The 57671-nt window shown below is 49.5% G+C and carries 48 protein-coding genes, 3 rRNA genes and 2 riboswitches (2 of these 53 running past the window's edge); of the genes, 46 read left to right on the plus strand and 5 right to left on the minus strand.

Annotation, left to right across the window (positions count from 1 at the left end; all coding sequences use genetic code 11):
* The 23 genes from ACY2IG_RS02600 to ligA form a co-directional block, all read left to right on the plus strand.
* Nucleotides 1-227 (plus strand): 16S ribosomal RNA (locus ACY2IG_RS02600) (it extends 1335 nt beyond the left edge of the window).
* 165 nt (nt 228-392) lie between these two features.
* A 23S ribosomal RNA gene (locus tag ACY2IG_RS02605) occupies nt 393-3306 on the plus strand.
* 47 nt (nt 3307-3353) lie between these two features.
* Nucleotides 3354-3469: ribosomal RNA gene (gene rrf / locus ACY2IG_RS02610) — 5S ribosomal RNA — on the plus strand.
* Together the 16S, 23S and 5S rRNA genes form the textbook arrangement of a ribosomal RNA operon.
* Before the next feature lie 99 nt (nt 3470-3568).
* Nucleotides 3569-3766, plus strand: a complete 198-nt coding sequence (locus tag ACY2IG_RS02615) for an NETI motif-containing protein (RefSeq protein ID WP_029340738.1) — start codon at nt 3569-3571, stop codon at nt 3764-3766.
* A gap of 207 nt (nt 3767-3973) precedes the next feature.
* Nucleotides 3974-4075, plus strand: a riboswitch (purine riboswitch).
* A gap of 89 nt (nt 4076-4164) precedes the next feature.
* Nucleotides 4165-4656, plus strand: a complete 492-nt coding sequence (gene purE / locus ACY2IG_RS02620) for a 5-(carboxyamino)imidazole ribonucleotide mutase (RefSeq protein WP_058704939.1) — start codon at nt 4165-4167, stop codon at nt 4654-4656.
* Nucleotides 4653-5756: a 5-(carboxyamino)imidazole ribonucleotide synthase gene (purK, locus tag ACY2IG_RS02625; RefSeq protein ID WP_462618341.1), complete on the plus strand. Its 1104-nt coding sequence runs from the start codon at nt 4653-4655 to the stop codon at nt 5754-5756. The genes purE and purK overlap by 4 nt, the downstream gene beginning before the upstream one ends.
* Nucleotides 5753-7048, plus strand: coding sequence for an adenylosuccinate lyase (purB, locus tag ACY2IG_RS02630; RefSeq protein WP_029340741.1), 1296 nt, complete (start codon nt 5753-5755; stop codon nt 7046-7048). Before purK ends, purB begins: the two co-directional genes overlap by 4 nt.
* Before the next feature lie 59 nt (nt 7049-7107).
* Nucleotides 7108-7815, plus strand: a complete 708-nt coding sequence (gene purC, locus ACY2IG_RS02635; RefSeq protein WP_290754225.1) for a phosphoribosylaminoimidazolesuccinocarboxamide synthase — start codon at nt 7108-7110, stop codon at nt 7813-7815.
* Entirely contained in the window at nt 7812-8060 is a 249-nt protein-coding gene (gene purS / locus ACY2IG_RS02640; RefSeq protein ID WP_023467069.1) for a phosphoribosylformylglycinamidine synthase subunit PurS, read from the plus strand. The genes purC and purS overlap by 4 nt, the downstream gene beginning before the upstream one ends.
* A complete protein-coding gene (gene purQ / locus ACY2IG_RS02645; RefSeq protein WP_035412283.1) occupies nt 8057-8740 on the plus strand; it encodes a phosphoribosylformylglycinamidine synthase subunit PurQ in 684 nt (227 codons plus the stop codon). The genes purS and purQ overlap by 4 nt, the downstream gene beginning before the upstream one ends.
* Complete coding sequence (gene purL, locus ACY2IG_RS02650) at nt 8721-10940, plus strand: phosphoribosylformylglycinamidine synthase subunit PurL (protein WP_308102339.1); 2220 nt, start codon at nt 8721-8723, stop codon at nt 10938-10940. Before purQ ends, purL begins: the two co-directional genes overlap by 20 nt.
* Complete coding sequence (gene purF / locus ACY2IG_RS02655; RefSeq protein WP_290754221.1) at nt 10916-12325, plus strand: amidophosphoribosyltransferase; 1410 nt, start codon at nt 10916-10918, stop codon at nt 12323-12325. Before purL ends, purF begins: the two co-directional genes overlap by 25 nt.
* Nucleotides 12326-12341: 16 nt before the next feature.
* Nucleotides 12342-13376, plus strand: coding sequence for a phosphoribosylformylglycinamidine cyclo-ligase (purM, locus tag ACY2IG_RS02660; RefSeq protein ID WP_462618342.1), 1035 nt, complete (start codon nt 12342-12344; stop codon nt 13374-13376).
* Nucleotides 13373-13948 carry a phosphoribosylglycinamide formyltransferase gene (gene purN, locus ACY2IG_RS02665; protein ID WP_035412293.1) on the plus strand — a complete coding sequence of 192 codons (576 nt, stop codon included), beginning with the start codon at nt 13373-13375 and terminating at the stop codon, nt 13946-13948. Before purM ends, purN begins: the two co-directional genes overlap by 4 nt.
* Entirely contained in the window at nt 13945-15465 is a 1521-nt protein-coding gene (gene purH, locus ACY2IG_RS02670; RefSeq protein WP_035412295.1) for a bifunctional phosphoribosylaminoimidazolecarboxamide formyltransferase/IMP cyclohydrolase, read from the plus strand. Before purN ends, purH begins: the two co-directional genes overlap by 4 nt.
* A 15-nt stretch (nt 15466-15480) precedes the next feature.
* Nucleotides 15481-16743 carry a phosphoribosylamine--glycine ligase gene (gene purD / locus ACY2IG_RS02675; RefSeq protein ID WP_426272715.1) on the plus strand — a complete coding sequence of 421 codons (1263 nt, stop codon included), beginning with the start codon at nt 15481-15483 and terminating at the stop codon, nt 16741-16743.
* Nucleotides 16744-16954: 211 nt separating this feature from the next.
* Nucleotides 16955-18694, plus strand: a complete 1740-nt coding sequence (locus ACY2IG_RS02680) for an adenine deaminase C-terminal domain-containing protein (RefSeq protein WP_308102341.1) — start codon at nt 16955-16957, stop codon at nt 18692-18694.
* 68 nt (nt 18695-18762) lie between these two features.
* Nucleotides 18763-19077, plus strand: coding sequence for a YerC/YecD family TrpR-related protein (locus tag ACY2IG_RS02685; protein ID WP_023467078.1), 315 nt, complete (start codon nt 18763-18765; stop codon nt 19075-19077).
* Nucleotides 19078-19114: 37 nt separating this feature from the next.
* On the plus strand, nt 19115-20494 hold the full coding sequence (locus tag ACY2IG_RS02690; RefSeq protein ID WP_290788099.1) for a TrkH family potassium uptake protein: 1380 nt from the start codon (nt 19115-19117) through the stop codon (nt 20492-20494).
* Nucleotides 20495-20506: 12 nt separating this feature from the next.
* Nucleotides 20507-20731 carry a hypothetical protein gene (locus ACY2IG_RS02695; RefSeq protein WP_035398958.1) on the plus strand — a complete coding sequence of 75 codons (225 nt, stop codon included), beginning with the start codon at nt 20507-20509 and terminating at the stop codon, nt 20729-20731.
* Between the two features lie 62 nt (nt 20732-20793).
* On the plus strand, nt 20794-21489 hold the full coding sequence (gene pcrB, locus ACY2IG_RS02700; protein WP_023467081.1) for a heptaprenylglyceryl phosphate synthase: 696 nt from the start codon (nt 20794-20796) through the stop codon (nt 21487-21489).
* A 45-nt stretch (nt 21490-21534) separates the two neighbouring features.
* Nucleotides 21535-23760, plus strand: coding sequence for a DNA helicase PcrA (gene pcrA, locus ACY2IG_RS02705; RefSeq protein ID WP_462618343.1), 2226 nt, complete (start codon nt 21535-21537; stop codon nt 23758-23760).
* Between the two features lie 14 nt (nt 23761-23774).
* A complete protein-coding gene (ligA, locus tag ACY2IG_RS02710; protein ID WP_035412310.1) occupies nt 23775-25769 on the plus strand; it encodes an NAD-dependent DNA ligase LigA in 1995 nt (664 codons plus the stop codon).
* 70 nt (nt 25770-25839) lie between these two features.
* Here the strand turns inward: ligA and ACY2IG_RS02715 are convergent, their stop codons facing one another.
* Nucleotides 25840-26421 carry a class D sortase gene (locus ACY2IG_RS02715; protein WP_035412313.1) on the minus strand — a complete coding sequence of 194 codons (582 nt, stop codon included), beginning with the start codon at nt 26419-26421 and terminating at the stop codon, nt 25840-25842.
* Between the two features lie 134 nt (nt 26422-26555).
* Between ACY2IG_RS02715 and ACY2IG_RS02720 the strand changes: the two genes are divergently transcribed.
* The 3 genes from ACY2IG_RS02720 (at nt 26556) to ACY2IG_RS02730 (ending at nt 30038) form a co-directional block, all read left to right on the plus strand.
* On the plus strand, nt 26556-27734 hold the full coding sequence (locus ACY2IG_RS02720; protein ID WP_035412315.1) for a CamS family sex pheromone protein: 1179 nt from the start codon (nt 26556-26558) through the stop codon (nt 27732-27734).
* 260 nt (nt 27735-27994) lie between these two features.
* Complete coding sequence (locus ACY2IG_RS02725; RefSeq protein ID WP_214856368.1) at nt 27995-28849, plus strand: MurR/RpiR family transcriptional regulator; 855 nt, start codon at nt 27995-27997, stop codon at nt 28847-28849.
* A gap of 13 nt (nt 28850-28862) precedes the next feature.
* A complete protein-coding gene (locus ACY2IG_RS02730; protein WP_308102343.1) occupies nt 28863-30038 on the plus strand; it encodes a M20 metallopeptidase family protein in 1176 nt (391 codons plus the stop codon).
* A 55-nt stretch (nt 30039-30093) separates the two neighbouring features.
* On the opposite strand, the gene ACY2IG_RS02735 is transcribed toward ACY2IG_RS02730, so the two are convergent.
* The gene (locus ACY2IG_RS02735; protein WP_290754208.1) at nt 30094-30288 is read right to left on the minus strand and encodes a YwbE family protein; all 195 of its coding nucleotides are present in this window, start codon (nt 30286-30288) and stop codon (nt 30094-30096) included.
* Between the two features lie 195 nt (nt 30289-30483).
* Between ACY2IG_RS02735 and ACY2IG_RS02740 the strand changes: the two genes are divergently transcribed.
* The 3 genes from ACY2IG_RS02740 to glsA all read left to right on the plus strand — a co-directional run bounded on the left by ACY2IG_RS02740 (nt 30484) and on the right by glsA (nt 34984).
* The gene (locus ACY2IG_RS02740) at nt 30484-31341 is read left to right on the plus strand and encodes a DnaJ C-terminal domain-containing protein (RefSeq protein ID WP_035412324.1); all 858 of its coding nucleotides are present in this window, start codon (nt 30484-30486) and stop codon (nt 31339-31341) included.
* A gap of 6 nt (nt 31342-31347) precedes the next feature.
* Complete coding sequence (gene clpB, locus ACY2IG_RS02745; protein ID WP_214856370.1) at nt 31348-33924, plus strand: ATP-dependent chaperone ClpB; 2577 nt, start codon at nt 31348-31350, stop codon at nt 33922-33924.
* 127 nt (nt 33925-34051) lie between these two features.
* Complete coding sequence (gene glsA, locus ACY2IG_RS02750; protein WP_035412330.1) at nt 34052-34984, plus strand: glutaminase A; 933 nt, start codon at nt 34052-34054, stop codon at nt 34982-34984.
* Here glsA and ACY2IG_RS02755 read toward each other — a convergent pair.
* Nucleotides 34975-35763 carry a CHAD domain-containing protein gene (locus ACY2IG_RS02755; protein ID WP_035412333.1) on the minus strand — a complete coding sequence of 263 codons (789 nt, stop codon included), beginning with the start codon at nt 35761-35763 and terminating at the stop codon, nt 34975-34977. The genes glsA and ACY2IG_RS02755 overlap by 10 nt on opposite strands.
* Before the next feature lie 92 nt (nt 35764-35855).
* Here ACY2IG_RS02755 and ACY2IG_RS02760 point away from each other — a divergent pair, with 92 nt between their 5' ends.
* The 5 genes from ACY2IG_RS02760 (at nt 35856) to ACY2IG_RS02780 (ending at nt 43300) form a co-directional block, all read left to right on the plus strand.
* On the plus strand, nt 35856-37211 hold the full coding sequence (locus ACY2IG_RS02760; protein WP_290754199.1) for an MATE family efflux transporter: 1356 nt from the start codon (nt 35856-35858) through the stop codon (nt 37209-37211).
* Entirely contained in the window at nt 37208-39766 is a 2559-nt protein-coding gene (gene mprF / locus ACY2IG_RS02765) for a bifunctional lysylphosphatidylglycerol flippase/synthetase MprF (protein ID WP_462618344.1), read from the plus strand. Before ACY2IG_RS02760 ends, mprF begins: the two co-directional genes overlap by 4 nt.
* Before the next feature lie 184 nt (nt 39767-39950).
* Nucleotides 39951-41108, plus strand: a complete 1158-nt coding sequence (gene nagA, locus ACY2IG_RS02770) for an N-acetylglucosamine-6-phosphate deacetylase (RefSeq protein ID WP_462618345.1) — start codon at nt 39951-39953, stop codon at nt 41106-41108.
* The gene (nagB, locus tag ACY2IG_RS02775) at nt 41105-41866 is read left to right on the plus strand and encodes a glucosamine-6-phosphate deaminase (RefSeq protein ID WP_056063434.1); all 762 of its coding nucleotides are present in this window, start codon (nt 41105-41107) and stop codon (nt 41864-41866) included. Before nagA ends, nagB begins: the two co-directional genes overlap by 4 nt.
* 324 nt (nt 41867-42190) lie before the next feature.
* Nucleotides 42191-43300, plus strand: a complete 1110-nt coding sequence (locus ACY2IG_RS02780; RefSeq protein ID WP_308102347.1) for an LCP family protein — start codon at nt 42191-42193, stop codon at nt 43298-43300.
* 56 nt (nt 43301-43356) lie between these two features.
* Here the strand turns inward: ACY2IG_RS02780 and phnF are convergent, their stop codons facing one another.
* Nucleotides 43357-44091 (minus strand): phosphonate metabolism transcriptional regulator PhnF, encoded by a 735-nt coding sequence (phnF, locus tag ACY2IG_RS02785; RefSeq protein ID WP_462618346.1) that lies wholly within the window; start codon nt 44089-44091, stop codon nt 43357-43359.
* A 128-nt stretch (nt 44092-44219) separates the two neighbouring features.
* Between phnF and ACY2IG_RS02790 the strand changes: the two genes are divergently transcribed.
* The 12 genes from ACY2IG_RS02790 (at nt 44220) to lysA (ending at nt 56729) form a co-directional block, all read left to right on the plus strand.
* Nucleotides 44220-45368, plus strand: a complete 1149-nt coding sequence (locus tag ACY2IG_RS02790) for an alanyl-tRNA editing protein (RefSeq protein WP_462618347.1) — start codon at nt 44220-44222, stop codon at nt 45366-45368.
* Complete coding sequence (locus ACY2IG_RS02795) at nt 45365-45793, plus strand: GNAT family N-acetyltransferase (protein ID WP_056063443.1); 429 nt, start codon at nt 45365-45367, stop codon at nt 45791-45793. Before ACY2IG_RS02790 ends, ACY2IG_RS02795 begins: the two co-directional genes overlap by 4 nt.
* Nucleotides 45794-45911: 118 nt before the next feature.
* Nucleotides 45912-47117, plus strand: coding sequence for an argininosuccinate synthase (locus ACY2IG_RS02800; protein ID WP_290754175.1), 1206 nt, complete (start codon nt 45912-45914; stop codon nt 47115-47117).
* Complete coding sequence (gene argH / locus ACY2IG_RS02805) at nt 47114-48484, plus strand: argininosuccinate lyase (protein WP_290788068.1); 1371 nt, start codon at nt 47114-47116, stop codon at nt 48482-48484. The genes ACY2IG_RS02800 and argH overlap by 4 nt, the downstream gene beginning before the upstream one ends.
* A gap of 70 nt (nt 48485-48554) precedes the next feature.
* Nucleotides 48555-48732, plus strand: a riboswitch (Lysine riboswitch).
* A gap of 112 nt (nt 48733-48844) precedes the next feature.
* On the plus strand, nt 48845-50044 hold the full coding sequence (locus tag ACY2IG_RS02810; RefSeq protein WP_035412361.1) for an aspartate kinase: 1200 nt from the start codon (nt 48845-48847) through the stop codon (nt 50042-50044).
* Nucleotides 50045-50057: 13 nt separating this feature from the next.
* A complete protein-coding gene (locus ACY2IG_RS02815; protein WP_056063452.1) occupies nt 50058-51050 on the plus strand; it encodes an aspartate-semialdehyde dehydrogenase in 993 nt (330 codons plus the stop codon).
* A gap of 17 nt (nt 51051-51067) precedes the next feature.
* Nucleotides 51068-51949 (plus strand): 4-hydroxy-tetrahydrodipicolinate synthase, encoded by an 882-nt coding sequence (gene dapA / locus ACY2IG_RS02820; protein WP_195865855.1) that lies wholly within the window; start codon nt 51068-51070, stop codon nt 51947-51949.
* The gene (dapB, locus tag ACY2IG_RS02825) at nt 51946-52692 is read left to right on the plus strand and encodes a 4-hydroxy-tetrahydrodipicolinate reductase (RefSeq protein ID WP_308102350.1); all 747 of its coding nucleotides are present in this window, start codon (nt 51946-51948) and stop codon (nt 52690-52692) included. The genes dapA and dapB overlap by 4 nt, the downstream gene beginning before the upstream one ends.
* On the plus strand, nt 52679-53386 hold the full coding sequence (gene dapD, locus ACY2IG_RS02830) for a 2,3,4,5-tetrahydropyridine-2,6-dicarboxylate N-acetyltransferase (protein ID WP_029340774.1): 708 nt from the start codon (nt 52679-52681) through the stop codon (nt 53384-53386). Before dapB ends, dapD begins: the two co-directional genes overlap by 14 nt.
* Before the next feature lie 25 nt (nt 53387-53411).
* Nucleotides 53412-54344, plus strand: coding sequence for a branched-chain amino acid transaminase (locus ACY2IG_RS02835; RefSeq protein WP_023467124.1), 933 nt, complete (start codon nt 53412-53414; stop codon nt 54342-54344).
* Nucleotides 54341-55399: an alanine racemase gene (gene alr / locus ACY2IG_RS02840; RefSeq protein ID WP_056063461.1), complete on the plus strand. Its 1059-nt coding sequence runs from the start codon at nt 54341-54343 to the stop codon at nt 55397-55399. The genes ACY2IG_RS02835 and alr overlap by 4 nt, the downstream gene beginning before the upstream one ends.
* A gap of 13 nt (nt 55400-55412) precedes the next feature.
* A complete protein-coding gene (gene lysA / locus ACY2IG_RS02845) occupies nt 55413-56729 on the plus strand; it encodes a diaminopimelate decarboxylase (protein ID WP_035412379.1) in 1317 nt (438 codons plus the stop codon).
* A gap of 123 nt (nt 56730-56852) precedes the next feature.
* On the opposite strand, the gene ACY2IG_RS02850 is transcribed toward lysA, so the two are convergent.
* Nucleotides 56853-57671, minus strand: the 3' portion of a protein-coding gene (locus ACY2IG_RS02850) for a LysM peptidoglycan-binding domain-containing protein (RefSeq protein WP_290788055.1). Its footprint extends 177 nt past the window's final position; the window shows 819 of its 996 coding nt (coding positions 178-996); its start codon lies off the right edge, out of view — the gene reads right to left on this strand; the stop codon is at nt 56853-56855.

Below are 57671 nucleotides of genomic sequence, written 5' to 3' on the forward strand. Positions count from 1 at the left end.
GCAACTCGCCTGCATGAAGTCGGAATCGCTAGTAATCGCAGGTCAGCATACTGCGGTGAATACGTTCCCGGGTCTTGTACACACCGCCCGTCACACCACGAGAGTTTGCAACACCCGAAGCCGGTGAGGTAACCGTAAGGAGCCAGCCGTCGAAGGTGGGGTAGATGATTGGGGTGAAGTCGTAACAAGGTAGCCGTATCGGAAGGTGCGGCTGGATCACCTCCTTTCTAAGGAAAACGTCCCTTACGGGACATGCCCATCGTTCAGTTTTGAGAGCTCGTCTCTCAGTCTCGCAAGAGACACTCGCACCTTGAAAACTGAAGACATCAACAAGACATCAAACTTTTAATTAACCATGTCATTAGACGTGTGTTCTTAGAATACCAACGCTAGATCAAGGTATGAAGGGCGTACGGTGGATGCCTTGGCACTAGGAGCCGATGAAGGACGCGACGAACAGCGATATGCTTCGGGGAGCAGTAAGTATGCTTTGATCCGAAGATTTCCGAATGGGGGAACCCACCATCTGTAATGGGATGGGACATGTTACATGAATACATAGTGTAACGTGAGGCAGACCCGGGGAACTGAAACATCTAAGTACCCGGAGGAAGAGAAAGCAAATGCGATTCCCTGAGTAGCGGCGAGCGAAACGGGAACAGCCCAAACCGGAGAGCATGCTCTTCGGGGTTGTAGGACACTCTACACGGAGTCAAAAAGGAAGACAGTAGGTGAAGGACCTGGAAAGGTCGGCCGAAGAAGGTGACAGCCCTGTAGCTGAAACTGTTTTCCCTCCAGAGTGGATCCTGAGTACGGCGGGACACGTGAAACCCCGTCGGAATCCGGGAGGACCATCTCCCAAGGCTAAATACTCCCTAGTGACCGATAGTGAACCAGTACCGTGAGGGAAAGGTGAAAAGCACCCCGGAAGGGGAGTGAAATAGATCCTGAAACCGTATGCCTACAAGTAGTCAGAGCCCGTTAACGGGTGATGGCGTGCCTTTTGTAGAATGAACCGGCGAGTTACGATAACGCGCGAGGTTAAGCCGATGAGGCGGAGCCGTAGCGAAAGCGAGTCTGAACAGGGCGTTCAGTGCGTTGTCGTAGACCCGAAACCAGGTGATCTACCCATGTCCAGGATGAAGGTCAGGTAACACTGACTGGAGGTCCGAACCCACGCACGTTGAAAAGTGCGGGGATGAGGTGTGGGTAGCGGTGAAATGCCAATCGAACCTGGAGATAGCTGGTTCTCCCCGAAATAGCTTTAGGGCTAGCCTCGAGGTTGAGAGTTCTGGAGGTAGAGCACTGATTGGACTAGGGGCCCCCACAGGGTTACCGAATTCAGTTAAACTCCGAATGCCAGCAACTTATACTCGGGAGTCAGACTGCGAGTGATAAGATCCGTAGTCAAGAGGGAAACAGCCCAGACCGCCAGCTAAGGTCCCCAAGTGTATGTTAAGTGGAAAAGGATGTGGCGCTGCCTAGACAGCTAGGATGTTGGCTTAGAAGCAGCCACCATTCAAAGAGTGCGTAATAGCTCACTAGTCGAGTGGCGCCGCGCCGAAAATGTAACGGGGCTAAACATACCACCGAAGCTGCGGATTCCGTAAGGAATGGTAGGGGAGCGTTCCAAACCGCTGTGAAGCTGTACCGGAAGGAGCAGTGGAGCGTTTGGAAGTGAGAATGCCGGTGTGAGTAGCGAAAAGAGGGGTGAGAATCCCCTCCGTCGAAAGCCCAAGGTTTCCTGAGGAAGGCTCGTCCGCTCAGGGTTAGTCTGGACCTAAGCCGAGGCCGAAAGGCGTAGGCGATGGATAACAGGTTGATATTCCTGTACCGCCGATCCACCGTTTGAACAATGGGGGGACGCAGGAGGATAGTGACGCATGCGGATGGAAGTGCATGTGCAAGTTTCAAGACCGTCTGATTGGCAAATCCGTCAGGCACCAAAGTCAAGGAACGACGCGGAGTCCCGTAGGGACGTAGGTCACGATTTCACACTGCCAAGAAAAGCCTCTAGTGAGGGGGAAGGCGCCAGTACCGTAAACCGACACAGGTAGGCGAGATGAGAATTCTAAGACGCGCGGGATAACTCTCGTTAAGGAACTCGGCAAAATGGTCCCGTAACTTCGGGAGAAGGGACGCTCTACATGAGTAGAGCCGCAGTGAATAGGCCCAAACGACTGTTTAGCAAAAACACAGGTCTCTGCTAAATCGCAAGATGACGTATAGGGGCTGACGCCTGCCCGGTGCTGGAAGGTTAAGGGGATGGGTTAGCGCAAGCGAAGCTTTGAACCGAAGCCCCAGTAAACGGCGGCCGTAACTATAACGGTCCTAAGGTAGCGAAATTCCTTGTCGGGTAAGTTCCGACCCGCACGAAAGGCGTAACGATTTGGGCACTGTCTCAACGAGAGACCCGGTGAAATCATAGTACCTGTGAAGATGCAGGTTACCCGCGACAGGACGGAAAGACCCCATGGAGCTTTACTACAGCCTGATATTGAGGCTTTGTGCATGATGTACAGGATAGGCGGGAGACGTCGAGCCCGGAGCGCCAGCTTCGGAGGAGTCACCCTTGGGATACCGCCCTTCATGCATAGAGTCTCTAACTCGCAGCCGTGATCCGGCTGGAGGACCGTGTCAGGCGGGTAGTTTGACTGGGGCGGTCGCCTCCTAAACAGTAACGGAGGCGCCCAAAGGTTCCCTCAGAATGGTTGGAAATCATTCGTAGAGCGCAAAGGCAGAAGGGAGCTTGACTGCGAGACCTACAAGTCGAGCAGGGACGAAAGTCGGGCTTAGTGATCCGGTGGTTCCGCATGGAAGGGCCATCGCTCAACGGATAAAAGCTACCCTGGGGATAACAGGCTGATCTCCCCCAAGAGTCCACATCGACGGGGAGGTTTGGCACCTCGATGTCGGCTCATCGCATCCTGGGGCTGGAGTAGGTCCCAAGGGTTGGGCTGTTCGCCCATTAAAGCGGTACGCGAGCTGGGTTCAGAACGTCGTGAGACAGTTCGGTCCCTATCCGTCGTGGGCGCAGGAAATTTGAGGAGAGCTGTCCTTAGTACGAGAGGACCGGGATGGACGCACCGCTGGTGTACCAGTTGTTCCGCCAGGAGCATCGCTGGGTAGCTACGTGCGGACGGGATAAATGCTGAAAGCATCTAAGCATGAAGCCCCCTCCAAGATGAGATTTCCCTTTGAGTAATCAAGAAAGACCCCTCAGAGACGATGAGGTAGATAGGTCACGGGTGGAAGCATGGCGACATGTGGAGCTGAGTGATACTAATCGGTCGAGGCCTTGTTCTAGCAGATGCATTGTTGATGACTTCAGTTTTGAGGGCGCGAGCCCGTCGTCTGGTGACGATAGCCAAGTGGTCACACCCGTTCCCATGCCGAACACGGAAGTTAAGCACTTGAACGCCGAAAGTAGTTGGGGGCTTCCCCCTGTGAGGATAGGACGTTGCCAGGCAAACGGTGGTTCTGGAGCATACGCTCAAGGGCCGCCGCTTTTTTGTGTCTTTTTGTAGAAAGACATGTATCCATTTTAATGAAGGGACTGAACAGGGATATGGCGAAAAAAACGAAACTACGTGTAGCCGTCGAAGAGAACGAGACGATTGGTGCTTGTTTGGATCGTATCGATGCCATGGGATACCGCCCGACGGTCCGACGAGAAGAACCGATCTTTGGATTAGACGCTAATGGCGAACCGTATCCAATTCGTCAACAAATCGTCTTCGATTGCAAAGTGAAAGAGAGCGAATAACTACCTCAAGCATCGTCCGATTCATTCGGACGATGCTTTTTTTATACTTTATTTCATTTAATGCCTCCCAAGAAATAAACTCCGAATGGATACTAGATGAAATCAGAAAAACTACTTTTAAAACCGAACGATAAATTTTCAGACAATTAAATTGTTCGCCTTTGGTTGACGCCTTGGGATGGACTTGTTAAGATGAAGTCGTGACAGGATGATTGAATATAAACACCTCGTATAATAGCAGGGATATGGCTTGCAAGTTTCTACCCAACGACCCTAAATCGTTGGACTATGGGGTATATGGATGTTCGTCGATATTTCTTTGGCGTACCTTTTTATACCCTAAGCCACCCTTTTAGCCGTGGTTTGGGCTTTTTTTATGCACAAAGGAGGAAACAGCGATGGGAAATGTAGAAGTCGGCGTCATCATGGGAAGTCAATCGGATTGGGAAACGATGAAACATACATGTGATGTGTTGGAGCAACTTGAGATTCCATATGAAAAGAAAGTCGTTTCCGCACACCGGACACCGGATCTAATGTTTCGTTATGCTGAATCAGCACGTGAACGAGGACTGAAGGTCATCATTGCCGGTGCAGGCGGTGCTGCTCATCTACCGGGCATGGTTGCTGCTAAAACGACATTACCCGTCATCGGTGTTCCTGTGAAAAGTAGAGCGCTCCAAGGAATTGATTCCTTGCTCTCGATCGTTCAAATGCCAGGTGGAGTACCAGTCGCAACGGTTGCCATCGGAGAAGCAGGCGCAAAAAACGCTGGATTGCTAGCTGCTCAAATTCTCTCGATTCAAGATGAACGACTTGCCCGCAAGCTCGATCATATGCGAGTCGAACTAGAAGGAGACGTCATTGCATCTGGAGGGAACCTGCTATGAAACGAATCGGGATATTAGGCGGCGGTCAACTTGGTCGAATGATGGCTTTGTCGGCGCGTGAGATGGGCTTTGAGATTTTGACACTCGACCCAACGGACAACGCACCGTGTGCGCAAGTGGCAGATCAACATATCCAAGCTCCCTTCACGGATGTCGAGGCAGCCAAACAGCTCGCAGCTGAATCAGATGTCGTCACCTACGAATTTGAGAACATCTCAACGGAAGTCGCTGAAGCAATCGGGACGAAACTGATTCATGGAACGGATCTCCTTTTTCAAACGCAACATCGGGTACGGGAAAAAGAGATGATTGAACGCATTGGACACTCTGTCGCTCCGTACTATCCGGTGACGCATCCTTCTGACTTAGAGGAAGCAAAACAGCGACTCGGGTTACCGTTCGTCTTGAAGACAGCACGATTCGGCTATGACGGAAAAGGACAGACCGTCATCCGGACGGAAGAACAGTTCCAAGCGACAATCGAACGATTCGAACCGACAGAGTATGTTGCGGAGCAGTGGTTACCGTTTGATCAGGAAATTTCCGTCATCGTGACGCGAAGCGCAACAGAAACACGCGTCTTCCCAGTCAGTGAGAACATTCATCGGGAAAATATCTTGCATCTATCGATCGTACCGGCTCGCATTTCCGAATCGCTCGAACAAGAAGCAATTGCGCTCGCTGAATCGATCGCGGATGCTGTCGGGTTGATCGGTACACTCGCCATCGAGTTGTTCGTCGTCGGTTCTAGACTGATCGTCAATGAACTAGCACCCCGACCACACAATTCGGGTCACTATTCAATCGATGCTTGCGAAACATCCCAATTCGAGCAACATATCCGTGCCATCAGTGGTCTCCCACTCGGTGATACCCGTCTGACGACACCGGTCGTCATGGCGAACATCCTGGGTCAGCATGTCACAGCATTATACGAGGAACTACCGAGACTAAGCGCTCGGACGAAAGTTCACTTATATGGAAAAGCAGAAGCCAAGACAGGTCGCAAGATGGGACATTTAAACATCCTTGCGGACACGGTCGACGATGCTTTGGCAGAAGTCGAACGCCTGTCGATATGGAAGGAGACAGTTCAATGATCGAACGGTATACACGTCCTGAGATGAAAGCGATCTGGACCGAACAAAACAAATTCGAGGCTTGGTTAAAAGTCGAGATTCTTGCGTGTGAAGCATGGAGTGAACTAGGAGTCATCCCGAAAGAGGACGTTCAATTACTTTGGGACAATGCCTCTTTTGATGTCAACCGGATCCTTGAAATCGAACAAGAGACACGTCATGATGTCATCGCCTTCACGCGTGCCGTCTCTGAGACACTCGGAGAAGAACGCAAGTGGGTCCATTACGGACTAACGTCAACGGACGTCGTCGATACAGCACTCTCATATCTGTTGAAGCAAGCAAACGACATTCTTGCTGCGGATCTCGATCGATTCATCGACATCTTAAAGGTCAAAGCGAACGAACATAAATATACGGTCATGATGGGACGAACGCATGGCGTACATGCAGAACCGACGACGTTCGGTCTGAAACTAGCGCTTTGGTACGAAGAGATGAAACGAAACAAAGTCCGCTTCGAAGCAGCACGTGAGACGGTCGAATACGGCAAGATGTCAGGAGCCGTCGGAACATTCGCGAATATCGATCCGTTCATTGAAAAATACGTCTGCGAAAAGTTAGGAACGAAACCAGCTCCAGTTTCCACACAGACGTTACAACGCGATCGTCATGCACACTATATGTCGACGCTTGCTCTGATCGCGACATCGATTGAAAAGATGGCAACGGAGATCCGCGGTCTACAAAAGACGGAAACGCGTGAAGTCGAAGAATTCTTCGCTAAAGGTCAAAAAGGATCATCGGCGATGCCGCACAAGCGGAATCCGATCGGCTCTGAGAACATGACAGGTCTTGCCCGAGTCATCCGTGGACACATGGTGACGGCGTACGAGAACGTCTCACTCTGGCACGAACGGGATATCTCGCACTCTTCGGCAGAACGCATCATTCTTCCGGACGCAACAGGACTGCTCAACTACATGTTGAACCGTTTCGGAAACATCGTGAAGAACTTGACGGTCTTCCCGGACAACATGAAGCGGAACATGGACCGGACGTTTGGGGTCATCTTCTCTGGACATGTCTTACTCGCTTTAATCGAAAAAGGCTGGTCGCGTGAAGCAGCGTATGATTTCGTTCAACCGCGTGCGATGCAGGCGTGGGAAGAACAAATCATGTTCCGTGACTTATTGTGGCAAGAAGAAGAGATTCAACAGCTGTTCACAGAAGAAGAGCTCGATGCGTGTTTCGATCCGACGTACCATACGAGTCGTGTCGATGAAATTTTTGAACGGTGTGGCTTGAACTAATCAACCTGAGACGGGGCATTTGCCCCGTCTACATCTTAGGATCATGGGGGACGAAAGCGATGCAACCACTTTATGAAGGAAAAGCAAAACGATTGTACACGACGCAGGAGCAGGATGTGCTCCGGATCGTCTATAAAGACGAGGCCACGGCATTCAACGGCGAGAAAAAAGAAGTATTTGCTGGAAAAGGCGAATTGAACAACCGATTGACGAGTCATTTCTTTGAAATCCTCGAACAAGCGGGCATTCCGACACATTTCATTGAGCGTGTCTCGGAGCGCGAACAGCTCGTACGTCGTGTCACTATCATTCCACTCGAAGTCGTCGTCCGGAACGTCGTCGCAGGAAGCTTGAGTAAACGGCTCGGTATCGAAGAAGGTACGGTGCTCGAAACACCAATCGTTGAGTTCTACTATAAAGATGATACGTTAGGCGATCCACTCGTCACCTCATCGCACATCAATTTACTGAAGATTGCGACTTCTGAGGAGCTAGAAGAGCTGTCGGACAAAGCACTTCGCGTGAATGAAGTCTTGCAACCTTACTTCCGTCAAAACGGAATCACGTTGATTGATTTTAAATTGGAATACGGCAAGACGGCAGATGGAACGATTCTACTGGCTGATGAGATCTCACCTGATACATGCCGCCTGTGGGATCAGGAAACTGGAGAACATCTCGATAAAGATGTCTTCCGACGCAATATCGGTTCACTGACAGAGACTTACCAAACACTATTCAATCGCCTAGGGGGAAACACACAATGAAAAAAGTCATCGTATCGATCGCATTACGGGAAAGCATTTTAGATCCACAAGGAGTTGCTGTAAAAGGCGGATTGCAACAGCTTGGTTTTACGGGTGTCGAGAGTGTTCGAATCGGAAAACAGATTGAACTGCTCGTTGAAACGGAAACGACAGAAGCGATGATTCATGAGATGTGTCAAAAACTACTCGTTAACACGGTGATGGAAGATTATCAGATTACGATCGAAGAGGTGACGCCAGCATGAAGTTCGCGGTCATCGTCTTTCCGGGATCGAACTGTGATTTAGATATGTACCATGCGGTTAAGGATGCGCTCGGAGAAGAAGCCGAATACGTCTTCCATACCGAAACATCACTTGAAGGCTACGATGGTGTCCTGTTACCAGGTGGATTTTCCTACGGAGATTACCTTCGTTGCGGGGCAATCGCACGCTTCTCACCGATTATGGAAGAGGTCAAACGTTTTGCAACAGAAGGAAAAACCGTCCTCGGTGTCTGTAACGGATTCCAGATTCTTGTCGAAGCGGGACTCTTACCAGGTGTCTTGCATCGAAATAACGGTTTGAAGTTCATGTGTCGGACGGTCGAACTGAAGGTTGAAAACACGAAGACACGGTTTACATCAGATTATCTGCCAGGCGAGACGATCTCGATTCCAATCGCACATGGCGAAGGAAACTACTACTGCGACGATGCGACTTACGCGATGCTCCAAACGAACGGGCAAATCGCCTTCACATATGTCGATAATCCGAACGGTTCGCGCGGCGATATCGCCGGGATCACGAATAAAGCTGGCAATGTTCTTGGGATGATGCCACACCCAGAACGAGCAGTCGAGCTATTGACTGGCGGAACAGATGGATTGAAACTCTTTACTTCACTCGTCAAACAGGGGGCACACCATGCTAAAACAACAGTCTGAACCAACACCAGAATTGATTCAAGAGCAACGCGTTTATGCCACGATGGGATTAAGTGATACGGAATACCAGATGGTCGTCGATTTACTCGGACGCCAACCGAACTATACGGAAACAGGATTGTTTTCGGTCATGTGGTCTGAGCATTGTTCATACAAGACATCTAAACCGGTCCTCCGTCAATTCCCGACGACTGGACCACGTGTCTTACAGGGACCGGGTGAAGGAGCAGGAGTCGTTGATATCGGTGATGAGCAGGCTGTCGTCTTTAAGATTGAAAGCCACAACCATCCATCCGCTGTTGAACCGTATCAAGGTGCTGCAACAGGCGTCGGCGGTATCATTCGTGACATCTTCTCGATGGGTGCGCGCCCAGTTGCGCTCATGAACTCGCTCCGCTTCGGTCATCTCGGTACACCACGTGTTAATCAACTGTTCGAACAAGTTGTTGCAGGGATCGCGGGGTATGGCAACTGTGTCGGTATTCCAACGATCGGTGGCGAAATCGGATTTGATCGTTCGTATGAAGGAAATCCACTCGTCAATGCGATGTGTATCGGTTTGATCAACCATGCCGATATTCAAAAAGGTCAGGCAAAAGGTGTCGGGAACTCAGTCATGTATGTCGGTGCAGCTACTGGGCGCGATGGTATTCATGGTGCGACGTTTGCCTCGGAAGATCTCGGAGAAGATACGGAAGCAAAACGACCGGCTGTTCAAGTCGGCGATCCGTTCATGGAGAAGCTATTGATTGAAGCTTGTCTTGAGATCGTTGGTCATCCAGCACTGGTCGGGATGCAGGATATGGGCGCTGCTGGACTAACATCTTCTTCAGCAGAGATGGCTTCAAAAGCAGGCATGGGCATCGAGATGCACCTCGATGACGTCCCGCAACGGGAGACAGGGATGACAGCCTACGAAATGATGCTCTCAGAATCACAAGAGCGAATGTTACTCGTCGTTAAACGGGGGCGCGAAGCAGAGATTGAAGCAATCGTCAGCAAATGGGGGCTCCATGCCGTTCACGTCGGAGAAGTCATTGAAGAGAAAGTCTTACGGTTGATCCATCATGGGGATATCGTGGCGGAAGTTCCGGTTGACGCGTTAGCGGAAGAAGCACCAGTCTATGAAAAACCATCTCGCGTTCCTGCGTATTATGAAGAATTTCAAGCGATGGAAGAGACACTTCCAGTCGTCGAAGACGTTGTTGAGACATGGCGAGCACTACTCCGTCAGCCGACAATCGCTTCAAAACGCTGGGTCTACGATCAGTACGATCATATGGTCCAGACATCGACGGTCGTCGCACCGGGATCTGATGCAGCCGTTATCCGTGTCCGTGGTACGAACAAGGCACTCGCCATGACGACCGACTGCAACAGTCGCTTCGTCTACTTGGATCCATATGTCGGTGGACAGATCGCCGTTGCAGAAGCAGCTCGTAATATCGTCGCGAGTGGGGCGACACCACTTGCCATCACGGATTGCCTGAACTTCGGAAATCCGGATAAACCAGAAGGATTCTGGCAGTTGCAGCAAGCAACAGCCGGTATGGCAGAAGCATGTCGTGTCCTTGAGACACCTGTTATCGGTGGAAACGTCTCGCTCTACAATGAGTCAGCTGGTCAAGCGGTTCACCCGACACCGGTCGTCGGAATGGTTGGATTACACGAGCAAACCGAATGGATCACAACGCAACACGTCAAACAAGCAGGTGACCAGATTTATCTGTTAGGTGAAACAACAGCCGAGTTTGGTGGTAGTGAGCTTCAATATATGCAATTCGGTAAATCATTCGGTCGCGCACCACAAATCGATTTAGCAGTCGAACATGCACGCTTACAAGTGTTACAACAAGCAGTACAAGCAGGTGAAGTCAATGCGATGCATGATGTATCAGAAGGTGGTCTCGCAATCGCCCTCGCTGAGATGACGTTTGGAACGAACTTTGGGTTGAAGGTTCAGTTTGATGGACCAACGTTACATCTGTTCAGTGAATCGCAATCACGTTTCGTCGTCACTGTGCCACAAACGCACGTTGCAGCATTCGAACAACGGACCGGTGCTCAAGCGATCGGTGTCGTCACGAACGATGAGCTTCTTGTCATCGAAACGGCAGAGACACGGATCGAAGCAGACCGTTCGACCTTACAGGGAGACTGGGAAGGAGCAATCGCGTGTTATATGACATCAAAGGACTAAATGAGGAGTGTGGCGTCTTCGGGATCTTCGGACAACCGAATGCAGCGCAACTCGCTTACTACGGCTTGCATAGTTTGCAACACCGGGGACAGGAAGGGGCAGGCATCGTCACGAGTGACGGCGACGACCTCTTCCCGCACCGCGGGCAAGGACTGGTGACGGAAGTCTTTTCGGAAGAGATACTGACGAATCTTAAAGGACATCATGCGATCGGACACGTCCGGTATTCGACAGCAGGTGGAAACACACTTGAGAATACCCAACCGCTGCATTTCAAGTCGCGGACGGGAGATCTCGCTCTCGCACACAACGGGAACCTCGTCAACGCGGATTCACTGAAGCATCTACTCGAAGCAGAAGGTGCAATCTTTCAGACGACGAGCGATACGGAAGTCGTCGCCCATCTCGTCAAACGCAGTAAGCTCGACACACTTGAAGACCGGATTGCCGACAGTCTCGCGCGTCTTGTCGGGGCATTTGCCTTCCTCTTTTTAACGGAAGATACGTTATTCGTGGCGGTTGATCCACACGGACTGCGTCCACTGTCACTCGGGAAGACACCGGACGGCGGCATCGTATTTGCGTCAGAGACATGTGCCTTTGATATCGTCGGTGCAGAGTTCATTCGTGATATCGAGCCGGGGGAGCTCGTGACGATCACAGAACACGGCATGTCGTCTCGTCAATACATGCAACCACGCGAACGAGCGATGTGTTCGATGGAATACATCTACTTCTCACGTCCAGATTCAATCATTGATGGCGTCAACGTCCATACGGCCCGGAAAGCACTCGGGAAAAAGATGTATGAAGAAGCACCGGTCGAAGCAGACGTCGTTACAGGGGTACCGGATTCCAGTATCTCGGCAGCGATCGGTTACGCGGAAGCGAGTGGTATTCCGTATGAAATGGGATTGATCAAGAATCGTTATGTCGGACGGACGTTCATCCAGCCGTCACAGGAGTTACGGGAACGTGGGGTCAAAATGAAGTTGTCTGCGTTACGCGGTGTCGTACAAGGGAAGCGTGTCATCATGGTCGATGATTCGATCGTCCGAGGAACGACGAGTCGCCGCATCGTCGGTTTATTACGTGAAGCCGGTGCAACGGAAGTTCATGTCCGTATCACGGCACCACCGATTACGAATCCATGTTATTACGGGATTGATACATCGTCAAAAGACGAGTTGATCTCTGCCCGGTTGATGCCGGAAGAAATCCGTCAAGAAATCGGTGCTGATTCACTTGAATTCCTAACTGTACCGGGTATGGTCGATGCAATCGACCGCCCGTTCGATGGACCATTAAAAGGACAATGTACCGCTTGCTTCACAGGAGAGTATCCGACACCGCTCGGTTCGCTCGAGTTAGAAGCTAAACTTTGATAGATGGGGGAAGAACATGAGCAAACATTACGAAGCAGCAGGTGTGAGTCTGACGGCAGGATATGAGTCCGTCACTCGAATGAAAAAACACGTCGCCCGTTCGATGCGCAAAGAAGTATTAACGGGACTCGGTAGCTTTGGTGCGATGTTCGACCTCAGCCAATTGCAGTTGAAAGAACCGGTCCTCGTCAGTGGGACAGACGGGGTCGGTACGAAACTCAAGCTTGCCTTCGCACTCGAACAACACGATACGATCGGGATCGACTGTGTTGCGATGTGTGTGAACGATATCATCGTCCAAGGTGCAGAACCGCTTTATTTTCTCGACTACATCGCGCTCGGTCAGGCGATTCCAGCGAAGATCGAACGGATCGTCGCCGGTGTTGCTGAAGGATGTGTCCAAGCGGGCTGTACGTTGATTGGTGGTGAGACGGCAGAAATGCCAGGGATGTATGCGGATGGCGAATACGACATCGCTGGTTTTGCCGTCGGTGCCGTCGAGAAGCAAAAATTGATTACCGGTGACAAGGTCGCAGCAGGCGATGTCATTCTCGGTCTTGCTTCGTCCGGTGTCCATTCGAACGGCTTTTCACTTGTCCGTAAAATTGTCGCCGAGAGTGGCCTTAGCTACGAAGATGAAGTCATGATGCTCGGTCATACACTTGGTAATGCGCTTCTCATGCCGACACGTATCTACGTCGAAGTGGTCAAAGCTGCCCTTGAGACGGAAAAGATTCAAGCGATGGTCCATATTACAGGTGGCGGTTTCTACGAAAACGTACCACGCGTCTTGCCAGAGGGTCTTGGTGCATCGTTTGATCCGAAAAAGTGGCCGACGTTACCGGTCTTCGACTGGCTCGAGCAAGCAGGTGATCTGCCACGACATGACATGTATAATGTCTTCAACATGGGGATTGGTTTCATGTTGATCGTCAAACCGGAAGATGTCGTGGAAGTAACAGCACGCCTCGCTCGTGAAAATGAGACGGCGTACGTGATTGGTCACGTGACCAATCAAGAAGGTGTCCGGATTCAAGGGGTCGACGCATGAAGATCGCCTGTTTTGCATCAGGAAGCGGTAGTAATGTCGAAGCACTTTTTGAAGCGATCGAGGCAGGGACGTTACATGCCTCGATCGAACTAATCGTCTGCGACCAACCGGACGCAACAGTCATCGAGCGAGCAAAACGACGTGGATGTGACGTCTTCGTCTTTCGAGCAAAGGACTATCCGGATAAACCGAGCTTTGAGCGGGAGATCATCGCTCGTCTTGAAGCAAAAGGTGTTGAACGGATCATCCTTGCCGGGTACATGCGTTTGATCGGGGAAGAGTTGCTCGGACGATACGCAGGGCGAATTGTCAACATTCATCCGTCGCTGCTTCCGGCGTTCCCGGGAAAAGATGCGATCGGACAAGCGTTTCGTGGCGGAGTTAAAATCACAGGTGTTACAATTCATATAGTCGATGAAGGAATGGACACAGGACCCATCATGGCTCAAGAAGCCGTTCGGATTACAGAAGAGATGACGCGTGAAACGTTGCAACAAGCGATTCAGCGTGTCGAACATAGACTGTATCCGCAAGTCATCGAAGAGTGGATGAAAGAGGAGGCAAACGTATGAGAGCGTTAATTAGTGTGTCGGATAAAACAGGGATCGTCGAACTAGGACGAGCGTTTCATGAAGCAGGGATCGAGCTTGTCTCGACAGGCGGAACACATCAAGCATTAGAGGAAGCTGGGCTTCCGGTCATTGGTATCAGTGAAGTCACACAATTCCCAGAGATGCTCGATGGACGTGTCAAGACACTTCATCCGATGGTCCACGGTGGACTACTTGGTCGTCGTGATCTTGAATCCCATCGCGAACAGATGGCTGCGCAACAGATTCAACCAATTGATTTCGTCGTCGTCAATTTGTATCCGTTCAAGCAGACAGTTTTACAAGAAGACGTTGCTTATGCGGATGCGATTGAGAACATCGATATCGGTGGTCCAAGCATGTTGCGATCTGCAGCGAAGAACCACGCGGCTGTGACGGTCGTCGTCGATCCAGCTGATTACGAAACAGTCGTTGCTGAGGTTCGTGAAGGTGGAACAACGTTTGAGACACGCCAACGTCTTGCAGCGAAAGCCTTCCGTCATACAGCGGCGTACGATGCGTTGATCGCGGATTATTTCTTGACGCAAACAGGCGAGAAGTTCCCGGACCAGTTGACGATCACGCTTGAGAAAGTCCAGGATCTCCGTTACGGAGAAAATCCACACCAAGAAGCAGCCTTTTATAAAACACCAATTTACCGTGGGGCTTCCCTCGCTTCAGCGAAACAGTTGCATGGTAAAGAGTTGTCGTATAACAACATCCAAGATGCGAACGCTGCACTCGAAATTCTCGACGAGTTCCGCGAAGCAGCAGCCGTCGTCGTCAAACACATGAACCCGTGTGGTGTTGCCGTCGGTCCAACGATCGGAGAGGCATTCCGTCGCGCGCATGCAGCCGATCCGGTTTCAATTTTCGGAGGCATCGTCGCCTTGAACCGTGAAGTCGACCTAGAGACAGCAGAACAACTAAGCGGTATCTTCCTTGAAATCATCATTGCCCCGTCCTTCACGGAAGAAGCCTTCGCCTTATTGTCAGCGAAAAAGAACATTCGTCTGCTTGAACTTGACGTCAAACGTGTCCAAGCGATCCGCTATACAGCAGTTGCCGGCGGTATGCTCGTCCAAGACAGTGACGATGAGACATTAGATGATGCAGCAGCACGTGTCGTGACAGACCGCAAACCGACAGCAGCGGAATGGGAAGACTTGAAACTCGCATGGCGCGCTGTCAAACACGTCAAGTCGAATGCGATCGTTCTCGCAAAAGACGAAGTAACCGTCGGTGTCGGTGCAGGACAGATGAACCGTGTTGGTTCAGCGAACATTGCAATCACGCAAGCTGGGGAAAAAGCGATCGGCGCGTCCCTTGCTTCCGATGCCTTCTTCCCAATGGGCGATACGGTCGAAGCGGCAGCAGCAGCTGGCATTACAGCAATCATTCAACCAGGCGGCTCGATTCGCGATCAAGAGTCGATCGATGCGTGTAACCAACACGGCATCACGATGGTCTTTACGAACGTTCGACATTTCAAACACTAAGCGGAGGCGATTTGAATGAAGGTATTGGTGATTGGTAAAGGAGGGCGTGAACACGCGCTCGTCTGGAAGCTGGCACAGGATGAACGGATCGACACAGTGTATGCTGCGCCTGGGAATGCCGGGATGACACAAGCTACATGTGTTCCGATCGCCGAAAATGCCATCGATGAACTCGTGGCGTTCGCACAAGACGAACAGATTGATTGGACGATCGTCGGACCAGAAGGACCACTCGTTCTCGGGGTCGTTAACGCCTTTCAGGCAGCGGGACTGCAGGTTTTCGGACCGACACGGGAAGCTGCGGCAATCGAGGGAAGTAAGCAGTTCGCGAAAGAATTGATGGCGCGTGCCGGTATTCCGACCGCTGCTCACGCCGTCTTTACTTCAGCAGCAGAGGCAGAAGCGTATGTTCGCAAAGCGGGTGCACCGATTGTCATCAAAGCCGACGGACTCGCTGCCGGAAAAGGGGTCACGGTCGCAGAAACTGTGGACCAGGCACTTGCAGCGATCCACGATACGTTTGCCGGGGAATACGGGCAGCAAAGCCGCGTCGTCATCGAAGAGTGTTTGGTCGGGGAAGAGTGTTCGTTGATGGCGTTCGTCCACGAAGAGACGGTCATTCCGATGGTATTGTCGCAAGATCATAAACGGGCATTTGACGGTGACTTAGGTCCGAACACAGGAGGAATGGGCGCGTATTCACCGTTACCTCAGTGGGACGAGGCAGCGTTGACGACAGAAGCTGTTGATCGCATCATACAGCCGCTCGTCGATCAGATGGCAAGCGAAGGAATACCGTTCACTGGCTTCCTCTATGCCGGTCTGATGTTGACGAAACAAGGACCGTTCGTCATCGAGTTCAATGCTCGGTTCGGTGATCCGGAGACGGAAGTCATTCTCCCACGCTTAGAGACACCGTTACTTGATGTCATCAGACCACTGATGGACGGACAGACACCAGAAGTCGTTTGGACGGACCAAGCAGCTGTCGGTGTCGTCGTCGCTGCAGAAGGATATCCAGAAGCGCCAAAAACGGGACAAATGATTCCACTCGATCAGATCGGGGATGACCTTCTCGTTTTTCATGCCGGAACAGCAGAACAATCCGGTCAACTTGTCTCAGCCGGTGGACGTGTCCTCGTCTGTGTCAGTCGTGCAGAGACGATCGAGCAAGCTGTCGAACAGGTCTATGCGAACTTACCAGACGTGACGCATCAGCCATTCTTTTACCGAACTGATATCGCTCAAAAAGCCTTTCGTGCCTCACATGAATCATGATAGTTGAACCAGACGCACTCGACAGAGTCTCGTCTGGTTTTTTTATTTCTTGGCGAAGTGCACGAAAAGATTTGTCTTCCATGGCGAATTTGTGTTATTTTGACCAAATGAATCCGGAACGGGGCAAAACTTCTTGAAACTTACTTAGCAACATTTTAGTATAAGAACTATAAGAAAGCGTTTTCAATAAAATAAAGGAGGTCGAGCTTTCGTGAAAAAAAATTGTGGAAGATCCCCTTGGACGAAATCTGAAGTACGAACACACCAAGCGGTCATCAGCGGAAAGCTTGCACCGACACTTGTCATACAGAATGCTACGTACCTAAATCATGGTGTCAAAGCATGGCGGACGGCGAACATCTGGATCAGTGGCGACCGGATCGTCTATGTCGGTCCAGAGATGCCGGAACAAGCCGATGCCTACCATGATGCGACAGGTCAATATATCGTACCCGGTTACATTGAACCTCATGCCCATCCGTTTCAACTTTATAATCCAGCGAGTCTTGCAAAATTCGCAGCAGAGCGAGGAACATCGACCCTCGTCAACGACAACATGTTGTTATTATTAGAGCCGACGGAGCAAGCGTTTGCTCAAGTCGAGGCGCTAGCGGACTTACCGACCTCGATGTACTGGTGGGCACGACTCGACGCGCAGACCGAGCTTGATGCCGATAGTATCTCGATCGATAATCGCCGGATTCAAGCATGGCTTAAACATCCACAAGTCATCCAAGCGGGTGAGTTGACGGGATGGCCACGTCTCTCGCAAGGGGACGATGAACTGCTCCACTGGATGCAGGATGCGATCAAACTTGGAAAACCAATCGAAGGTCATTTCCCTGGTGCTTCAGCGAAGACGCTGACAAAGATGGCGCTGTATGGTGTGACGAGTGATCACGAGGCAATGACGGTCGAAGAAGCGATGACACGTCTTGAACTTGGTTATACGACGACGATTCGTTATTCATCGATTCGTCCGGATCTACCGGATATCTTTAAGGGGCTTGTCGAAGCGGGATTGACGCAGTTCGATAAGGTACTAGTGACAACAGATGGTTCGACACCGTCCTTTTATAAAGCGGGTATGATGGATGAGACGATCCGACTGATGCTCGAGGCAGGCATTCCGGTCGAAGAAGCATACCGGATTGCGTCATACAATGCAGCACGTCATTTTAATCTCGATCATCTACTCGGAAGTATCGCGCCAGGACGGATTGCACATCTCAATTTCCTTGAGGCAAAAGATGCTCCGACACCTGTCGCTGTACTTGCACGCGGCATATGGGTCCGTCAAGCCGACATTCCATGTTACCCAGCCGAAGCGCTTGATGCTGCTTATGCCCTTATGCCACAATCAGAAGTCCAGATTTCCTTAACGGAGCAGGATTTTTCATTCAGCATGCCGGTTGGTCTTGAAATGGTCAATTCCGTCATCATGAAGCTCTATCAAGTCGAGCATGACACGAGTGTACCTATGCTACCAGCAGGTTGCGATGAATCCTTCCTAATGCTACTGGACCGCGAAGGGAAGTGGCGTTTGAATACCGTCTTGAAGAACTTTGCGACACAAGTCGGAGGTCTCGTCAGTTCGTACTCGATTAGTGGTGATATTTTGATGATCGGTAAATCAAAACGAGATATGCAAGTCGCGTTTGAGCGGATGAAAACATTTGGCGGTGGAATCGTTCTCGTCGAAGACGGAGAAGTCATCGCTGAAGTTCCATTGACCTTAATGGGGCAGACGTCCGACTTACCACTCGAGGATTTGATCGTTCAAGAAACCGCTTTACGGGAGGCATTATTTGCCCGTGGATATGCCTTTGAAGATCCGGTCTATACGTTGCTATTCCTAGCGTCTACACATCTACCATATGTACGAATCACACCACAAGGTATTTACGAAGTCCTTCGGAAAAAAGTCCTTTTCCCGGCGATTTTGCGATGACGCTTGAATTTTAAAACGTCGCGCTTTAAACTATTAAAGAGCAATTGAATGGGAAAGGGAGTCACAAGATGCAACTCGATAAATTGCGTGGAAAAGAATTAGATCAGTTATTTACAGCCATCATGAAGATGGATTCATTAGAAGATTGTTATACGTTGTTCGAAGACTTAGCGACCGTCAACGAAATCCAGGCGCTCGCCCAACGTCTGGAAGTCGCACGTCAATTACGTGAAGGCAATACGTATCACAAAATCGAAAAGGCGACCGGTGCTTCAACAGCAACGATTTCGCGTGTCAAACGTTGCTTGAACTACGGTTCGGGCGGTTATGATCTGGCGCTTGCCCGCCTAGGTCTTATCGAGCAAGAAGTAGCGGATAACTAATGTTATCCGCTACTTCTATGAAGGGGGGCGTGTTACATTGGATTTTGCGTTACAACAAAGAATTCAACATTTCATTCGTAAGCTGACGCCTATCCAGTCGCTCGTCATCATCTACTTCGTTGCTGTCATCATTGGGATCATTCTGCTCGGCTTACCGTGGTCGACGAAAGGAAATTACGACTGGGACTTCACGGACCTTGTCTTCATGGCGGTCAGTTGTGTTAGTGTCACCGGTCTGACAACGGTCTCGGTTTCGGATACCTTTACGACGTTCGGGTACTTCATGATCATGATTTTAGTACAAGTCAGCGGGATCGGCTTGATGTCGCTTCATATCGCGATGTGGGTCATCCTCGGAAAACGAATTGGCTTCCGGGAGCGTCAGCTCGTCGTCCGAGATCAGAACCAGACGACGATGCAAGGTGTCGTCAAATACATTCGGGAAGTCATCTTGATCATCGTCTCGATTGAATTGATTGGTGCTTTGATTCTCGGGCTGTACTACACAAAGTATTTTCCGACGCTCGGAGAAGCGATGCTTCAAGGGTTGTTCGGATCGGTCAGTGCGACAACGAACGCCGGTTTTGATATCACGGGAGAATCATTACTGCCGTTTCGCGGGGATCTGTTCGTCGTCTTCATGCAAATTCTGCTTTTGACGCTCGGCGCGATCGGTTTTCCGGTACTCGTTGAAGTCCGACGTTATATTTCCTACCGGGCGACACGTCAAGCGACACGTCAACCGTATCATTTTTCACTGTTCACGAAATTGACGGCGTCGACGTTCTTCATTCTCGTTCTCTTTGGAACGGTAGCACTACTACTATTCGAATGGAACCAATCCTTTAAAGGCTTACCAATCGATGAGAAGCTCGTCGACGCCTTGTTCCAATCCGTTACGACTCGTAACGGTGGATTGACGACGGTCGATATCACGTCCTTCTCACAAGCCTCGATTTTCGTCTTGTCGCTCTTAATGTTCATCGGAGCGTCACCGTCTTCCGTTGGTGGGGGGATTCGAACGACGACGTTCGCTGTCGCTGTCTTGAGTGTCATCGCCTTCATACGAGGGGAATATGGTATCAAAATCTTCGGTCGTGAGATTGGTCAATCGGATATTTGGAAGGCCTTTGTCGTCATCGTCGTCTCGACTGGCGTGACGATGGTTGGATTGATCGTCTTGTTGATCGTTGAGGACGCGCCGTTCCTGGTGCTGTTCTTTGAAGCGTGTTCAGCGTTCGGTACGACCGGTCTATCACTCGGCATCACGGATCAATTATCGGATATCGGAAAATGGACGTTGTCTGTGCTGATGTTCATTGGTCGAATCGGTGTCATCTCGTTCGTTCTTCTGTTGAAAGCGAACCAACCGAAACGTAACTACAACTATCCGAAGGAATCCGTCATTATCGGATAAGGAGGCTCTTGTATGAAACGTGCCTTTTGGATCAACTTCGCGTATATCTTTGCTGTGCCTGTCTTACCGTTTTTGGCGCTCGTCAATGGGCGAGCGCTCTGTTCGCCAGATTCACCGTTACTGGACGTTCCGGTACTCGGCTTCTTTTTGGCAGAACCGTGGGCGTTCGTGCCGGTATATGCCGTCTTCGCGTTGTTACTGGCGTCACTGTTGACGAAACGACGGACACACGTCTGACCATCTCGCTCTGCGCGAGATGGTTTTTTGTTTTATACTGAATGTGGAATGAGAAAGAGAGGATGGGACGAACCGTGTTATTACCTTTTAATGAATGGCGACATGTCTTTAAACTAGATCCAGCAAAACCAATTGATGATGCTAGCCTACAGGCGATTGCGACGTCCGGAACGGATGCGATTCTTGTCGGTGGAACAGATGACATCACACTCGATGCAACGCTTGATCTCTTAATGCGTTTGCGACGATATCCAGTCGCGGTGGCACTTGAGATTTCAGAACTCGAAGCCGCAACGATGGGATTCGATACGTATTTGACGCCGACGGTCCTGAATGCGGGAACATTAGAATATGTCGTCGAAAAACAGGTCGAGGCATTAGAACAAGTCGGTCATATGCTGGCGCACGCTGATCTTGTCGGGGAAGGGTATATCGTCCTGAATCCTGATGCGAAGGTCGCGCGTGTGACACAAGCAAAGCCGTTAACGTTGGATGAAACCGTCGCTTACGCACAACTTGCGGATAGCGTCTTCCGCTTACCGGTCGTCTATCTCGAATACAGTGGTGTTTACGGGGAACCAGAACGAGTAGCAGCCGTTCGCGATGTGTTGAAGCAGGCACGCCTGTTTTACGGCGGCGGCATCGACTCCGAGGAGCGAGCGCGTGAGATGTTGCAGTATGCGGATACGATCGTCGTTGGGAACGTCATTTATGAGGATTTAAAAGCAGCGCTTGCGACCGTCGCAGCGACACGATAAAATATAGGAACAAAAGTTCGGAATATAAGAAATGAGGCTATTGATATGTTTAATTTGAGTGAACAGCTCGTCAGTGGACTAAACCCTGAGCAAGCAAGAGCAGTCAAGCATACGGAAGGTCCACTGCTGATCATGGCAGGAGCCGGTTCCGGGAAGACACGCGTCCTGACACACCGGGTCGCTTATTTGATGGCGGCTAAACAAGTCGCGCCGTGGAACATCCTTGCGATTACGTTCACGAACAAGGCAGCGCGGGAAATGCGGGACCGGATTGGTCGTTTGGTCGGTGGTGTCGCAAACGATATTTGGGTCTCGACCTTCCACTCGATGTGTGTCCGGATGTTACGTCGCGACATCGATCAGCTTGGATACGATCGCAACTTCACGATCCTTGATTCAAGTGATCAGCAATCGGCGATCAAGCTCGTCTTAAAGGAACAAAACTTGGACCCTAAAAAATGGGATCCGCGATCGATGCTGACGATCATCTCGTCACAGAAAAATGAATTACGCAGTGCTGAATTCTACGCCTCGATCGTGACGAGTCCGTATGAGAAGACCGTTGCTGAAATCTATAAAGGATACGAAGCGGTCCTACGCCGGAACAACGCGCTCGACTTTGATGATCTAATCGGAAAAACGACAGAGTTATTCAAGAAGAGTCCGGATGTCCTTGCGTACTATCAGAAGAAGTTTCGCTACATTCATGTTGATGAGTATCAAGATACGAACAAAGCCCAGTATGATCTCGTCAATCTGTTAGCTTCGGGACATCAGAATCTCTGTGTCGTTGGGGACTCGGATCAGTCGATTTACCGCTGGCGTGGTGCTGACATTGCGAACATCCTATCGTTCGAAGAGGATTATCCGAATGCAGCCGTCATTCTACTCGAGCAAAACTACCGTTCCTCGAAACGAATTTTGGAAGCGGCCAACCATGTCATCCAAAACAACTCAACACGTAAAGATAAGAAACTTTGGACGGATAACGACGAAGGCGAGAAGCTGATCGTTCATACGGCAGAGAACGAGCGGGAAGAAGCATTTTATATCGTCCAGGAAATTCGGAATTCACTTCGCTACGGGATGAAACTGAGTGATATCGCGATTTTATACCGGACGAACGCACAATCGCGTGCGATCGAGGAAACACTTCTCAAATCGAACGTTCCGTACAAAATGATTGGCGGCACGAAGTTCTACGATCGTAAAGAGATCAAAGACGTGCTCGCTTATCTCCGTTTAATTTCGAATCCGGACGAAGACCTGTCCTTCGGGCGAATCGTCAATGAACCAAAACGCGGTATCGGCGCGACGACAATTGATAAGCTGCGTGATTTCGCCGATTTACAAGGCGTGTCACTGATGGAAGCGATTCGCGATATCGAATTGTCGAGTATCGCACCAAAAACGGCAGCGAAATTGACGGATTTCCGGACGATGATTCTCGGACTCAGTCAAATGCAAGAATTCATCAGTCTTTCAGAACTGGTTGAAGAAGTGCTTGAGAAATCGGGCTATCGTCAAGTGCTGAAGGAAGATAAGACGCTTGAAGCACAGAGTCGTCTTGAGAACATCAACGAGTTTATCACCGTTGCACAGAACTTTGAGAAGGAGACGGCAAAAGCCGATCCGGAAGACCGGACGATCATCGCCTTCTTGACTGACTTGACACTCGTCGCCGATGTCGATTCACTCGACGAGACGGATCCGGAAGAACAAGTCACGTTGATGACACTCCACTCGGCAAAAGGACTCGAGTTTCCAGTCGTTTTCTTGATTGGGATGGAGGAAGGTTTGTTCCCGCATAGCCGTTCGCTTCAAGATGAAGACGAGATGGAAGAAGAACGTCGCCTCGCGTATGTCGGGATCACACGTGCTGAGAAACGTCTTTACTTGTCACATGCGCGGATGCGCTCCCTGTACGGACGAACGAACGCAAACCAAGAATCAAGGTTCCTAGCGGAGCTGCCGGAAGTCGTCATCGAGCGGACCGGTAAAAAAGCGAAGCCACTCCCATGGGAAGATCGCCCTGTCCCACAAGGCAAAGCGGTCATCGGTCGTTCAATCAGTAAACCGACAGCGATGAAGACGTCAGGTGCGGAAACGCTCGGTTGGTCGGTCGGAGATAAGGCAGAGCATGGGAAATGGGGACTCGGTACAGTCGTCCAGACTCGGGGTGAAGGAGATAATCTTGAAATCGATATCGCATTCCCAGCAGTCGGAATCAAACGATTGCTCGCAAAATTCGCACCGATTAAAAAGGTATGACGGGAGGTCCACAGATGGATGCAAGCCAGCGTATAGATGAGATTCGTCAAACATTGAACCGATATAGCTACGAATATTATGTACTGGATCAACCAACGGTACCAGATGCGACGTACGATCAATTGCTTCGTGAACTGACGGAGCTAGAAACAGCGCACCCGGAACTGATCACGCCAGACTCGCCAACGCAGCGCGTCGGTGCAGCACCGCTTGAAGCGTTCGAGAAAGTGACGCATGACTTACCGATGCTGTCACTCGGAAACGTCTTTGATGAGACAGAAATTCGCGAATGGGTCGCTCGGATTGAGCGGTCGCTCGGACGTTCGACAACTTATGTCGCCGAACTGAAATTCGATGGACTTGCCATCTCGCTGAAATACGAAGACGGTCGATTCGTTCGTGGGGCGACGCGGGGTGATGGAACAGTCGGCGAAAACATCACGCAGAATCTACGGACAATCAAAGCCTTACCGCTTCGTCTACAGGCAGAAGAGACGGTCGAAGTCCGCGGTGAAGCCTATATGCCGAAACAATCGTTCGAACGATTGAATGAAGACCGAGCAAGCCGGGAAGAGACGTTATTCGCGAATCCACGTAACGCGGCAGCAGGTAGTCTGCGTCAGTTGGATTCGTCGATCACGGCGTCGCGTAATCTGTCGTTGTTCGTGTATGGCGTCGGCGTCAATACGTTGACGGCTCGTTCACATAGCGAAGCGATGGCGCAACTCGCTTCACTTGGCTTACCGACCAATCAACATATGCAGACGTGTGAGACGGTCGAAGAGATTCTTGCCTACATCGCACATTGGACAGAAGCACGTGCGAGCCTGCCATATGAGATCGACGGAATCGTCCTGAAAGTCGATCGATACGATGATCAGGAAGAGCTCGGCTTCACAGCAAAAAGTCCCCGCTTCGCAACAGCCTATAAGTTTGCAGCGGAAGAAGTCATGACGACAGTCGAAGACGTTGATTTCAGTGTCGGTCGGACCGGGAAAGTGACGCCGCGTGCCCGTTTTGCACCGGTCGTCGTTGCAGGATCGACGGTGACGTATGCAACACTGCATAACGCTGATTTCATCGCCGAAAAAGATATTCGCCTTCAAGATTCGGTCATCATCAAAAAAGCGGGAGATGTCATCCCGGCAGTCGTACAAGTCGTCACGGCAGAGCGAACGGGAGAAGAGACACCAATCGTCTTCCCGACCCATTGTCCGGCCTGTCAATCGGAACTCGTCCGTCTCGAAGGCGAAGTCGACATCCGCTGTGTCAGTCCGGAATGTCCAGCGCAATTGATGGAAGGTATCATTCACTTCGTTTCGCGTCAAGCGATGAACATCGATGGTCTCGGTGAAAAAGTCGTCCGTCAATTGTATGACCATGAAGCAATCCGGACGATTGCCGATTTATATCGACTCGATCGCGACGAGTTGTTGACGTTCGACCGAATGGGTGAGACGTCCGTCGATAAATTACTTGCGGCGATCGAAGCCTCGAAGCAGAACTCAGTCGAACGTCTCTTGTTTGGTCTCGGAATTCGACTCGTCGGTCAAAAAGCGGCGTATCTCTTAGCGGAACGTTTTGATTCGTTAGCAGGGATTGCGGCAGCTAGCTACGAGGAGATCGTCGCGATCGATGGTATCGGTGGGAAAATCGCGGACTCCATCGTAAAGTACTTCGAGCACCCAGAAGCACAAGCATTGATTCGTGATTTGGAACAACTCGGTGTTAATCAACAGTTCCTTGGTGAACGAGTTGATCAGACGAATGCACCGCTCGGTGGAAAAACGATCGTCTTGACGGGAACACTCGAAAGCCTAAAACGGTCAGAGGCAGGGAAGCGTCTTGAAGCACTTGGTGCCGATGTGACGGGAAGCGTCAGTAAAAAGACAGACGTGCTCGTCGCAGGGGAAAAGGCAGGTTCTAAGCTGACGAAAGCAGAATCGCTCGGCATCGAAATTTGGGATGAAGCGCGTCTGTTAGAAGAATTAGCCAAACACGAGGCTTAAGACCACTGCTATATGAACTAAATAAAGGAAGGCGGGATTCCGCCTTCCTTTATTCGTATTGATCCAATTGTCACGAAGCAATCGTCTCGCTTCGAATTAAGGTACCTTGTTTGATGAGACGATTCGTTGCCGTTTCCGGTGGATCGCAAGTGATCAACGTAATCGTCGGAGAGGCGACGGATTGATTGAGAACGGACAACGTCGTCGGTGTGACGAGACGACTTGACGTGATCCGGTACGTATACCGATGTGTTTTCGTCGTGACGATAACGGTATCGCCTTTCTTGACGTCAGGCAGACGATTGAAGTGAAGACCTTCTGTGAAGCTTCGGTGTCCGGCGAGCGCATAATTGCCTTTTCCAGGCGATCCGGTTTTCGGAATATGACCGATACTTCGATCGAGGACTGCTGTCGTCGACCCCTCTAAGATGACTTGTTCAAAATCAATGCTTGGTATCGAGAGTAATCCGACACCTGATTTTGCAAGAGGTTGTTTGGTTTCTTTTGCATCGACGATTTTTAGACTGTTGGTCCATTGTTTCTTTAAATGTTCAGCTTCTTGTTCGCGCTGATAATCACTGATGAAGGGCCAAACGATGAGTGCGATGCCTGCTAACAAAAAAAGCAGACCGATGAATTTACGGCGTGTCATGATAAAAAGTCCTTTCGGATGCGTGAGGGCGCATCATCTTTTTTGAAAAACAGGGGAAAACTTGTCCTTCCCCGATGGAAAACGATTCTGTTATGATAAAGAGAACGATTTGAAAACATGGGGTGCAAATAGAGATGAACTATAAAAAAGCAGTAGCGTTGACGTTATCGAGCACGTTATTTTTGGGTGCTTGTTCGTTCGACCTTTCGCCAAGTAGCGATACAAAAGAAGTCATTACTGAAAGTGAACAAGGTAAGGAAGTCCAAGCCGTCGTCAGTCCAGCCATTGATACGACGGATTCGTATTACCGGACGGTCTTACCGTTTCGTCCAAGCGTCGCACGTGGAATGACACAAAAGCGTGTCAGTTCGCGTCTTGAACTCGATGAAATCGAAACAGGATTGATGCGTCATTCGACACAATTTTTTGATCCGGAAAAATACTATTACCAAGAAGGTCAGTTACTCGAAGCCGACCAAATCGCAAAATGGTTGTTACGAAAAGGGAAAGCAGGCGATGGCGTCAGCGATCCTGAAGGTTTAAACCCAGCCTACACGTCAGGTAAGTCATATAAAGAAAAAAATCAAAAGTCACCTATGATTCTATCGCATATCTTAGAGCAAGACTACATGCTTGAAGAAGATAAGAAGCTTGAACTCGGTGGTACATCAATCGCTCTCGTCTTAAATAGTGAGTATGTTTTCCAAGATGAAAACTATGGACCGACCTATACCGTTAAACTTGATGAAAAGAAAGTCGTTGCTGAAGGGAAGCGGATGGCAAACAATTTAGTCAAGAAAATGCGTAAGACGCAGGGTATGAAGACGACACCGATTCACGTCGCCCTCTACCTCCAGGAAAAAGAAGGTTCACCGGTTTCCGGTCATTATCTCTCGTCTGCATTCATCGGTCGCGGGAATCAAATCAGCGCGAATGATTGGAAGAACTACAATGAACGCTATTACTACTACCCGTCAGCACGTGCAACGAATGATGTTCGTGATGATGCGGCGAAATTTGATTTATTCAAAGACCGTCTAGAAGACTACTTCCCGAACTACACTGGTATGATGGGGGAAGGCTTCTATCAAGAAGATGAACTTAAAAAGCTTGAAATGAAGATTCCCGTTCAATTTTACGGAAAAGCAGAACTCGTCGCATTCGTTCAGTACGTGACGTACCTGCTTGAGAATCGCTGGGAATATAATCGAAACATTCCGACGACGATCACTGTGACGAACTTGAACGGTGATACGGAAGCGATGCTATTCCTCGATCCGGATACAAAAAAACCAATCGTCAAGATTCGTTGATTTCTCCATTTACTTTATAAAGCGACATTCCTTATTTAGCGGAATGTCGCTTTTTTGTATGACGAACGCTTGAAGATAGAAGTATATGAGTATGAAAGGAAGGGTATGGAAGAAGAATGATATTTTGTTTCACTTTCCCATTTTTTAGATTTACGAAAGTCAGTAGGAGAGAGCATAATGGAAGAAGAACAGTTCTATAAACGGGGACGGCGCGATGAATCGCCAGTTCTTTTAAAGAAGATGATAAAGGAGAGATCTAGATGAATGGCGGTATCTATTCACAAATCGGAGCAGTTCGAGAAGAACTACCATCGTCCTCACGAAAAGTCGCAGACTACGTCTTGACGCATATGAACCAAATTGCGCGCATGACGATCCACCAACTCGCAGAGGAGTCGGATACAAGTGCTGCTGCAGTCGTTCGCTTTTGCCGTGCACTCGGATTAAAGGGATATCCAGAGCTGCGGATGCGGATTTCGGCTGATACGGCACGCACGGATTTAAAAGGATATCATGATATCGAAAAGGATGAACGTCCGGTCGACTTGATTGAAAAAACGCTTAGTAACAGTATTCAAGCGTTGCAGGATACAGCGAAGCAGTTAAATGATGATTGGATTGCAGAAGCGATCGGCGTTATCGACCAAGCACGTGCAATCTATTTTTACGGAATCGGGGCGTCACATGTCGTAGCGGAAGACGCTGCTCAAAAATGGACGCGTGTCGGGAAACTAGCGATTCAAGAAACGGATCAGCATCTACTTGCGACGATTTTAGCAAATGCACGCCCAGAAGATGTCTTTTTTGCGATTTCCTACAGTGGTGAGACAGAAGAAGTCGTCGAGTTGATTCGCTTGGCGAAAATCCAAGGGTTAAAGGTTATTAGTCTGACGCGTTTTGGGGACAATCGGATCAGCCAACTAGCAGATATTGCGCTTTGGACTTCGCGCGCACCGGAAGCACCGCTTCGTAGCGCGGCACTCAGTTCACGACTGGCTCAACTGTTTGCGATTGACGTCTTATTCTTGTCCTATGCTGCGGGACACTATGAAGATACACTCGAACGTCTCCAATTTACGCGGGAGAGCGTTAAGACACTGCATCAAAAAAAATAAGGGGGATACATACATGTCAGAACGAACTGCCGGACTAGACGCGTTGTATCCGGAAATGGTGGAGCGTCGTCGTTATCTCCATCAGCACCCGGAGTTATCGTTTCAAGAAGTCGAGACACCGCGTTATATCGCGCAACATTTAAAAACGCTCGGAATCGAAGTCAAGACAGGAGTGGGTGGACGTGGTGTCGTCGGGTACATTCGTGGAGGAAAACCGGGGAAGACCGTCGCGTTACGTGCCGACTTCGATGCTTTACCGATTGCTGACGGAAAAAAGGTCGCGTATCGATCGACAGTTCCGGGCGTGATGCATGCGTGCGGTCATGACGGTCATACGGCGACGTTGCTTGCCGTCGCAAAGACGCTCATGCAGCAGCGGGAATCGTTACCGGGGAATGTCGTCTTGATTCATCAACATGCGGAGGAAGTCGTTCCGGGTGGTGCGCGAGATATGATTGCCGACGGTTGTCTTGAAGGGGTCGATGTCATCTTCGGAACGCATCTTTGGTCAACAATCGATCAAGGACACGTCGGTATTCGAACCGGTCCGATCATGGCAGCGGCTGATAAGTTCGAGCTGATCTTATATGGAAAAGGCGGACACGGTGCGAAGCCACACGAGACGATTGATGCTGTCTTACTCGGGGCAACGATCGTCAAGGAATTACAATCGATCGTCAGTCGTCAACTTAATCCGCTAGAGCCGGCAGTCGTGACCATCGGAACGTTGCACGCGGGGAATACGTTTAATGTCATCGCAGATCAAGCGACATTAACAGGAACGGTCCGAACGTTTAATGAAGCGACAGCGGACGAAATCATTGAGCGGATGGAGCAGACGATCAAAGGAATCTGTCAGGCGGTCGGAGCGACGTATCAATTTACATACGAAAAAGGGTATCCAGCTGTCGTCAACCATGCGGTACCCACCGTATTGATCGAATCCGTCGCACGAGAAATCTTAGGAGACAAGCATGTATTTGAAATCGAACCGACGATGGGCGGCGAGGACTTCGCGTATTATCTGCAACACGTACCCGGTGCGTTCTTCTTTACAGGAGCCGGGGACGCTTCGTATCCACCGCATCATCATCCCCAGTTTGATTTTAAAGAGCCAGCGATGCTTGACGCAGCGCGTATTCTAGTCGAAGCAACGTGGCGGTATTTAGAACAAACTGCGGAAGCATGAAAAAATCGCTCGTCTTGACTCCGAAAAGGAATCAGGGCGAGCGATTGTTGTCTTCTTAACTTAAAATTTCTTGAACACGACCAACTTGTCCGTCTTCTAAGCGCACTTTGATCCCGTGCGGATGCTGCGGTGATTTCGTGAGAAGGTCTTTAACGATTCCTTCTGTTCGTTTACCTGTTCGTTGATCTTGTTTCAACACGATACTGACTTTAAGACCAGGTGTGATATTTTTACGTGTTTTACCGTCCATCTGTAGATCCTCCCATCGTTCATTTCCTGTTTGGCTATCAGTATAACATGGTTCAGCCGGTGAAACTTGTTTGTCGCAAGGACGTAAAGTGAAAAGAGAACAGAATGTCAGAAAAAAGTTTGACTATATTTGACCAATTAAGATATGACTTTTATAATTAAGGTAATGAAGTATAGGAAAAGGAAGTGAACTCGAATGGCAAAAGACTATTATCAAACACTCGGTGTCGCAAAGGATGCATCGAATCAAGATATTAAGCGCGCGTACCGCAAACTGGCGAAGCAATATCACCCAGACGTCAACAAGGAGGCGAGTGCGGACCAGCGCTTCAAGGATATCCAAGAAGCCTTCGATGTGCTTGGGGATGAGGAGAAACGAGCCCAGTACGATCGATACGGCAGTAACTTCGACCGGATGGCAGGTGCTGGAGCTGGGGGCGCTGGAGATTATGAAGATCTGTTCCGACAGTTCGGAGGTGGTGGACGGACACGACCTGGACAATCGTTCGGATTTGAAGACATGTTCGGTTCGTTCTTTAGTCAGGAAGAAGTGTCGACCGATGAAGAGCTTGAATTGACGGTTCCACTCAGTCATCTCAGTACGAATGAAAAAGTCACGGTGCGTCTTGCGACTGGTTCGATTCAGTTGACGCTACCGAAAGATGTCTATGACGGCAAAAAAGTCCGCTTACGTGGAAAAAGTTCGATGCGTAACCGACAAGGTGTCGCGGGAGATGTTTACGTGACGATTCACCTGAAGGATGACGATCAGTTCCGACGGGTCGACCAAGACGTCATCTCGACCGTCCGCGTTCATCCGACGACACTTGTACTTGGAGGAGAAGTCGTCGCAGATACACTTGAAGGAAAACGAATTAAACTGAAAGTCAAACCGGGCACAAAACCAGGAGCACGACTTCGGATTCCAAATCGTGGTCTGAGTCAAGCGAATGGTCATCGTGGGGCATTACTCGTCCAACTCGAAGTCAAGTTACCTGAGATGGACCGCGCCTTTTATGAAGAGTGGGAACGTCAACTTGCAGTGAAGGAGTGATCAAGGATGGATTTTGAACGTTTAACGGATCGGGCACATGAGGGAATCGTCTCTGCCCAAGCGATTGCGAAACAACGTCGTCATAGTGAAATCACAGAGTGGCATTTGTTACTTGCCTTACTTGCTCAAGAAGAGGGAATTGCACGGGTCATTTTTGAAAAGTTGAATCAACGGATTGAGACATTGAATGCAGCGATTGACGAAGCGATTGGTAAGCTTCCGGCTCTGTCCCAGGCGACGACGCCACGGATCGGGGGCTCGTTGCTGAACGTGTTGACGGAAGCGGAGACGGAAGCGCGACTCATGCAGGATGACTACGTCTCCGTTGAGCACTTATTATTAGCCCTGATCAAACAATCAAGTCCAGCAGCTCAATATTTACGTCGTCAAGGCATTACGGAAGAGACACTTCGGGAAGCGATCGTCAGTATGCGGGGCAATCGCAAGGTCACGACGAAAAATCCCGAAGAGACGTTTGATGTGCTGAAAAAATATGGACGCGATCTCGTAGCGGACTTCCGGTCCGGGAAAACGGATCCAGTCATCGGTCGTGACGATGAAATTCGACGTGTCATCCGGATTTTAAGTCGGAAGACTAAAAATAATCCCGTCTTAATCGGAGAACCTGGTGTCGGGAAAACGGCAATCGTTGAAGGACTCGCGCAACGGATCGTCCGAGGAGATGTACCCGAGAGTCTCAAAAACAAGCAGTTGTTCAGTTTGGACATGAGTGCGCTCGTCGCTGGTGCAAAATACCGTGGTGAGTTCGAAGAGCGCCTGCAGGCGGTCTTGAATGAAGTCAAGGAAGCCGAAGGACAGATTCTCTTATTCATCGATGAGCTGCATACGATCGTTGGTGCCGGAAAGACGGACGGCGCAATGGATGCCGGAAACATGCTCAAGCCGATGCTTGCGCGAGGAGAATTGCACTGTATCGGTGCGACGACGCTTGACGAGTACCGGAAGTATATCGAAAAGGACCCAGCGCTCGAACGTCGCTTCCAACAAGTCCTCGTCGCGGAACCGGATGTCGAGGATACGATTTCTATTCTGCGTGGATTAAAGGAACGGTTCGAGATTCACCACGGTGTGCGGATTCATGACAATGCACTCGTCGCGGCGGCGATGTTATCCGATCGGTATATTACGGATCGGTTCATGCCAGATAAAGCGATTGATCTCGTCGATGAAGCATGTGCGATGATTCGGACGGATATGGAGTCGATGCCGGCTGAACTCGATTCCCTCGTCCGCCGGGTCATGCAGCTCGAGATCGAGGAAGCAGCATTAAAGAAAGAGACGGATGAAGCATCCCGGAAACGACTTGCCGTCTTACAGCAAGAACTCAGTTCTGCCCGAGAAGATGAGAGTGCGCTTCGGACAAGATGGGAACGGGAAAAAGAGAGTTCGCAAAGTGTCCAACAGTTACGCGCGGATCTTGAGAAAGCGAAACTGGCGTTACAAGAAGCCGAGGGGCGCTATGACTTAAACCGGGCATCAGAAATCAAGTACGGTCAAATTCCAGACCTTGAAGCGCGTCTGAAAGTCGCGGAAGAATCATCTGAACACGTCTCCCACGAACTGGTTCGGGAAGCGGTGACGGAAGAAGAGATCTCCGACATCGTCTCGAAATGGACCGGCATTCCAGTGACGCGGCTTGCGCAGGGCGAACGGGAAAAGCTACTCTATCTCGAGGATACGCTTCATGAGCGTGTCTTCGGTCAAGACGAAGCGGTTCGTCTCGTCGCGGATGCTGTCATTCGAGCGCGAGCAGGTATCAAGGATCCGAATCGTCCGATCGGCTCGTTCTTGTTCCTCGGTCCGACAGGAGTCGGGAAGACAGAACTTGCAAAAGCCTTGGCGGCAGCGATGTTTGATAGTGAAGATCATATCGTCCGCATCGATATGTCGGAGTATATGGAAAAACACAATGTCTCCCGTCTCGTCGGTGCGCCTCCAGGATACGTTGGTTATGAAGAAGGCGGTCAATTGACGGAAGCCGTCCGACGGAGCCCGTATTCGGTTCTTCTATTCGATGAGATCGAAAAAGCGCACGGAGATGTCTTCAATATCTTGCTTCAGTTGCTCGACGATGGTCGGTTAACAGATGCGCAAGGACGTGTCGTCGACTTCAAGAACACGATCGTCATCATGACATCAAACATCGGTGCGCCCATCTTGCTTGAAGCAGCAAAAGATGGTGTCATCGATGCGGCGGAAGAAGAAGCCGTTCGCCAAGAACTGAAGCGTCACTTCCGACCGGAATTTTTAAACCGGATTGATGATACGATTTTGTTCCATCCACTCCACCGGACAGAGATCGAACGAATCATCGACAAAGCGGTCGAGAAGATGACTTCTCGCTTGTCTGGACGCGGCATTACGATTAATGTCACGGATGCTGCGAAGACGCTGATCTTTGAAGAAGCATTCGAACCGCAATACGGTGCGCGTCCAATCAACCGTTATATGCAACGGACGATTGAGACGAAGCTTGCCCGAGCTTTGATCAGTGGGGCGATTCAAGATGGTTCCCAGATTGCGATCGATGTAGCAGACGGTGAACTAGTCGTAAACGGATAAAGCAGATGCTAGAAAAAGGAGTCGACTCGGCTGAAACGAGTCGACTCCTTTTAGCGTTTACGGAAGAACCATATCCGCATCCACCAGATGCGTGATAAGCTAGAAAAAAAGAGAAAGAGGGAACGCCATGAATGTTACACAAGCCCAACTCGAGGAGTTGATTGAGGAGTGTCGTCCGTATACAGTGCTTGGACAAGTCGCAAGTTACATCCCAGAGCTTGCGAAAGTTGATCCGACCCAACTTGGTATCGCTGTCTGTAATGCCGACGGGACGTTCGTTTCGGCAGGTGATGCGGACACGATGTTTACATTACAGAGTGTGTCGAAGATCATTACACTGGCATTCGTCCTCGAGACATTCGGAGAAGATTATGTCTTTTCGAAAGTTGGGATGGAACCGACGGGTGATGCGTTCAATTCGATTGCGAAACTTGAAGAGACGATTCCGACAAAACCGCTCAATCCAATGATTAATGCAGGAGCACTAGCAGTGACCAGCATGTTGCCGGGAACGGATGCTGCGGATAAATTACTGCAATTGCGTCAATTCATCGCAAAACTATTGGATATTAAAGTAGAAATGGTAAAATATGACGCAGATGTCGCTGAATCAGAATTCGAAACGACAGATTTGAACCGAGCGTTGCTCTACTTCATGCGCTATCACGGCGTCATCGAAGGCAACGTCGAAGAGATCATCGACGTCTACACGAAACAATGTGCGATTTTGACGAACTGTAAAGGACTTGCCATGATGGGGAAAATTTTAAGTACATCTGGAAAAACGCCATCCGGGCGTCAAGTCATCTCGCGACGTAACGCACGAATCATCCGGGCCATCATGACGACATGTGGCATGTATGATGCATCTGGAGAATTTTCTGTCCAAGTCGGACTTCCTGGAAAAAGTGGTGTTTCCGGTGCGGTCGTTGCCTGTGGTAGAAGTGATTTCGATATGGCTGATCTCGGAATCGGTGTGTTTGGTCCTTCCCTTGACGCGAAAGGCAATTCGATTGCCGGAACAAAGATGCTTGAACTACTTGTTCAACGTCACCCGTGAGCGATCTCAACTTGATCGAGTGCGTTACGCAGTTCATCCTCTAAGCGTTTGATCTGATGCAAGCGCTCTGCTTGATAAGCAGTCGGAACCTCGAATGACCGCCATCTTTCCAGTCGCTGATACGTGTCATTGATATGTCCGAGTTGCGTCTGGGTAGTTTTTAGACGATCGACAGCGGACTTCGGTTGATTCGTATAGGGACGCAAGTACTCGACCGTATAGCGGTACGCTTTCGTCGCAAGCCGCAACTCATGCATCCGTTCGATACGTTTTGGACCATCCTTTCGTTGTACTTTTTCAAATTGTTCACGTTTTTTCTCATAGCGTTTCTCCGCGGCATGAATCAGTTCTTTTTCTGACATCCGCTTGAGGCGTTTTGTCATCGGACTCGCTAAAAATCGACGGACGGATCGATCTAGTTCATTTGAGATCAAGAGATGCATCGTCTCAATCAAGGTCGAACGTTTTCCTTGGAGTTGTAAGGCGACATGGTTTGCGAACAATTGGTCGATTTCTGTTTTTTTCGAAGTCGCTTCGAGCTGTACGTCGAGATCGCGCACTTCACCGAAGGCGTGCATCAGACGCTTCCAAATCAAATAGACGGGTTCTTCCGTCAACTCGACCAATCGAGCGAACGTGATCAGTTTCCGCAAGCGAATCCGGGCTTGATGGATATCTTCCGGATTTTCAAACGTTTGTGATTCTTTGGCATAATGATTGAAGGTAGACCAGGTCTCGAGTAGTTCAAAAGTTAGCTTTTCAGTATCTCGATGGTTCATGAGATGAATCCCTCCTTGGATTGATTTCGTAAGAGTTCAAGAATGATGCGTTTTAAAATTAAGGAGGACTCCTCCTGAAATGTGGTGGAAACATGTTAGAAACAGTTACGTTCTCAGGAAAGATGAAACAATTCATGAAAATCTTCTTTCCAATTCTCGTAACGCAAGTCGCGTTTTATTTAATCAGTTTTTTTGATACGGTCATGGCCGGTCGATATGGCTCTGCTGATTTAGCAGGAGTCGGTGTCGGAGCGAGTCTATGGGCACCTGTTTACACAGGATTGACCGGTATTCTACTTGCCGTCGCGCCGCTCGTTTCCCAAGCGATGGGAGCGAAACGCGAGCGGGAAGTCAAACGGATCGTCATGCAGGCGTTGTACGTCGCTGTCGTGATCATCGGTTTGACAGTCGTCATCGGACTTCTCGCTGTCAATCCGATTCTCGAGCGGATGGAGTTATCGGTAGAAGCGCGCGAAGTCGCGCGGAACTATCTCGTGATGCTAGCGCTCGGCATCGTGCCGATGTTCGTTTTCTTCGTCTTACGAACACTCATCGATTCATTAGGAAAATCGAACATTACGATGGTCTTACTACTAATCTCTTTACCCATTAACGTCCTTTTCAATTATCTATTCATTTTCGGAAACTTCGGTTTTCCGGAACTCGGTGGTGTCGGTGCGGGAGTTGCGACTGCCATCACGTACTGGATTCTTTGTCTAGCAATCATCGCTGTCGTCATGAAAGGAGAGCTGTTCCAGCGTCTTGGTGTTCTCCGACGTTTTTACCGTCCGGACATGAAGCGGATCAAGGAATTGATTCTACTCGGTGCGCCGATCGGTCTCGCGATCTTTTCAGAAGTCAGTATTTTTTCAGCCGTCACCTTGTTGCTTGGAGCATATGGCGACGTCATCATCGGTGCCTATCAGGCTGCCATCAACTTCGCCTCGTTCGTCTATATGATTCCGTTGTCCGCTGCGTCCGCATTGACAATCACAGTCGGTTTCGAGGTCGGTGCTAAACGGATCAAGGATGCGGTTCAGTATGTTGGCATCGGGTTGACGATGTGTGTTGCGGTTTCCGTGTTTTCCGGTATCCTGTTGTACTTAAAGAATGAAGAACTCGCAGCGTTATATAGTCGAGACCCAAAAGTCATCGAAGCAGCTGCACACTTTATGATTCTCGCGATTTTCTTCCAATTGTCAGATGCCGTCGCTGCACCAACGCAAGGTGCACTACGTGGGTTCAAGGACGTCAACGTCACCTTCTTATTGACGATCGTAGCCTACTGGGTCATTGGACTACCATTAGGTTTTTATCTTGAACGCTACACAGCACTTGGACCAGATGGATACTGGTGGGGATTGATCATCGGTCTTGCGGTCGGAGCGACACTATTGCTTGTTCGTCTTATGTACTTAATCCGTAAATCAAGGAGGCTGGCATCTTGAAATTCTCAAAACAACGGCTCATGACGATTGCGAAGATCATCTTGCCGATCGTCTTGATCGGATTCATTTTTTATCAAGGACAAAATGAATTACGCAGTTTGTCTCTAAAGGAATCGATTCAAGCGATCCGCCAAGTACCATCTTGGCAGTTCATCCTGTTGATTCTCGCAGGTCTCGTGGCAGTCTCGACAATGTTCTTTTATGACTTCTTTTTGTTGCGCTCGCTAGAAGCAAAAGCACCAGTCGGATTGATTTTCCGAGCGTCCTGGATTGCGAACTCCTTTAATGGCATCATCGGTTTCGGAGGTCTCGCAGGGGTGGCCATCCGGTCCGCCCTGTATCGACCATTCGTTGAAGGCGGACGCCTGTTGAAAGCGATCGGTTGGATGGCGCCGACATTGATTAGCGGTTTGTCAATCTTATCGACATTATCCCTCTTGCACGTCTTCCCAGCGTTTGAAGTGCTTGAAATGAAGAAATGGTTATGGCCTGTCATCATCGGTGTTGCCTTATTCTTCCCGCTCTATCTATTGTTCTCGTTTCGACGTGGGAACAGCAGCATTCATCCGAAATCGATTGCCTTATACTCCGTTGTATCGTTTGCGGAGTGGTTTAGTGCCGGTGTCGTCGTCTATCTCATTTTGGCAGCACTCGGAACAGACGTCAGTTTTGCAAAAGTGATCGGTGTCTTCATCATCGCTGCGACAGCCGGTTTGATTTCGATGGTACCCGGCGGATTCGGTTCATTCGACTTAGTCTTTTTGATCGGTATGCAGCGTGCCGGAGTCGAGGAAGGCATCGTCTTGACGGGATTATTGATTTATCGTCTCGTTTATTACTTGATTCCCTTCTTAATCGGTGTCGTCTTCTCGGCTCGAGAGTTTAGTGGTCCAGTCGTCAAGATGATCGAAGATAAACCCATTGTTGGTCCGTCGGTTGAGGTCGGGGGTGTCATTTGGCGCTTGCAATTGCGATTCCTCAGTAAAATTCGTCACTTCACCTTAGCGTTGATTACGCTTTTCGCGGGTATCACGATCTGGGGGCTAGCGATTTTGCCACCAGTCTCGACACAATATGAATATCTGGAATCTAAATTGCCCCATGAAGCGTTGTTGCTCGCAAACAGTTTCTTTTTGATGGGCGGACTATTATTTGTCCTCTTATCGACGGCGCTCTATCGTCGAACGAAGCGTTCCTTGTATATGATGTATGGCGCATCGTTCTTCGCGCTGGTCGGGATGGCACTTCGTGGATTTAACTTGATTTCCTTCCTTGCCGTCGTCGTCGTCCTCGGATTGTTACTGATGTCTCGTAACGCGTTTCATCGGGAACGGACACTGATTACGACGTCGCGTTTCATCCGGGTTGCGTTCGTTGGTCTGTTGTACATTGGCGGGTTCGTCTTTTTCGGATACGCTTTTTATACACTCGGGTCGGCAGACGGAACAGAAGTGTATCCGTCGCATGAGATTTTCATGTTTGCCGCGAGCTCATCCATCTTTGCGCTCGTTTATGGATTAGTTTTCATACGCTTGTTTAACACCTTTAATCAACCGGTGCTCGGGGAGCAGTTCGATGCTGAAAAAATCGAAACGGTATTACGTGAACAGGGTGGCAATTATTTGAGCCATTTGGCGTTTCTCGGAGATAAGCGCTTCTTCTTTTCCGAAACAGATCGTTCGTTCATTCAGTTTAGTCAGACTGGCAACCGGATCATGGTACTCGGTGATCCAAGTGGAGATCCAAAGGAGCATTCACAAGTCATCGCCTCCTTCCTGCGCCGTGTCGAAGATCTCGGATACATTCCGAACATCTATCAGATTCAAGCGCAAAACATGTCGCTGTATCATGATTTCGGCTTCAACTTCTTCAAACTCGGTGAAGAAGCGATCGTCGATATTCCGTCTTTCACCGTATCAGGAAAAAAACGAGCTGGACTTCGCTCGATTAAAAATCGCTTTGAACGAGAAGGTATGACGTTTGAAGTGATCGAGCCACCTTTTTCGGATACATTGTTAGCAGAACTGCAAGAGGTCTCGGATGAATGGTTAGGTGGGAAGTCTGAAAAAGGCTTCTCACTCGGTTACTTCCACAAACCTTACTTAAATCGAGCACCAATCGGCATCATGCGTGAAGCGGAAGGACGGTTGATCGGATTCATGACGTTCATGCCTGCTTACCAAGAGGGAGTCCTATCGATTGACTTGATGCGTTTTCGACCGGACGGACCGAACGGGATCATGGATGCGATGTTCATTCGGCTATTCGAATATGCGAAAGAAGAAGGCTACCGGACATTCAACATGGGAATGGCACCACTCTCATCCGTCGGCGAGGATGAAACGTCCTTCTGGCAAGAACGTGTGGCGGCAGATGTCTTCAATAATATTCGTTACATGTATAGTTTCACGGGTCTACGACGATACAAAGAAAAATACGATCCAAAATGGGAAGGGCGCTACCTTGCTTACCGAAAGCGGCAATCGTTACCGATAGCAATCTTAAAAGCGACGCGTCTGATTTCTCGAAAGAAAGACCGAATTTTATTACCCTGATCGACTGACGCATGAAGATGGCAGTAGACGGGTATACAAAGGGCGACCCTTTGTCTAAGGACAAACGGGATCGCCCTTTTGCAATTTCAGTTCAAATGTATAAAGGTCTATACAACTAGAAATAATCACGTTATACTAAATACGAAAGCAAGTCATGGAACGGATAAAGAAAGGGTGATGCCAGATGACAGTGATCATCAATGCCCGGATTTACACGGGAGAGCAGACGATTGAAGACGGGTTCATTCGCTTTGACCGAACAATCGAGGCGATTGGAACAATGTCGGAATTTGAGGAAATCGCAGGAGAAGAGACGATCGATGCGCACCATCAATCACTCATTCCTGGAATGATCGATGTGCATATTCATGGAGGATATGATGTCGATGTCATGGATGGAGATGCCGAGAGGTTGCATCATTTCAGCCGACAGATGTTACAAGAAGGCGTGACGTCCTTCTTAGCGACGACGATCACCCAAGATTGGGCAGACATCACACGAGCGCTCGAGACGGTGCGAACAGTCGTTGAGCAAGACGATACGACGATCGTCGGTGTTCACCTCGAAGGACCGTTCATCAACCCAGATTATGCTGGTGCGCAACCGCGCGAATATATCGTTGAACCCGATGTCGAACAGTTCCTGAAATGGCAGGAAGCGTCTGGCAATACGATCAAAATCGTGACCTATGCCCCAGAACGCCCGGGAGCGCGTGCATTCGAGGAGGCAGTGCGATTAACGGGTGCGATTCCGTCTGCCGGCCATACGGATGCGACGTATACCCAAAACCAAGCTGGTCATGTCACCCATGGTACTCATCTCTACAATCAAATGCGTGCGCTGCATCACCGGGAACCGGGAACAGTCGGGTACTGTCTCCTGACGCCGGAAGTCTATGCCGAGATCATTCCGGACGGAATTCATAGTGCACCGGAAATGGTGGACTTCGCCTACCGGATAAAGGGTGCAGATCGATTGATCGTCATCACGGATGCGATGCGCGCCAAAGGACTCGCAGAAGGTGAATACGAGTTAGGGGGACAAGCTGTATTCGTTCGAGACGGTGCGGCACGCCTTGAGAACGGTAGTTTAGCCGGAAGTATTTTGACGATGGACGCCGCTTTACGAAACATCATCGCCTATACAGGTTGTACGCTCGAAGAAGCGGTTCGTATGACATCGGTCAATGCGGCAAAAGAGCTTCAGTTGACACAAAAGGGAAGTCTCTCGATCGGTAAGGATGCGGATATTGTGTTGCTCGACGAGGGATTACACATTCAAGAAACGATTCATCGTGGTACGCGATACCGGATCACGAACGGAAAGGAGTCTACCTCATGAAATGGATGATTGTAGAAAAAGGAGAAGAATTAGCGCATGTGGCGTATCAATTTTTGAAACAGGAAATTGAGCGTCATCCGGAAGGATTAACAGTAGGGCTTGCGACGGGCAGTTCACCAGTCGGTGTGTATGAAGAATGGCGGAAGGACTCGCTTGACTGCAGACATGTGACGACGGTCAATCTAGATGAATATGTCGGTCTCAGCCCAGAACATCCACAAAGCTACCATACGTTCATGCAAGAACACTTGTTTAATGACGTACGTTTCAAGGAGTCTTTCGTACCAATCGGGAATACAGAAGATCCGGTTAAAGAAAGTGAACGATACGAGGCGCTCGTGCGCAAGCGAGGAATCGATATCCAATTGCTCGGAATCGGAGCGAATGGACACATCGCCTTCAATGAACCGGGTACGCCGTTCGATGCGAAGACACACGTGACGGAATTAACGGAATCGACGCGAGAAGCGAATCAACGTTTCTTTGATCGATTGGAGGAAGTGCCGACGAAAGCGATCACGATGGGAATCGGTACGATCATGGAAGCAAAAAAAATCCTTCTCGTTGCTTCAAGCGAACGAAAGGCAGAAGCCGTCCGCGATATGATGGAAGGGGTCGCGACAACGGATTGTCCGGCGACCGTACTCAAACGCCATGCCGATGTCATGGTGATCCTCGACGAAGAGGCCGCCTCTTTATTGTCAGATGACGCTAAACGTACAGGGCGGGCTGCTTATTTGAATTTCATGAAAGCATGATGGAGAAACACGAATGAATTACAAGGTACAGAGCCACCCCATCAATTGGCTTTGTACCTTTTTTGTAGTTCTTGAAAGAAGGGAATAAAGCCCGGTCTCATGCGATTTTATATTTTAAGGCGAGATAGGTAAGGAAATCACGAAAGACGACATGCTGGTAGCATTCATGCTAATCAGGCAAAGTGCTACGATACCGGAATTATTTTAGATGCAACTATTCTGTGCGGTTTCTTTAATCGAAACGTAAATTGACATTTCATTAAATGTCCGGATAATGGAGATTAGCGAACTTTACGGAAAATTTACATGAAAATGAGGGTTTACATGATGGAAACGCGATCCGCACGAAAGAGACAGCCAAGTGCTGGCAAGATGTTCATGAAAGTCGTCGCTGCACTCGTCCTGCTCGTCACAATCATCGGTTCTGGTTATGCTGGAGCTGTTTTTATCAAAACGCAAGAAACATTGGCAAAGACGCAGATTAAGATTCCCGGCTCAAAAGTGAGCTCTAAATATGATGATGTTCCGTCTGAATCATTCTTGATTCTCGGAACGGATGAAACGAAAAAAAGCAAGGAACGTCATGAACCAGCTCGTTCAGACGTCATGATCGTCGGAATTTTGAACAAAAAGACAGAGCAATTAGTGTTGACGAGTATCCCACGTGATTCACTCGTGAACATCGATTATTCGAAGTATGATATCCCTTACGGCAAGACAGGTGTTGAGCAAGATAAGATCACACATGCCCTTTACTTCGGTTCGATGGATAAATCGAATTCCTACAACGGCATTAAATTAGCACGTGAAACGACAGAAAACCTACTCGGGATTCAAATCGATCACGTCATCAAAGTTAATTTCCAAGGATTCGTTCAATTGATTGATGCATTAGATGGTGTAGATATCGATGTACGGTATGCGTTTAAAGAACAAGATTCAAAACGTAAAGCGGGTACCATCACCGTTGATAAAGGAAAGCAACATTTGACGGGGGAACAGGCACTGGCCTATGTCCGGAACCGTCATGATGATCCGCTCGGTGATATCGGTCGCGGACAAAAACAGATGCAAGTCATTCAAGCGGTCGCAAAAGAAGCGGCAAGTTTCCGTTCGCTCAGTGCATACCGTGATATTTTGGATGCCGTGGGTGATAATGTTGAAACAAACTTAGGACCGAATGATTACACACGCTTAGCAGATTTCACTGCAGCACTCCGTGACACAACGGAGTATCAGCTCGCTGGAGAAGGCTATATCGGCATTAGCGGGAAATGGGAATACCACCTCGATCCGAATCAACTGGAACAAGTGAAGAGCAACTTAGCGAAAGCGATGCAAGGTCAAGAAGTCAAGCCGATCGCAGATGAAACGGATGCTGTACAAGATACGACAGAACAAGCACCAGAGACAGAAACGATCCCTGCGCAGTAATCTATACACGAAAACCCCTCGAATCACCGTCACAGCATGGCGATTCGAGGGGTTTTTCAGCGTTGGCGTTCCATTTCGACAGTGAAGGTATATCGGTCTCCTCGGTAAGCAGAGATGACGTATTCAAACGGTTGTTCCGTCGCGAGATACGTCAGTTGCTCGACGGATAAGACAGGCGAAGCGGTCGACAAGCCAAGGTGACTCGCTTCTTCCTTTGTCGCGAGACGTGATTCAAACGTTTGACTCGCACGTCCGAGGTTTAATCCACTCGCTTCAGCAAATGCATAGAGTGATGCGGTCGCGACGTCTTGATCGAGTCCAGGCAGGAGTTGCTCTGGGATGTAGACGGTCTCAAGAGCAAGAGCTTGCTCATCAGCAATACGTAAACGTTTCAATTCATATACAGATGCGCCTTCGCGAATCCGGAGCTTATTTGCGATTGTCATCGACGCGTCGATGATTTGATAGGAGAGGAGCGCACTCGTCGGTTCTAGTCCAAGATGTTCCATCTCTTCCGAGAAACTCGTCAAACCGGAAAGTTGCATGACGATTTTTTTATTCGCGACGAATGTTCCTCGTCCTTTTTGACGAATCAAGTAACCAGCGTTGACTAAGTTTGAAATGGCTTGACGAACCGTCATTCGGCTAATTTGGTGGGCCTCGGCGAATTCGCGCTCGGACGGAATCAAGTCTCCAGGTTGAAGGACGCCGCTTTCGATTTGTTGTTTTAAGGCAGATTCAATTTGATAGTAAATGGGGAGTGGTGAATTTTTATTGATGTGCTGAATCACGGCATTTCGTCCTTTCGCGATCGGTAGTCTTTCGTCTAGTGTACTAGGAAAAAGGCAAGCCGACAAACGGTTCTGGATGAAATATGGCATAATACAGAGTGAAACTGACAGAGAAAGGTGGTCGAGGCATGCGCCCCGAACAAATAGAATCCGATGTCCGAACCTTTCAGACATCCCTTCGTGCGACAAAACAAGTAGACGGCTATTGGGTTGCTTTAGAGAAAAGTTACTTTTATCCGGAGAGCGGTGGACAGCCAGCAGATCGTGGAACATTGAACAACCAACCTGTCCTTGACGTTCAAATCGAAGACGGTGTCGTCTGGCATCAACTGGCGAATCCGCTCACAGGAGACGTCACCGGTATCATAGATGATGCAGTCCGAATTGATCATGCGGCGCAACATACGGCACAACACGTGATCTCTGCGATCTTACACGATGAGTCGAACATCAAAACGCTTAGTTTTCGGACGGGAAGTGAGGTTTCGACGCTTGATATCGAGACACCTGAATGGACAACTATTCAACAAGAACAGCTGGATCGACGATTACGACATGTGATTGAACAAGGATTACCGATCACGGCGACTGAATATGACGAGGAGGAAGCCCTACGTCTACCATTACGAAAAACACCACAAGTCGAAGGACGAATTCGTGTCGTTCAAATCGGCACACTTGATTATAGTGCCTGTGGTGGGACGCATCTCGATTCGACGGCACAGCTCGAGTTGATTCTCTTTACTGGGGTCGAACGGATTCGTGGGAACATTCGTCTATCCTATGTCGCAAAGGAACGGGCATACCAACTCATTCAGTCAGAACGACGAGTCTTACGGGAAGCGGCGCAAGCTTTGTCAGTCAAGCCGGTTCAAATGCTAGAAGCCGTTCAAGCGTTACAAGAAGAACAGAAACGCTTAACGAAACAGGTCGAACACGCCCAGGAACAACTTGCAACATTCACGCTCACTCAAGCTTTAGAACAACAAGAAGGCATTCTGGTATTTGAACATCTGAATGAAGAAATCAAAACGTCCGAGCAACTCGCTAAAGCGATCCAAGAAGCGGGACGCGTCGGCGTCGTCTGGAATGCGACGACAAACAAACTACTGATGAGTAGTCCAGGGGAACCCCATCTTGGGAAGTTCGCTAAAGCGCATGTCCAAGCATTCAATGGACGAGGTGGAGGAAGTGCAGTTCAGGCACAAGCACAATTTACGAATCGGGATGATGCGATGGCATATGTCGATCGATTACGGGAGGAATATCACTCATGACAGTCATTCAAGTACGTACAGCAGAACAACAACAAGCCGTTCGGATGATCCGGGAGCGTGTCTTTGTCGAGGAACAAGGCGTACCACGTCATCTTGAATACGATACACATGATGAAACAGCGATTCATCTGCTTGTCCTCGATGAACAGAGTCGACCGGTTGCAACGGGTCGCACACGTCCATATGACGACCAACGGATGAAGGTGGAACGTGTGGCGACGCTGTCGACAGCCCGAGGAAAAGGATACGGTGGTGAGTTGATGCAGGCGATGGAACGTATCGCGCGACGTGAAGGAAAACAACTGCTGACACTCGGTGCACAAGTCCAAGCCATCCCGTTTTATCAAGGTCTTGGGTATACGATCGTCTCCGATGAATTCGACGATGCGGGCATTCCACACCGGACGATGGAGAAGAAAATGTAAGTTATTTTGAAAGAAATCCTGCAAAAAGGGTTTCTTTTTTTTGTTTTCTATGTATATATATAATTCATAATGAATTTTTATACAGACAAATGAATTAAAAACCAGGAGGGAATTATACATGTCAAAACAAAAATTAATCTTAGCGTACTCTGGGGGACTCGATACATCAGTAGCCATCAAATGGTTGAGCAAGGACTATGATGTCATTGCCTTATGCATGGATGTCGGAGAAGGAAAAGATTTATCCGTCATCAAGGAAAAAGCACTCCTCGTCGGTGCGATCGAATCAATCGTTCTCGATGTCAAAGAAGAATTCGCACAAGACTTTGTCTTGCCAGCACTTCAATATGGCGCCCATTACGAAAATGCCTATCCGTTGATCTCAGCGCTTTCGCGTCCATTGATCGCAGAAAAGCTCGTCGAAGTCGCACATCAGCATGGTGCGACGGCGGTCGCACACGGATGTACCGGAAAAGGGAACGACCAGGTCCGGTTCGAAGTTTCGGTCGCGGCACTTGATCCGTCACTCGAAGTCATCGCACCGGTTCGGGAATGGAAATGGTCACGGGAAGAAGAGATCGCCTACGCGAAAGAAAACAATGTGCCAATCCCGATCAACCTCGACAGCCCATACTCGATCGACATGAACCTTTGGGGACGGAGTAATGAATGTGGCGTCCTAGAAAATCCATGGACAGAACCACCACAAGACGCATATGCGTTGACGGTAGCACCAGAAGACGCTCCGGATCAGGCAGAAGAAGTCATTATCGGCTTTGAAGCAGGTGTTCCAGTTTCTATCAACGGGACGAAGTATCCATTAGCGAAACTGATTACGGAACTGAACATCATCGCTGGAGCACATGGGGTCGGACGGATCGACCACGTCGAGAACCGTCTCGTCGGTATCAAATCGCGGGAAGTCTATGAGTGCCCAGGCGCAACTGTTTTACTCAAAGCGCACGCTGCACTCGAGACTATTACATTGACGAAGGACGTCGCGCATTTCAAACCATTACTCAGCAAACAATATGCAGAAACGATCTACAACGGTCTCTTCCATGCGCCATTGACGAAAGGATTGAAAGCTTTCTTGACGGCGACACAACAGGACGTCACAGGAGAAGTTCGCGTTAAACTGTTCAAAGGAAATGCAACTGTCACAGGTCGTCAGTCGGCTGTCTCGCTTTATGATGAGAAACTTGCGACGTACACGAAAGAAGATGCATTCGATCATGAAGCAGCAAAAGGCTTCATCAAATTACACGGTCTTGCCGTTTCAACGCATGCGAGTGTACATCGTCAGGCGGGTGTAACGAAATGACCAAACTCTGGGGTGGACGTTTTACGGAAAGTGCTTCCGCTCAAGCGGAAGCCTTCGGAGCATCAATCACGTTCGATCAAAAATTAGCAAGCGTTGATTTGAAAGGCAGTCTCGCACATGCACAGATGTTATTTGAACAAGGGATTCTCGCTCAAGATGAGTGGACACAAATCCAGCAAGGATTAAAGCAACTCGAAGCGACGTTAAAGGACCATTCCTACACATTAGCGGACGAAGACATTCATATGAATCTTGAGCGTTTGTTGACGGAACAGATCGGTCCAGTTGCAGGGAAACTGCATACGGCACGGAGCCGAAACGATCAAGTCGCAACCGATTTACATCTATGGATGGAGCAGCATGTCGAAGCGTTGACGACGGCATTACGCGAGCTCCAATCGGTCATTACGGAACAAGCTGAGCAACATATCGAGACGGTTATGCCGGGGTATACGCATTTGCAACGGGCACAACCAATCTCGCTTGCGCATCACTTGCTCGCTTATTTCTGGATGTTCGAACGTGATGTCGAACGGTTGACGGACAATCAAAAACGGATCCGGAAATCACCACTCGGGGCAGGCGCGCTCGCGGGGACCACGTTCCCGATCGACCGTTTCCGTTCTGCCGAGTTGCTCGGTTTTGAGTCGGTCTATCCGAACAGTCTCGATGCTGTCTCCGATCGCGACTTCGTCATTGAATATCTCGGAATCGCCTCGACCGTCATGATGCATCTCTCACGTTTTTGTGAAGAAATCATCATCTGGGCGTCGCAAGAATTCGGCTTCATCGAGTTGTCTGACGCCTTCTCGACAGGTTCGAGCATGATGCCACAAAAGAAAAACCCTGATTTTGCTGAATTGATTCGTGGAAAAACAGGTCGCGTCTACGGCAACCTGATGGGCTTCTTGACGACGATGAAGGCATTACCACTCGCTTACAACAAAGACATGCAAGAGGATAAGGAAGGGGTCTTCGATACAGCAGATACCGTTCTCAAGTCCGTTCAAATCTTCACCGGAATGATTGAATCTGCGACGTTTAAGACCGAAGCGCTCAAGAAGGCGACAATGCAAGACTTCTCGAATGCAACGGAACTCGCTGACTACCTTGTAACGAAAGGCATACCGTTCCGGGAAGCGCATGAAATCGTCGGCAAAGCCGTCCTTTACTGTGTGCAGAACGGTTGTTTCCTGAAGGATTTGAACCTCGAGACGTATCAAACGTTCCATCCTGATATCACAGAAGACGTCTATCCGCTCCTCGATCCGGTTCAAGCAGTAGCACGCCGGACTAGCTACGGCGGGACAGGGTTTGCTGCCGTGTCGGAGCAACTCGAACTCGCGAAACAGCATCTTGCGAATTGACGAATTTTGAAAAAAAACAGTCAAATGACTGGATTTAACAAAAGATGTCTGCTATAACTGTAACTAACAACCGACAGATAGAGGCGCGGATGACATGAGTAGCATCATTCTTGAAGGCAAGCATGCCGAATGATGTGAAAGGGGAAGTCCGCCGAAGTGAACGAGAAGATGCTTCTTCTTGTTTGCTGGTACAACGGTTAAGATCCGTTGTACTGCCGAAACCGATGTTTCGGAGCGCTATCTTACGTAAAAGAACGAATGACTTTGTCTTCGTTTGTCCGATCGTGATAACGACGGGCCGTAGGAACGCTCCTACCGGCCCGTCGTTTTTTTCTGTATCGGGACAAAGGAGATAGGATTGTGACAACTGTACTTAAATTTGGTGGAAGCTCGGTTGCGACTGTCGAACAGATTCAGTCTATTGCGAATTATTTGAAGAGTCGCGCAGCCGAAGGTGAAAAACTCGTCGTCGTCGTTTCGGCGATGGGCAAGATGACAGATTCTTTGATCGCTCAGGCGCAAGCCATCACGGATCGCCCCGAGCGAAGAGAACTCGATCGACTGCTTGCCATCGGAGAAGAACAGACGATTTCATTACTCAGCATCGCCCTCAACTCGCTCGGTGTCAAAGCGTTATCGCAAACAGGCGCTCAAGCAGGAATCAGCACGATGGGCGTGCATACGAAAAGTAAGATCAAACAGATCGATGGAGATCTGTTACGACAAAAACTCGAAACGTACGATGTCGTCATCGTCGCCGGATTCCAAGGTGTCAACGAACTCGGTGATGTCACGACACTCGGACGGGGTGGGTCGGATACAACGGCAGTTGCCCTTGCGGCAGTCCTTGATAAACGGTGCGAAATCTATACCGATGTCGACGGTGTCTATACAGCTGATCCGCGAATCCATGCCGCCGCTCAACCGATTCCACATATCTCGTATGATGAGATGATGGAAATGAGCGCCCTCGGGTCGAAGGTCATGGAAATGCGAAGTGTCGAACTAGGAAAAAAATACGGCGTACACATCTTCGTCGGGAAAACACTTGAATCGAAAAGGGGAACATGGATCATGGAAGCGACGGAAACAATGGAACAAAAAGCGGTGACGAGTGTCAGTGTGACGAAGAACGTCTTGACGGTATCAATCAAACACGTACCGCAAACGAATGCAGCAGTAGCCGATATCTTCGAACTCTTATCGAACCGTCACGTCAATATCGACATGATCAGTCAAACGACGTTCGACAGTGACATCTTCTTATCGTTCTCTTGTCCACTCGACGAGGAAGAGTTCCTCGACGAAGCATTGAAAGATATCATGGATCGCTTCACGACAGTCAAGGTCGACCGCCACGATCAGCACGCGAAGTTATCTGTCGTCGGAATCGGGATGCGGGATGCAACAGGTGTTGCTTCGAAATTGTTCGCAATCTTCCGAGCGGAGAATATCCCGTTCTATCAAGTCACGACATCAGAAATCAGCATCTCGTACACGATTGCACAAGCAGACATTGAACGGACGGTTGCAGCGATTGCAAACGCGTTCGAGTTATAAGGAGGAAAACAGCATGTATCATGTAGCCGTCATCGGAGCAACCGGCGCCGTCGGTCAAAAAATGTTACAAGTACTCGCAGAACTGGACTTCCCGGTCAGCCGCCTGTCCGCTTACGCTTCTGCTCGTTCAGCAGGGAACACGGTGCAGTTCAAGGGAGAAGATATTACGATCCAAGCGCTGACGCCAAACATCACGGAAGACGGGATCGATGTCGCGTTGTTCGCAGCAGGCGGAACGATCAGTGAGCAATATGCCCCATTACTAGCTGAAAACGGAACACTCGTCGTTGATAATTCAAGTGCCTTCCGGATGCAGGAGACGATTCCACTCGTCGTGCCAGAAGTCAATCCGCAAGCGATTCAAGCGACAGACCGCTTGATCGCAAATCCGAACTGTTCGACGATTCAATCCGTCGTCGCTTTAGCACCGCTCCAGTCACTGGGATTCGAACGGATCAACTATACGACGTATCAGGCCGTATCCGGTTCCGGTCAAAAAGGAATCGAGGATCTGGCACGCGGGGCACGCGGAGAAGAGCCCGTCAATTATCCGCATCCGATTCACGATAACATCTTGCCGCATATCGATGTGTTCCTTGAGAACGGCTATACGAAAGAAGAGCAGAAGATGATTGATGAAACACGGAAAATCTTCAATCTTCCAGCATTACCAGTCAGTGCGACATGTGTACGGGTTCCAGTCACGAATTCTCACTCGGTTGCAATCAACGTCACGTTTACACAACCGACGACGGTCGAAGCGATCCGTGAAGCACTGGAAGGCGCACCGGGCGTCGTCCTCATCGATGATGTCGCAAATACGCGTTATCCGATGCCACTTGACGCAAGCGGGACGGACGACGTCTACGTCGGTCGGATTCGACAAGATGATAGTCTCGCGAACACGTTCCATCTCTGGTGTGTAGCCGACAACATTCGAAAAGGTGCCGCGTCAAACGCCGTACAAGTCGCACGCCAAGCAATCGAACAGTCGATTCATTCATAAAAAAGGAGGAGTTCTTCATGTTCAAAGGAGCAGGTACAGCGCTCGTCACACCATTTAATGAAGCAGGCGAGTTGGATCTACACGTATTCGAACGCTTGATCGAGCAACAACTCGCAGCAGGGATTCAGGCACTTGTCGTCGGAGGGACGACAGGAGAAGGTTCGACACTGACAAACACGGAATTTGAACAACTATTGACGACTGCCGTTCAAGTCACAGCAGGACGAGTACCCGTCATTGCCGGAACGGGTTCGAACAACACGGCAGTAACAATCGAGAAGACGTTACTCGCAGAACGCCTTGGTGCGGATGCAGCGATGCTCGTCACACCGTACTACAATAAAACATCACAAGCCGGTCTCGTCGCGCACTTCACGGCGGTCGCTGATGCAACCGAATTACCGATCATGCTGTACAACGTTCCGTCGCGGACAGGCGTTGCGATCGCAGTCGAAACCGCAGTGACGTTAGCACGTCATCCACGCATCCAAGCGTTTAAGGAAGCGAGTGGAGACGTCAGCTTCATGGGCGAACTGATGGCGGCGATTCCGGAAGACTTCGCGGTCTTCTGTGGAAATGATGATCAAATCCTGCCGTACATGGCGTGGGGCGCACAAGGCGTCATCTCAGTTCTTTCGAATCCGTATCCGGCAGAGACACAAGCACTTGCTGAGGCGTTACTCGCGCAAGATCTCGTCACGGCACGCAGGATTCAGGCAGACTTGTTACCGGTCATCGGTGCCTTGTTCAGTGATGTCAATCCGATTCCAGTTAAAGCATCGCTTGAAGAACTCGGCTTTGCTGTCGGTGCGCCGCGCTTGCCGCTCGTGCGTCAATCGGAAGCGGGACACGCCCACTTACTCGAAACGATGCGGGCTTACAAAGGAGTGGTTCGATGAAACTCGCGTTACACGGTTATGGGGCGACAGGACAATACGTCGTCGAACTCGCACCACAAAGTGTCGTTGCGATCGTTGACCGGACGAAGTCATCCGATACGATCGCTTCATATGCCGAGCTAACAGAGATGGCAGAGACGGTCGATGCAATCATCGACTTCTCGCATCCGAGTTTGTTACCGGATCTACTCGCATACGGGCTGGCGACAAAGACGCCACTCGTTATCGCGACGACTGGTTTTTCTGAAGCGGAGCTTGCGTCCATCAAGAACGCTGCAAAAGAAATTCCGATCTTCCAGTCGTATAACATGTCGTATGGTATCGCAATGGTGCAGCAACTACTGAAGACACTGGTGCCACTGGCAGGGGCGTATGACATCGAATTGCTTGAGAAACATCATAATCAAAAAGTCGATGCTCCAAGTGGGACGGCCGAGTTGTTACTGCAAACGATTCAGACGGCACGTGACGTCACACCTGTGTATGACCGGTCACAGACGCGGCAAAAGCGGGAGACGAACGAGATCGGGATGCATGCGATGCGCGGTGGAACGATCTTCGGAGAACACGAAGTCTTATTCGCAGGTGTCGACGAGTTGATTGAAATCAAACATACAGCGCTATCGAAAAAAGTATTTGCTTCTGGTGCGATCAAAGCAGCTGAAGCACTCATTCAAAAAACAGCGGGACTCTATACGTTGGAGACGCTCTACACACAGGAGGATTCACATGTTACTCACTGATGCTTACGAAATTGCTAAATTCATTAAAGATGCAAAAAAACAAACACCGGTAAAACTTTATGTCAACGGCGATTTGGCGGGCTTGACGATCGAAGGTGCTACAGCGTTCGGATCAGATGAATCAAAAATTTTCTTCGCAGATGCAGGACTTGCGGCTACTTTCTTAGAAAAGTATTCAGATCGCATCACGGATGTTCATGTGGAGTATGACCGTCGCAACAGTGCGGTACCTATGCTTGATACACGTCATTTGAATGCGCGAATCGAACCAGGTTCATGGATTCGTGATCATGTCGTCATTGGTGACAACGCGGTCGTTATGATGGGTGCGATCATCAATATCGGTGCATCGATCGGAGATGGTACAATGATTGATATGAACGCTGTCGTCGGTGCACGTGGGACGATCGGGAAAAACGTTCATGTTGGCGCAGGTGCCGTGGTCGCGGGTGTCCTCGAACCACCTTCAAAAACACCTGTCATCATTGAAGACGGTGTCTTGATTGGTGCGAATGCAGTCATTCTCGAAGGCGTCAAAGTCGGTAAAGATGCCGTCGTCGCTGCCGGTAGTGTCGTCACAGAAGACGTACCTGCTGGAAGCGTCGTTGCCGGAACACCTGCACGTGTCATCAAACAGAAAGATGCGAAAACAGAAGAGAAGACGCAATTGGTGGATGATTTACGTTCACTCTGATTGACGTCGAAGAGGAGGAAAACACATGGCAGTGGATACACAGTATGGAGAAGCAATTTGGTTAGATGGAGTCTTTCATGATCCGAAAGATGCGAACACGAGCGTCATGTCACATGCGATTCACTATGGTAGTGGATTCTTTGAAGGAATTCGTGCCTACGCGACACCGGACGGACCGGCGATTTTCCAATTGAAGGAACATATTGAACGTCTTTTCCGTAGTTGCGCCTATTACCACGTCACAATTCCGTATACGGTTGATGAACTCGTCCAGGCGACGATTGATCTAGTTGCGAAAAACGGATTCGAATCTTGTTATATCCGTCCATTCGTGTTCCTCGGTACGCCATGGCAAGCATTGATGGCGAAAGATACGACAGTTCATGTCGGTATCTCTTGCTGGGAGCTTGGGGAATACTTCGATAAAGGTGCTGGCATCCGTGCCAAAGTCGCATCATACCGCCGCGTCTCATCAACGATGATGCCGATGCAAGCGAAAGCGGCTGCCAACTATATGAACTCACAACTCTTAAAAGGTGAAGCCATCCGTGATGGATTTGATGAAGCAATCGCGCTCGACATGAACGGAAACGTTAGTGAAGCGAGTGTTGCGAATCTTTTCCTTCTTAAAAACGGAACGATTCATACACCGTCACTTGATTGTTCAGTACTCGACGGTATCACACGCCAAGTCATCATCCGTTTGGCACAAGATCAAGGCTATCCTGTCGTCGAACGTCACATCGGACGCGATGAGTTATATGTCGCAGATGAGATTTTCTTAACAGGAACAGCTGCTGAAATCACGAGTGTCGGTGAAATCGATCATATCTCCATCAACGGCGGAACACGGAACGTCGCAGATGAGTTGCTCGATCTTTACCGTCAAGCCGTCACAGGTCAATTGCCGCAATATGCGGATTGGTTGACGTATGTGACACCAGCTGTCGCAGAATGACGACGCGTACACTCGTCACGATCGATCGGAAGGCGGTGCGACAGAACGTCGCATCGGTCTTCGCTCGATCACGTAAACATATTTTTGCCGTGGTCAAGAACAATGCGTACAACTTAGGCATGCTCGAGATGGTCGAAACGCTGACGGCGTCTGATGTTCAGCACTTTGCTGTCGCCGAGTTGTATGAAGCCATTGAAATCAAAACGAATTTTCCAGACAGTTATGTACTGGTGATGAATCCGACGGAGGATTTTGAAACAGCACGACGTTTCGGAATTGCACTCGGTGTCTCATCGCTAGAATGGCTCGCCCTAAACAGTAAACAGCTGCAAGGAATCGAGTTACATTTGAAGATCAACGTCGGGATGAATCGTTTTGGTGTCAGTTCGCTTCAAGAGGCGGAAGCTGTTCTTGCGCTTGCGCAAGCAGATTCGCTCGCTTTAACAGGTTTATATACACATTTTCCGCTTGCCGATGAGCCGGATGCGGATCACGATGGACAAGTCGAACGTTTCGTCGCCATTGCCGATGTGTTACGAAAGCGCCATACGTTTACGTATATGCACTCGGAAAACAGTGCGACGATCGTCAAACACGATCCGCGTCTCGCATTTTGTAATTATGTCCGCCCTGGAATCTTCTTATTCGGCTATTCACCGATTGAAAAGATGGACTGGCTCGTTCCTTCGCTCCGGATGACGACGGAGGTCGTTGAAATTCGCGAAATCGGACCGGGTGAACACGTTGGGTACGGGACGAACTTTACGAGTACAGAACCGATGCGGATTGCCATCTTACCAGTCGGCTATGGAGACGGTGTCGTCCGTGGGCGTGCCGCTCTGCCTGTTCATATTAAAGAAAAACCTTATCCGGTCATCAATAAATTATTCATGAGTCATACGTTCGTCGCTGTCGATGGGACGGTTGAGGTCGGAGACGAGGTCGTGCTATACGGGGATGGCGTTGAAATTGACGATATTACTCGGACAGGAGCAGCGAACAATTCAGAGCAGATGTGTGCCCGGTCTTGGCGTTTGACGCATCAGTATCTATAAGGAGGAACTTATTATGTATGGAAGTCAATACCTGACAGAAGAAAACAACACGTTGCACATCGATGGTGTCGCAGCGACCGATCTTGCAGCACAGTACGGAACACCATTGTACGTGATGGCAGAACGGGAGCTGACGGATCGACTGGCGACCGTCCGGGAACACTTCCTTGATAAGTATCCGAATACGTATGCTTCCTTCGCTTCTAAAGCATTGACTGTCAGTGCGGTGTATGAACAAGTCGTACGTCATGGTCTTGGAATTGACGTCGTCACGGGCGGGGAACTCTTCATCGCCCGTCAATCGGGCGTTCCAGCAGAACGAATTTATTTCCATGGTTCGAATAAATCAACGGCTGATCTTCAGTATGCTGTCGAAGAAGGTGTCGGACGAATCGTCATCGATCACTTTGCAGAGATTGCACAACTGGAAGCGATTGCGGCACAAGCTGGTCGAACGGTTCATGTCTTGATTCGGATCGTGCCACAAGTCATCGGTGGAGCGCATGCGAAAATTCAGACAGGTGGTGTCGATACGAAATTCGGTTTCTCGACACATGCGTCAGATTACTTGGACGCAATCGAAGCGATTTTAGCATCAGAACATCTATCGTTACTTGGCATCCATTGTCATGTCGGTTCGCAAATCCAAGATCCGTCGCTGTTCGAACAGACGGCTCGGACGATGATGGGCTTCGTCGAAACAATTCGTGTACAACATGATTTCACAGTCAGCGAAGTCAACGTTGGAGGTGGGTTCGGAATTGCCTATACGCAGGACGACCAGCCACTTGATTTTGAAGCGACGATCGCACGCGTCATGGATGTCATTGAGACGGAAACGGCACGACTTGGCATCGAACGTCCGCGAATCGGTATCGAACCAGGACGCTGGGTCGTTGCGAATGCAGGGACGACACTTTATACAGTTGGGGCAATCAAAGAGATCGAAGGCGTCCGGACATATCTTTCGGTGGACGGTGGAATGACGGATAACATTCGTCCCGCACTTTACGGAGCGGTTTATGAAACCGTCATCGCTAACCGGATGAGTGGCGAAACGACCGAAATGACTGTCGTTGGAGCAGCTTGTGAATCAGGTGATCTCGTCGCTGAAAAAGCGCAGTTAGTTACGCCAAAGAGTGGCGATACCCTCGCTGTATTTGGAACGGGAGCGTATAACTTCTCGATGGCAAGCAACTACAATCAATTCTTACGTCCGGCACTCGTCTTCGTTCGGGACGGGGAATCCCGCGAAGTCGTCCGTCGACAAACATATGCGGACTTAGTTCAGTGTGATCTTGGAATCAATGGGGTCCGTTCAGAGTCATAAGAGGTGAGGGGTCAAGCGATTGACGACAAAAAAACCGGCGCAATTTCGCCGGTTTTTTCATACATGTGACGATTCTTCTCGCGACTAGAGAGGAATCGTTTTTTTGTGCTGTGATCAGTATATTCATTTTGGGATTTTCAAGACTTGTCCAACGAGTAAGAGATTCGGATTTGTGATGCCGTTCGCCTGCATTAATGCTGTGACGGTGACACCGTAACGTGTCGCGATCGAGTAAAGTGTATCACCCGCTTTAACCGTATACGTCGTTGTCGGGATTTTTAAGACTTGACCGACATTGAGTAGACTCCAATTTGTGATGTTGTTCGCACTCGCGAGGGCAGAGACCGAGACATTGTATTTACGGGCAATCGAATAGAGTGTATCGCCCGCTTTGACCGTATACGTCGTACCGGTTGGGGTCGTAGAACGCAACAGTTCTGAAATCGTGACGAACGAATAGCCTTTTGCTTTTAATTTCGAAATCATCGTCGGCAGGGCGGTTGGTGTTCCTTTCGCACCAGCCCCAGTGTGCATGAGGATGATTGATCCAGGAACGACTTTTGGTATTACACGATCCAAGATGGCTGTTGAAGAGATGCCTTTCCAATCCGTCGAATCGATATTCCATTGAATCGTTTTCGTATAACCAGCCGCTCCGACGACACTCAATACCTTACTGTTACTCGCACCGAACGGCGCCCGAAAAATCGGTTTCGTCGTTTTTCCGGTCAAGGATCGGATGAGCGACTCCGTCCGGGATAATTCACTTGTCATTTGGCTTGCTGATAAAGTCGTGAAATCCGGATGTGAATACGAGTGATTGCCGATTTGATGTGTTGGAGAGGCGGTTGTGATGTTTTTAATCGATTGAGGATGGTTGTTTGCACCACTGCCTGTTAAAAAGAAAGTAGCTTTCACTTGATTACTTTTTAAGACACTTAA

It is taken from the genome of Exiguobacterium sp. EF_C8, from assembly GCF_054956715.1.

Excerpts from the sequence above, each read along its gene's own strand:
- purL (WP_308102339.1), top strand. The coding sequence starts at position 8,721 with ATGCTAAAACAACAGTCTGAACCAACACCAGAATTGATTCAAGAGCAA.
- ACY2IG_RS02615 (WP_029340738.1), top strand. The coding sequence starts at position 3,569 with ATGGCGAAAAAAACGAAACTACGTGTAGCCGTCGAAGAGAACGAGACG.
- ACY2IG_RS02685 (WP_023467078.1), top strand. The coding sequence starts at position 18,763 with ATGCAACTCGATAAATTGCGTGGAAAAGAATTAGATCAGTTATTTACA.
- glsA (WP_035412330.1), top strand. The coding sequence starts at position 34,052 with ATGAATGTTACACAAGCCCAACTCGAGGAGTTGATTGAGGAGTGTCGT.
- purM (WP_462618342.1), top strand. The coding sequence starts at position 12,342 with ATGAGCAAACATTACGAAGCAGCAGGTGTGAGTCTGACGGCAGGATAT.
- pcrB (WP_023467081.1), top strand. The coding sequence starts at position 20,794 with ATGGGACGAACCGTGTTATTACCTTTTAATGAATGGCGACATGTCTTT.
- dapB (WP_308102350.1), top strand. The coding sequence starts at position 51,946 with ATGAAACTCGCGTTACACGGTTATGGGGCGACAGGACAATACGTCGTC.
- dapD (WP_029340774.1), top strand. The coding sequence starts at position 52,679 with ATGTTACTCACTGATGCTTACGAAATTGCTAAATTCATTAAAGATGCA.
- ACY2IG_RS02795 (WP_056063443.1), top strand. The coding sequence starts at position 45,365 with ATGACAGTCATTCAAGTACGTACAGCAGAACAACAACAAGCCGTTCGG.
- clpB (WP_214856370.1), top strand. The coding sequence starts at position 31,348 with ATGGATTTTGAACGTTTAACGGATCGGGCACATGAGGGAATCGTCTCT.
- purH (WP_035412295.1), top strand. The coding sequence starts at position 13,945 with ATGAGAGCGTTAATTAGTGTGTCGGATAAAACAGGGATCGTCGAACTA.
- alr (WP_056063461.1), top strand. The coding sequence starts at position 54,341 with ATGACGACGCGTACACTCGTCACGATCGATCGGAAGGCGGTGCGACAG.
- purD (WP_426272715.1), top strand. The coding sequence starts at position 15,481 with ATGAAGGTATTGGTGATTGGTAAAGGAGGGCGTGAACACGCGCTCGTC.
- argH (WP_290788068.1), top strand. The coding sequence starts at position 47,114 with ATGACCAAACTCTGGGGTGGACGTTTTACGGAAAGTGCTTCCGCTCAA.
- ACY2IG_RS02740 (WP_035412324.1), top strand. The coding sequence starts at position 30,484 with ATGGCAAAAGACTATTATCAAACACTCGGTGTCGCAAAGGATGCATCG.
- ACY2IG_RS02760 (WP_290754199.1), top strand. The coding sequence starts at position 35,856 with ATGTTAGAAACAGTTACGTTCTCAGGAAAGATGAAACAATTCATGAAA.
- ACY2IG_RS02835 (WP_023467124.1), top strand. The coding sequence starts at position 53,412 with ATGGCAGTGGATACACAGTATGGAGAAGCAATTTGGTTAGATGGAGTC.
- nagB (WP_056063434.1), top strand. The coding sequence starts at position 41,105 with ATGAAATGGATGATTGTAGAAAAAGGAGAAGAATTAGCGCATGTGGCG.
- ACY2IG_RS02735 (WP_290754208.1), bottom strand. The coding sequence starts at position 30,288 with ATGGACGGTAAAACACGTAAAAATATCACACCTGGTCTTAAAGTCAGT.
- ACY2IG_RS02695 (WP_035398958.1), top strand. The coding sequence starts at position 20,507 with ATGAAACGTGCCTTTTGGATCAACTTCGCGTATATCTTTGCTGTGCCT.
- ACY2IG_RS02800 (WP_290754175.1), top strand. The coding sequence starts at position 45,912 with ATGTCAAAACAAAAATTAATCTTAGCGTACTCTGGGGGACTCGATACA.
- ACY2IG_RS02790 (WP_462618347.1), top strand. The coding sequence starts at position 44,220 with ATGCGCCCCGAACAAATAGAATCCGATGTCCGAACCTTTCAGACATCC.
- purQ (WP_035412283.1), top strand. The coding sequence starts at position 8,057 with ATGAAGTTCGCGGTCATCGTCTTTCCGGGATCGAACTGTGATTTAGAT.
- purB (WP_029340741.1), top strand. The coding sequence starts at position 5,753 with ATGATCGAACGGTATACACGTCCTGAGATGAAAGCGATCTGGACCGAA.
- ACY2IG_RS02720 (WP_035412315.1), top strand. The coding sequence starts at position 26,556 with ATGAACTATAAAAAAGCAGTAGCGTTGACGTTATCGAGCACGTTATTT.
- nagA (WP_462618345.1), top strand. The coding sequence starts at position 39,951 with ATGACAGTGATCATCAATGCCCGGATTTACACGGGAGAGCAGACGATT.
- ligA (WP_035412310.1), top strand. The coding sequence starts at position 23,775 with ATGGATGCAAGCCAGCGTATAGATGAGATTCGTCAAACATTGAACCGA.
- ACY2IG_RS02715 (WP_035412313.1), bottom strand. The coding sequence starts at position 26,421 with ATGACACGCCGTAAATTCATCGGTCTGCTTTTTTTGTTAGCAGGCATC.
- purE (WP_058704939.1), top strand. The coding sequence starts at position 4,165 with ATGGGAAATGTAGAAGTCGGCGTCATCATGGGAAGTCAATCGGATTGG.
- purK (WP_462618341.1), top strand. The coding sequence starts at position 4,653 with ATGAAACGAATCGGGATATTAGGCGGCGGTCAACTTGGTCGAATGATG.
- ACY2IG_RS02755 (WP_035412333.1), bottom strand. The coding sequence starts at position 35,763 with ATGAACCATCGAGATACTGAAAAGCTAACTTTTGAACTACTCGAGACC.
- lysA (WP_035412379.1), top strand. The coding sequence starts at position 55,413 with ATGTATGGAAGTCAATACCTGACAGAAGAAAACAACACGTTGCACATC.
- pcrA (WP_462618343.1), top strand. The coding sequence starts at position 21,535 with ATGTTTAATTTGAGTGAACAGCTCGTCAGTGGACTAAACCCTGAGCAA.
- purS (WP_023467069.1), top strand. The coding sequence starts at position 7,812 with ATGAAAAAAGTCATCGTATCGATCGCATTACGGGAAAGCATTTTAGAT.
- ACY2IG_RS02780 (WP_308102347.1), top strand. The coding sequence starts at position 42,191 with ATGATGGAAACGCGATCCGCACGAAAGAGACAGCCAAGTGCTGGCAAG.
- ACY2IG_RS02815 (WP_056063452.1), top strand. The coding sequence starts at position 50,058 with ATGTATCATGTAGCCGTCATCGGAGCAACCGGCGCCGTCGGTCAAAAA.
- dapA (WP_195865855.1), top strand. The coding sequence starts at position 51,068 with ATGTTCAAAGGAGCAGGTACAGCGCTCGTCACACCATTTAATGAAGCA.
- purC (WP_290754225.1), top strand. The coding sequence starts at position 7,108 with ATGCAACCACTTTATGAAGGAAAAGCAAAACGATTGTACACGACGCAG.
- purN (WP_035412293.1), top strand. The coding sequence starts at position 13,373 with ATGAAGATCGCCTGTTTTGCATCAGGAAGCGGTAGTAATGTCGAAGCA.
- ACY2IG_RS02730 (WP_308102343.1), top strand. The coding sequence starts at position 28,863 with ATGTCAGAACGAACTGCCGGACTAGACGCGTTGTATCCGGAAATGGTG.
- ACY2IG_RS02725 (WP_214856368.1), top strand. The coding sequence starts at position 27,995 with ATGAATGGCGGTATCTATTCACAAATCGGAGCAGTTCGAGAAGAACTA.